47 protein-coding genes and 1 rRNA gene (1 of these 48 running past the window's edge) are annotated in these 57,671 nt (G+C 44.9%); 28 read left to right on the top strand and 20 right to left on the bottom strand.

What is annotated here, in order from left to right; all coding sequences use genetic code 11:
• The 9 genes in view from fliS to L5M51_RS19200 are tightly spaced (at most 34 nt apart) and all read left to right on the top strand, a layout consistent with a single transcriptional unit that may run on beyond the window.
• A protein-coding gene (fliS, locus tag L5M51_RS19240; protein WP_113940812.1) for a flagellar export chaperone FliS crosses the window boundary here: on the top strand, nucleotides 1-79 show its final stretch. Its footprint begins 302 nt before the window's first position; only the last 79 of its 381 coding nucleotides appear in the window; its start codon lies off the left edge, out of view; the stop codon is at nucleotides 77-79.
• Nucleotides 48-374, top strand: coding sequence for a hypothetical protein (locus L5M51_RS19235; RefSeq protein WP_168825871.1), 327 nt, complete (start codon nucleotides 48-50; stop codon nucleotides 372-374). Before fliS ends, L5M51_RS19235 begins: the two co-directional genes overlap by 32 nt.
• Nucleotides 364-1,572, top strand: a complete 1,209-nt coding sequence (locus L5M51_RS19230; protein ID WP_263174169.1) for a flagellar hook-length control protein FliK — start codon at nucleotides 364-366, stop codon at nucleotides 1,570-1,572. Before L5M51_RS19235 ends, L5M51_RS19230 begins: the two co-directional genes overlap by 11 nt.
• Nucleotides 1,573-1,588: 16 nt before the next feature.
• Entirely contained in the window at nucleotides 1,589-2,056 is a 468-nt protein-coding gene (gene fliL / locus L5M51_RS19225) for a flagellar basal body-associated protein FliL (RefSeq protein ID WP_263174167.1), read from the top strand.
• Between the two features lie 11 nt (nucleotides 2,057-2,067).
• A complete protein-coding gene (locus L5M51_RS19220) occupies nucleotides 2,068-2,784 on the top strand; it encodes an RNA polymerase sigma factor FliA (RefSeq protein WP_113940808.1) in 717 nt (238 codons plus the stop codon).
• A gap of 23 nt (nucleotides 2,785-2,807) precedes the next feature.
• Nucleotides 2,808-3,665 (top strand): flagellar motor stator protein MotA, encoded by an 858-nt coding sequence (gene motA / locus L5M51_RS19215; protein ID WP_168825865.1) that lies wholly within the window; start codon nucleotides 2,808-2,810, stop codon nucleotides 3,663-3,665.
• A complete protein-coding gene (locus L5M51_RS19210) occupies nucleotides 3,665-4,585 on the top strand; it encodes a flagellar motor protein MotB (protein ID WP_263174165.1) in 921 nt (306 codons plus the stop codon). The genes motA and L5M51_RS19210 overlap by 1 nt, the downstream gene beginning before the upstream one ends.
• 34 nt (nucleotides 4,586-4,619) lie before the next feature.
• Nucleotides 4,620-5,054, top strand: coding sequence for a pilus assembly protein PilZ (locus L5M51_RS19205; protein WP_168825861.1), 435 nt, complete (start codon nucleotides 4,620-4,622; stop codon nucleotides 5,052-5,054).
• An 8-nt stretch (nucleotides 5,055-5,062) separates the two neighbouring features.
• Nucleotides 5,063-5,350: a hypothetical protein gene (locus tag L5M51_RS19200; protein ID WP_113940804.1), complete on the top strand. Its 288-nt coding sequence runs from the start codon at nucleotides 5,063-5,065 to the stop codon at nucleotides 5,348-5,350.
• Between the two features lie 64 nt (nucleotides 5,351-5,414).
• Here L5M51_RS19200 and L5M51_RS19195 read toward each other — a convergent pair whose 3' ends face one another.
• From L5M51_RS19195 to prmA, 4 genes are all read right to left on the bottom strand, one after another.
• Complete coding sequence (locus tag L5M51_RS19195; protein ID WP_263174163.1) at nucleotides 5,415-8,429, bottom strand: UvrD-helicase domain-containing protein; 3,015 nt, start codon at nucleotides 8,427-8,429, stop codon at nucleotides 5,415-5,417.
• Between the two features lie 340 nt (nucleotides 8,430-8,769).
• Nucleotides 8,770-9,075, bottom strand: coding sequence for a DNA-binding transcriptional regulator Fis (gene fis / locus L5M51_RS19190; RefSeq protein WP_006083371.1), 306 nt, complete (start codon nucleotides 9,073-9,075; stop codon nucleotides 8,770-8,772).
• A 16-nt stretch (nucleotides 9,076-9,091) separates the two neighbouring features.
• Nucleotides 9,092-10,060, bottom strand: coding sequence for a tRNA dihydrouridine synthase DusB (dusB, locus tag L5M51_RS19185; RefSeq protein ID WP_105250428.1), 969 nt, complete (start codon nucleotides 10,058-10,060; stop codon nucleotides 9,092-9,094).
• A 174-nt stretch (nucleotides 10,061-10,234) separates the two neighbouring features.
• On the bottom strand, nucleotides 10,235-11,116 hold the full coding sequence (gene prmA, locus L5M51_RS19180; protein ID WP_263174161.1) for a 50S ribosomal protein L11 methyltransferase: 882 nt from the start codon (nucleotides 11,114-11,116) through the stop codon (nucleotides 10,235-10,237).
• A 454-nt stretch (nucleotides 11,117-11,570) separates the two neighbouring features.
• Here prmA and L5M51_RS19175 point away from each other — a divergent pair, with 454 nt between their 5' ends.
• The 4 genes from L5M51_RS19175 to L5M51_RS19160 all read left to right on the top strand — a co-directional run bounded on the left by L5M51_RS19175 (nucleotide 11,571) and on the right by L5M51_RS19160 (nucleotide 15,966).
• Entirely contained in the window at nucleotides 11,571-12,293 is a 723-nt protein-coding gene (locus L5M51_RS19175) for a fumarate reductase cytochrome b subunit (protein WP_219251926.1), read from the top strand.
• A gap of 171 nt (nucleotides 12,294-12,464) precedes the next feature.
• The gene (locus L5M51_RS19170; RefSeq protein WP_263174159.1) at nucleotides 12,465-13,136 is read left to right on the top strand and encodes a fumarate reductase cytochrome b subunit; all 672 of its coding nucleotides are present in this window, start codon (nucleotides 12,465-12,467) and stop codon (nucleotides 13,134-13,136) included.
• A gap of 92 nt (nucleotides 13,137-13,228) precedes the next feature.
• Entirely contained in the window at nucleotides 13,229-15,235 is a 2,007-nt protein-coding gene (locus L5M51_RS19165; RefSeq protein ID WP_113940801.1) for a fumarate reductase flavoprotein subunit, read from the top strand.
• Entirely contained in the window at nucleotides 15,235-15,966 is a 732-nt protein-coding gene (locus L5M51_RS19160; protein ID WP_113940800.1) for a fumarate reductase iron-sulfur subunit, read from the top strand. Before L5M51_RS19165 ends, L5M51_RS19160 begins: the two co-directional genes overlap by 1 nt.
• A gap of 50 nt (nucleotides 15,967-16,016) precedes the next feature.
• Here the strand turns inward: L5M51_RS19160 and L5M51_RS19155 are convergent, their stop codons facing one another.
• Both L5M51_RS19155 and L5M51_RS19150 read right to left on the bottom strand, forming a co-directional pair.
• Complete coding sequence (locus tag L5M51_RS19155; RefSeq protein WP_173496205.1) at nucleotides 16,017-16,301, bottom strand: putative quinol monooxygenase; 285 nt, start codon at nucleotides 16,299-16,301, stop codon at nucleotides 16,017-16,019.
• Complete coding sequence (locus L5M51_RS19150; protein WP_198573104.1) at nucleotides 16,298-17,320, bottom strand: zinc-binding alcohol dehydrogenase family protein; 1,023 nt, start codon at nucleotides 17,318-17,320, stop codon at nucleotides 16,298-16,300. Before L5M51_RS19150 ends, L5M51_RS19155 begins: the two co-directional genes overlap by 4 nt.
• Before the next feature lie 134 nt (nucleotides 17,321-17,454).
• Here L5M51_RS19150 and L5M51_RS19145 point away from each other — a divergent pair, with 134 nt between their 5' ends.
• Entirely contained in the window at nucleotides 17,455-18,381 is a 927-nt protein-coding gene (locus L5M51_RS19145) for a LysR family transcriptional regulator (protein WP_263174156.1), read from the top strand.
• 55 nt (nucleotides 18,382-18,436) lie between these two features.
• Here L5M51_RS19145 and rho read toward each other — a convergent pair whose 3' ends face one another.
• Together rho and trxA are read right to left on the bottom strand one after the other, a co-directional pair.
• A complete protein-coding gene (gene rho, locus L5M51_RS19140) occupies nucleotides 18,437-19,702 on the bottom strand; it encodes a transcription termination factor Rho (protein ID WP_011787892.1) in 1,266 nt (421 codons plus the stop codon).
• A 209-nt stretch (nucleotides 19,703-19,911) separates the two neighbouring features.
• Complete coding sequence (gene trxA, locus L5M51_RS19135; protein WP_105250415.1) at nucleotides 19,912-20,238, bottom strand: thioredoxin TrxA; 327 nt, start codon at nucleotides 20,236-20,238, stop codon at nucleotides 19,912-19,914.
• 152 nt (nucleotides 20,239-20,390) lie between these two features.
• Between trxA and rhlB the strand changes: the two genes are divergently transcribed.
• On the top strand, nucleotides 20,391-21,707 hold the full coding sequence (gene rhlB / locus L5M51_RS19130) for an ATP-dependent RNA helicase RhlB (protein ID WP_063884693.1): 1,317 nt from the start codon (nucleotides 20,391-20,393) through the stop codon (nucleotides 21,705-21,707).
• Complete coding sequence (locus tag L5M51_RS19125) at nucleotides 21,708-22,634, top strand: exopolyphosphatase (RefSeq protein WP_263174154.1); 927 nt, start codon at nucleotides 21,708-21,710, stop codon at nucleotides 22,632-22,634.
• Nucleotides 22,635-22,700: 66 nt separating this feature from the next.
• On the opposite strand, the gene L5M51_RS19120 is transcribed toward L5M51_RS19125, so the two are convergent.
• The 8 genes from L5M51_RS19120 to pilB form a co-directional block, all read right to left on the bottom strand.
• Nucleotides 22,701-23,237: a thioredoxin family protein gene (locus L5M51_RS19120; RefSeq protein ID WP_106649212.1), complete on the bottom strand. Its 537-nt coding sequence runs from the start codon at nucleotides 23,235-23,237 to the stop codon at nucleotides 22,701-22,703.
• A gap of 230 nt (nucleotides 23,238-23,467) precedes the next feature.
• Nucleotides 23,468-23,860 carry an 8-oxo-dGTP diphosphatase MutT gene (mutT, locus tag L5M51_RS19115; protein WP_131523409.1) on the bottom strand — a complete coding sequence of 131 codons (393 nt, stop codon included), beginning with the start codon at nucleotides 23,858-23,860 and terminating at the stop codon, nucleotides 23,468-23,470.
• 78 nt (nucleotides 23,861-23,938) lie between these two features.
• Nucleotides 23,939-24,148 (bottom strand): DNA gyrase inhibitor YacG, encoded by a 210-nt coding sequence (gene yacG, locus L5M51_RS19110; RefSeq protein WP_006083355.1) that lies wholly within the window; start codon nucleotides 24,146-24,148, stop codon nucleotides 23,939-23,941.
• 73 nt (nucleotides 24,149-24,221) lie between these two features.
• The gene (gene zapD, locus L5M51_RS19105) at nucleotides 24,222-24,956 is read right to left on the bottom strand and encodes a cell division protein ZapD (protein ID WP_212601342.1); all 735 of its coding nucleotides are present in this window, start codon (nucleotides 24,954-24,956) and stop codon (nucleotides 24,222-24,224) included.
• A complete protein-coding gene (gene coaE, locus L5M51_RS19100; RefSeq protein WP_212601341.1) occupies nucleotides 24,949-25,566 on the bottom strand; it encodes a dephospho-CoA kinase in 618 nt (205 codons plus the stop codon). Before coaE ends, zapD begins: the two co-directional genes overlap by 8 nt.
• Before the next feature lie 148 nt (nucleotides 25,567-25,714).
• Nucleotides 25,715-26,641: a prepilin peptidase gene (locus tag L5M51_RS19095; protein ID WP_263174153.1), complete on the bottom strand. Its 927-nt coding sequence runs from the start codon at nucleotides 26,639-26,641 to the stop codon at nucleotides 25,715-25,717.
• 32 nt (nucleotides 26,642-26,673) lie between these two features.
• On the bottom strand, nucleotides 26,674-27,942 hold the full coding sequence (locus L5M51_RS19090; RefSeq protein ID WP_263174151.1) for a type II secretion system F family protein: 1,269 nt from the start codon (nucleotides 27,940-27,942) through the stop codon (nucleotides 26,674-26,676).
• A 150-nt stretch (nucleotides 27,943-28,092) separates the two neighbouring features.
• A complete protein-coding gene (gene pilB / locus L5M51_RS19085; RefSeq protein ID WP_263174150.1) occupies nucleotides 28,093-29,805 on the bottom strand; it encodes a type IV-A pilus assembly ATPase PilB in 1,713 nt (570 codons plus the stop codon).
• 426 nt (nucleotides 29,806-30,231) lie between these two features.
• Between pilB and L5M51_RS19080 the strand changes: the two genes are divergently transcribed.
• Nucleotides 30,232-31,590: an O-antigen ligase family protein gene (locus L5M51_RS19080; protein ID WP_263174149.1), complete on the top strand. Its 1,359-nt coding sequence runs from the start codon at nucleotides 30,232-30,234 to the stop codon at nucleotides 31,588-31,590.
• Nucleotides 31,591-31,745: 155 nt separating this feature from the next.
• Here the strand turns inward: L5M51_RS19080 and L5M51_RS22800 are convergent, their stop codons facing one another.
• Together L5M51_RS22800 and nadC are read right to left on the bottom strand one after the other, a co-directional pair.
• Nucleotides 31,746-32,102 carry a prepilin-type N-terminal cleavage/methylation domain-containing protein gene (locus tag L5M51_RS22800; RefSeq protein ID WP_317629955.1) on the bottom strand — a complete coding sequence of 119 codons (357 nt, stop codon included), beginning with the start codon at nucleotides 32,100-32,102 and terminating at the stop codon, nucleotides 31,746-31,748.
• A 749-nt stretch (nucleotides 32,103-32,851) separates the two neighbouring features.
• Nucleotides 32,852-33,733: a carboxylating nicotinate-nucleotide diphosphorylase gene (nadC, locus tag L5M51_RS19070; RefSeq protein ID WP_263164579.1), complete on the bottom strand. Its 882-nt coding sequence runs from the start codon at nucleotides 33,731-33,733 to the stop codon at nucleotides 32,852-32,854.
• 259 nt (nucleotides 33,734-33,992) lie between these two features.
• Here nadC and ampD point away from each other — a divergent pair, with 259 nt between their 5' ends.
• The 9 genes from ampD (at nucleotide 33,993) to L5M51_RS19025 (ending at nucleotide 52,534) form a co-directional block, all read left to right on the top strand.
• Nucleotides 33,993-34,556: a 1,6-anhydro-N-acetylmuramyl-L-alanine amidase AmpD gene (ampD, locus tag L5M51_RS19065; RefSeq protein WP_263174148.1), complete on the top strand. Its 564-nt coding sequence runs from the start codon at nucleotides 33,993-33,995 to the stop codon at nucleotides 34,554-34,556.
• An 81-nt stretch (nucleotides 34,557-34,637) separates the two neighbouring features.
• Nucleotides 34,638-35,489 carry a beta-lactamase regulator AmpE gene (gene ampE / locus L5M51_RS19060; protein WP_263174146.1) on the top strand — a complete coding sequence of 284 codons (852 nt, stop codon included), beginning with the start codon at nucleotides 34,638-34,640 and terminating at the stop codon, nucleotides 35,487-35,489.
• A 302-nt stretch (nucleotides 35,490-35,791) separates the two neighbouring features.
• The gene (gene pdhR / locus L5M51_RS19055) at nucleotides 35,792-36,544 is read left to right on the top strand and encodes a pyruvate dehydrogenase complex transcriptional repressor PdhR (protein ID WP_105250401.1); all 753 of its coding nucleotides are present in this window, start codon (nucleotides 35,792-35,794) and stop codon (nucleotides 36,542-36,544) included.
• A gap of 81 nt (nucleotides 36,545-36,625) precedes the next feature.
• On the top strand, nucleotides 36,626-39,292 hold the full coding sequence (gene aceE, locus L5M51_RS19050) for a pyruvate dehydrogenase (acetyl-transferring), homodimeric type (protein ID WP_105250400.1): 2,667 nt from the start codon (nucleotides 36,626-36,628) through the stop codon (nucleotides 39,290-39,292).
• 12 nt (nucleotides 39,293-39,304) lie between these two features.
• Nucleotides 39,305-41,317 carry a dihydrolipoyllysine-residue acetyltransferase gene (gene aceF, locus L5M51_RS19045; protein WP_263174145.1) on the top strand — a complete coding sequence of 671 codons (2,013 nt, stop codon included), beginning with the start codon at nucleotides 39,305-39,307 and terminating at the stop codon, nucleotides 41,315-41,317.
• 147 nt (nucleotides 41,318-41,464) lie between these two features.
• On the top strand, nucleotides 41,465-42,892 hold the full coding sequence (gene lpdA, locus L5M51_RS19040; RefSeq protein WP_105250398.1) for a dihydrolipoyl dehydrogenase: 1,428 nt from the start codon (nucleotides 41,465-41,467) through the stop codon (nucleotides 42,890-42,892).
• A 379-nt stretch (nucleotides 42,893-43,271) separates the two neighbouring features.
• Complete coding sequence (locus L5M51_RS19035; RefSeq protein WP_263148185.1) at nucleotides 43,272-47,765, top strand: EAL domain-containing protein; 4,494 nt, start codon at nucleotides 43,272-43,274, stop codon at nucleotides 47,763-47,765.
• Between the two features lie 281 nt (nucleotides 47,766-48,046).
• Entirely contained in the window at nucleotides 48,047-50,263 is a 2,217-nt protein-coding gene (locus L5M51_RS19030; protein WP_263174144.1) for a patatin-like phospholipase family protein, read from the top strand.
• Nucleotides 50,264-50,491: 228 nt separating this feature from the next.
• On the top strand, nucleotides 50,492-52,534 hold the full coding sequence (locus tag L5M51_RS19025; protein WP_263148183.1) for a M13 family metallopeptidase: 2,043 nt from the start codon (nucleotides 50,492-50,494) through the stop codon (nucleotides 52,532-52,534).
• A gap of 80 nt (nucleotides 52,535-52,614) precedes the next feature.
• Here L5M51_RS19025 and L5M51_RS19020 read toward each other — a convergent pair whose 3' ends face one another.
• Both L5M51_RS19020 and hxpB read right to left on the bottom strand, forming a co-directional pair.
• Nucleotides 52,615-52,956: a DUF2845 domain-containing protein gene (locus L5M51_RS19020; protein ID WP_131523423.1), complete on the bottom strand. Its 342-nt coding sequence runs from the start codon at nucleotides 52,954-52,956 to the stop codon at nucleotides 52,615-52,617.
• Between the two features lie 95 nt (nucleotides 52,957-53,051).
• Nucleotides 53,052-53,711: a hexitol phosphatase HxpB gene (hxpB, locus tag L5M51_RS19015; protein ID WP_263148181.1), complete on the bottom strand. Its 660-nt coding sequence runs from the start codon at nucleotides 53,709-53,711 to the stop codon at nucleotides 53,052-53,054.
• 434 nt (nucleotides 53,712-54,145) lie between these two features.
• Here hxpB and acnB point away from each other — a divergent pair, with 434 nt between their 5' ends.
• Nucleotides 54,146-56,743, top strand: coding sequence for a bifunctional aconitate hydratase 2/2-methylisocitrate dehydratase (acnB, locus tag L5M51_RS19010; RefSeq protein WP_105250395.1), 2,598 nt, complete (start codon nucleotides 54,146-54,148; stop codon nucleotides 56,741-56,743).
• A gap of 855 nt (nucleotides 56,744-57,598) precedes the next feature.
• A 16S ribosomal RNA gene (locus tag L5M51_RS19005) occupies nucleotides 57,599-57,671 on the top strand; the annotation flags it as partial.

Here is a 57,671-nt window from a genome sequence, read left to right as displayed (position 1 = left end):
CGAAAACAGTGCTGAAGCGCTAGTTCCAGTGACTCAGGTGATTACCAATGTCAGAGAAGGATGGACAAATCTCAATTAAGCAGTGGGCGCGTTTTGCGAATGCTTTACGCCAATATGCAGATGCTCAGGATTGGGAAAGCGTCCGAAAAGTGAACATCGCTTTGATCAAAGCCCTGCAACAGGCAGGTGAGACTCATGATATTGAGCAGAAATTGGCACGTGCAGAATTAAAGCGGGTTCATTCCCAAGTGCTGCAAGAGTTGATCTTGGCTCGTGATGAATTAGCCGCTGAAATGGGCCGCTTTAAGGCGCAACAACCAGGTTTAGCAGCCTATCAATTAACACAAGTAAGTGGAGCTTTGGATGATCTCTGATCTTCTTTCAACTCGTCCTGTTGGCACAAATACCAGCTTGACGACTAAAGTGACAAGTGCAGTTGATAAAGATAAATCTGAGTCATTTACCTTGTTGGCATTCCCTATAGGATTGCCTGCGGAATCTCTTCCGCTAGAGAGTGCTATGTGGACTCCGAGTGCAGAAAAAGCTCTAGGTAGTGATGCTGATACCTTTTTAAATCAATATATTAATAGTGATTTTTCCGACTCAGTGCCTTTTGCACCCGTTGCTTCTTCTGTTGTATCAGTTGCTGCTCCTGTTGTACCAGGAGTATCTCCGTCACTGTTAAATACTGAGATTAACTCAGTGCCTATTATTCAAGATGGCTTAGCCGCCACGCCTCAGGCTAGTCTCGTTTCACCGACTGCGGTAGCGCCGTTTGTTCCTGTGATTTTTCCCGCAGAAACTGTTAAAGCGGATCCGATAGGTCGAACTCCTGCGTCTTTAATTGGGCTTTCAGCCACAGATCAAAGAGGAACGCTATTTAGTTCAGGGATGACCTCATCTATGGCTCTTGCAGGAAGTCGTACTCAGCCTGCGGGTATGAGTGGCGAATCCTTGAAAATGAGCGGCGTATTTACGCAGGATTCAACGCTGGCAACTTTCTCTGGGGATTTTGAGCATTTGAAATCTGACTCGTCAGTGTTTCAGCGTGTGTTGGCAGAACTTAGGGGGCATGAAGTTAAAGATATTAATGCGATAGGATCTCAGCAGGTTGCGGGTACGCAGGCTGCAAGTGCTACTCAATGGGGCCCTGTATCCCTCACTCCCATGGCTTCTTTAGCGCAGCACTCTCAGGAGATCCTTACTCCCTTAAGAGAGCATCTTCGTTTCCAAGTCGATCAACATATTAAGAAGGCTGAATTAAGGTTAGATCCGCCAGAACTGGGCAAGATTGAGCTCAATATTCGTTTAGAGGGCGATCGTTTACAGGTGCAAATGCACGCAGTAAATCCTGCGATTCGAGATGCATTGCTCAATGGTTTAGATCGTTTGAGAGTGGATTTGGCAATGGATCATGGCGGTCAAATTGATGTCGATATTGGCCAAGGAGAATCGCAACAGCATCAACAGGAAACTGCATTATTCTCCTCGTCGATAGCGGCTGAAACTACAACGGATAATGTAGTCGATGTGATGGCGAGAGAGAAATCCCAATTAGATTTATTGGCTTAAGTGCCGGAGTCGTTTAATGGCAATTTTAAAATCTCGTTTAGTAAAGATTATCGTAGCGTTACTTGTGCTCATTAGTTCGACCGCAGGTGCATTTTGGATTGGGACAAGTAGTGGAGATTGGAAGCTAACAGAATTCTTTGCTTCCGAACCTGAAGTCGAACCTGTACCAGTTGCCAAGTTTTACCCCTTAGAAAAGTTTGTGATATCGATTCCTGGGGATAAGTATCCCCATTACATGCTGCTTGAAATGTCATTAAAAAGCCGTAATCCCAATATGAAAACGGTGTTGCTGGAGTCAGATCCACTTATACGAAACGCTATGATGAAGATGTTCTCACGTAAAACATTTGAGCAGTTGAACCACTTAGATCAGCTTGACAGTTTACAATCAGAGGCGTTGATATTGATGGTTAAAGTGCTGTCAGATAACCAATTACCGTCAGATATTGATGAAGTACTCTTTACTCGCATGGTGATCCAGTAAGAGGCCTTATCATGACAGCAGCGGGCCAACTCGCATATCAACAAACCTGTGATTATCCAGTCGAAGAGCGTCAATCTGAACAACAGATTATTCGACAATACTTGCCATTAATCAAACGTATAGTCTCGCAGATGCGCAGTCACTGCGGCGTGATGTTATCCCTCGAGGATATGGAGCAAATTGGCATGATGGCCTTGCTTGAGTCATCACGTCGGTATCCTGGCGAGCTGGATAATGGATTTATTTCCTTCGCTGGGCAACGGATTCGTGGTGCCATACTCGACGAGTTGAGGCGGCAGGATTGGCGCCCTAGGCCTGTTAGACAGCAGGCCCATGAGCTTAATGATGTAGTTAGACGTTTGAGTCGAGAGATGGGACGTGAACCAAGCGATCTTGAAGTGGCCAGTGCGCTTGGGCTTAGCGCGGAGGATTATCGGGAACGTTTATACTCGACGCAAGCAGAGTCGATGAAAAGCTTAGATGAGTTGCTATTGGGCGGTGATCATCCAGTAGATAGAAGCAATGATGTTGAGCGGTTAATGCTGAAGCAAACCTTGATTAAAGTTATTTCAAAATTAAATGAAAGAGAACAGCTAATTTTGTCGCTTTACTATCATCATGAGCTGAATTTAAAAGAAATTGCTATGGCATTGGGATTGACTGAAACGCGTATTTGCCAGCTGCATAAATCAGCAATTTCACAGTTAAAAACAATATTGCAGCGCTAAAGTTTAAAAGTGAGAAGATCGTAATGAGTAAACTAGTTGGGCTGTTAATCATTTTAGCTTCTGTGTTTGGTGGATATGTTTGGGCTGGTGGAGCTTTGTCTGCATTGTGGCAGCCTGCTGAAATTTTAATCATTATGGGGGCCGGAGTTGGAGCGCTCATTATTGCTAACCCACAATCAGTATTAAAAGAGATGTTTGAGCAGTTAAAAGAATTATTTAATAAGGGCAAAGAAGATCCTGAATTATATCCTCAGTTATTTCCTTTGATGGGCACTTTAATGGCTCAGATCCAATCTCAAGGCTTAAAAGTGCTCGATGAACATTTAGAAAATCCTCATCAGAGCTCTATTTTTCTAATGTACCCAGCCGTGCTCAATCACCCAAATGTTTTACAGTTTTTAATTGATAACTTACGAGTGCAGTCTATTGGGAAAATATCTCCCCATGACTTAGAGCATATCCTAGAAGAAGAAATTCATCGTATAGAAGAGGACAGATTACGGCCATCGGAAGCTTTTAGTAAGGTGGGAGAGGCTATGCCTGGCTTTGGTATTTTAGCTGCTGTACTCGGTATTATCATTACTATGTCTAATATTGATGGCCCAATTACTATGATTGGTGTCAAAGTTGCCGCGGCATTAGTCGGTACATTTATTGGTATTTTCGCGTGTTATTGTTTCTTTGACCCAATGTCAAAGGCATTAGAACATCTAGTTGATCGCAAATCGGCACAGCTTCGGTGCATCGCCGCTATTTTAGTGACCTTTTCAAAAGGTAAACCACCAATGATGGCTATTGATGCGGGACGGAAACAAATACAAAGTGAAAATCGTCCTTCATTTATCGAGTTAGAACGTTGGATGGAAGGGCAGAGAAGCTAATGCTCCATAAAAATGAGCCGATTATTATCAAGCGGCGAAAGCGAGGAAAGCGTAATCATGGGCATGGTGGTGCGTGGAAAGTCGCTTTTGCCGATTTCACGCTTGCTATGATGGCGCTCTTTATGGTGCTGTGGATCATGCAAATCGCTGATCAAAAAGAGCGAACCATGATAGTGCAGTATTTACGTGGAGATATGAATCCCACTGGTCCAATGAATCCATTTGAGCTAAGTCAGTCATCTTCGATTATTGATTTAGAAGGAAATATGTCTATTGCTCCTCCAATCATACCTTCCAATTCTATGCCTAGAGGTTCGGAGTCAGAAGGATTAGAGGAGGGTGCGCTCATCCCCGGGCAATTTGATACTCAGGCGCAATTAACTGTGCTCGCCAGAGAATTGAATCGAGTCGTGCAAAGCTCGAGCATGGCTGAGAACATTTCTGTGACAATTGTGCCTCAAGGCATACGCATCTTAATTCACGATAATGTGAATCAATTTATGTTTACGCGGGGCAGTGCACAGATGCAGCCCTATTTTGAAGAATTACTTTTATCTTTAGGACCTATTTTAAAAAATATAACTAATAGCATGGTTATTTCTGGTCATACGGATTCAACACCTTATGCGGGCAGTTTATTTACCAATTGGGAATTATCGAGTGAAAGAGCACTATTAGCACGAAGAGTGCTTGAGCGTGGCGGTGTTAAACGCGATCAGGTTATTCAGGTGACGGGTATGGCTGATCAGGTTCCTTACATCACTTCGGATACTGCTGCGGCGGCTAATCGTCGGATTGAGGCGCTTATTTTAACCTCCTCTGCTGAACAGTTATTAAGAGGCATGATTGGCGCTCCGATCGATACAGTCCCAAGTGGCGTTACAATCAACGAAATTAAGCGCCAAGCAAACACTCGTTAGTGTTAATACCTGCTCTCATTTGTTAGGGATGACTATGAATCTGTATGAAGAGTTTGTACATTCTGAGGATGAAGTTGAAGCGACTCCTGAGTATCAGATTATTGAATTTGATAATCGTCGAACTCATCAAAGATTTAGCCTGAGAAGAAATAAAAGAGCGCCACTCGCATTTGCATGCGATGGCCTGACAGTAAATTTATCAACAACTCGCTGGTTTGTTATTACGCCGATTGGAACTGCAAATATAAAAGATATTAGCATTGGCGGTGTTGGGATTTTGTGCAATGAACCACTGTCAGTAGGGAGGAGATTCTATATTGAACTTGAGCAAACACGAGTCTTGTGTGAGGTAACTCGAGAACAGACGATTAAAGGTCGATTGAAGTTCTTAGGCGCTCGCTGGATTGATCGTGATAAAGCTGAAGTCCAGAACTTGATTGATGCAATTAGACTACGGGCGAAAATATAGGATATGCAATGGCTGCATCTTTTCATCGAAACGGCTCGGATAAATTACAGAAGGTCTTTCTGTATCTTATTCTGCTGAATTGGCTATTGCTTATTATTGTTGCACTCAATATGAATACATTACGCTTTAGCCATGGTGTTATGATTTCAATTATGATTTTTATCTATAATTATTTTCTGGCTCATTTATGTTTTATTCGTGCTGCCAGAGCGCAAGATGCTTATCTTATTTACCCAGTGGTTATTGGCGCACTCAGCTCCTTTTTCCTCGTTGTTTATTTCTTCTTTTTACTCTAAATCCCCTGCCTATAAAAATGAGTTGCGACTCATTGTTATAGGCTTTTGTTGAGCATTCTTGCATCTAGCTCACATGCTTTGTGGGTCGCTCGCATGGAAGCGACAACTTGGCCTTGTTTAGAATATTCATGCAGCTGGGTAGGTTTTGCCCGCGGTAATTGCGGCAAGCCCAAAAGGGGCCAAATCGACCATCCTTTAACAGCATATCGCCACCACAGAGGCTACAAAGTGGCGCTATATGACCACAGTCCTCATTCAAACATACCTTAAAGCCAGCAAAGCGTGTGCGGGTCATTGGGCTAGCACAGAGCTCACAACCTTCTTCCTTGTGATCGCAAAGGGGAAAATGTGAGCAGGAATAAAACGATTTAAATTTTCCCGTTCTAGGCTTAAGCGTTCCCGTGCTACAACGCACGCATTTTATGTCTTCAAATAACCTTTGTACTAAAGTGGTGCTGAATTCATCTTGTTCAATTGCGTAGCCTTTTGTAAGCAGTTCGGTGACGAATGGGCTCACGTCTGTCATATCGGCAATCACATAGGCGCGGTGTTTTGCCCGCGTTAACGCGACATAAAACAGTCGACGTTCTTCTGCAAATTCAAACGCTTCCGTTTTTGGTAAAAATGCATCTAGTATCGGAGGAGTGATTTTCATTGAAGGGAAGCCATGCATTCCCGTTTTCATCCCCATGATCACTACATAATCGGCTTCTTTCCCTTTCGAAGCATGAAAAGATTGGCACTCAATCTTCAAGTTGGGATATTTAGCTTTAAGTTGGTTAACTTGGATGTTATCGGGTAACTGAAACCAAAAACGTGCCAGTAAATAGACGCTTGCTACGCTGTTAAGTTTGTCACTTCTAGCGCTTATCCTTGCACTAATGGCCGTTAATGCTTGTTCCAGTGCATTTGGGCTTGGTTCATTTAGGCTTGACTGCTCGTTTTCTCCGCGGCGTAATATTGAGACTGCAGGGTAGGCGACCTGCATGAGGGAGCGAATGTCCTTCCTCAATTGCGTGGGATTCTGGGTGACAAACTGAGTGGCGACTTGCCCAATACTACTGTTAAACCTAAAAGTCAGATCCAAGTAGCTTTGGGTTGTTGGGCCAAAATATTGGCTAAATTGCGTTGTTAAACTCACATCCGCACCGCTAAAACGATAAATTGCCTGCCAGTCATCCCCGACACAAAATAAAGACGCCAACGCTTTAGAATGGGGTGCACAGGAATCCCTCAAGGCACGCACTAAGCGGGCACGTGGTTCTGAAATATCTTGGAACTCATCCACCATAATAAAACGCCACGGGCTAATAAATTGCCCGCGTTGTAAATACGTCAACGCTTTGCCTATCATGTCCTCAAAATCAATGTCGCCATTTATCACTAAATGTTGCTCATAGCGCGTTAGTATGGGCTCAAGCAGTTCGAATGCCTTGCGGGTCTGCTGAGCATCGGCGGCGCGAGCAAATACCCCCTCAAGTCCATGTTCATCAAGGCAAGCCGCTTTATACAGCCCTATCAGCTGACTAAACATTTTTGCCAATTCGGTCACGCGGCCAAGTTCATGTAGGGTTGCTAGTATGGCTTCATCGGGTAAGGGCGCATATTGTACTTTAAAGACCTGTAAAGCTTGCTCAAGCTTACTGATTAACAACCCTTTTTTATGTTGGTAATAAAATAGCTCAACACACTTAGTGCCATGCTGTTGATGTAGCTGGCGTTTCCATGCCATCGATTCCAAGTATTTCTGGTTATCGATATAAGGAGCGGTATGCTGGTGTTCATCAATACCATAGTATTCAAGATAAATTTGGTATTCAGGCAGATAGAAATCGGGTTGATACTGACGAAAATCAATACTGCGCACATCATGCTCATACTTAGCTTCATAGACATATTCGATTCCATTACTAAATAGCCAGTTGGCAATGTAGAGCTCACCAAAGCTTTTGACTCGCTCACCTTTAAGACTGCGAATATCGTTATTATTTAAGTATTGAAAATACTCGCCTTCCATATCGAACTCGAATGGGCTTTTTTCAACATAATAGAAACGACTGAAGTACTCGAAAAGTTGTTTACGGTAAGCCTCATTTTCAATCAAAGTCTCAAGGGTATTGTGCACCCACAGCTCTTTGGCTTTGTCATCCTCCGCTAAAGGGGACAAACTCGGTTTCGCGCGCTCAACGTCGGCGATAATTTTTGAGCCTAAACTGTGGAAGGTGCTCGCCTTGATATCATCCGTACCAAGCCTGCTTTTAATCCGCGCATCCATCTCGTCAGCCGCTTTACGGCCATAGGCTAATAGCAATATTTCATCGGCTTTTGCTTGACCACTCTTAAGCAAATATCCTGCTCGACCGACCATCACACTGGTCTTTCCCGTGCCCGCGCCTGCCAATAACAGGTTATTGTTATCATCGATAATACAAGCTCGGCACTGTTTTTCGGTTAAGGGATTAGATTCTACATGCTCAAAATAGTCAGCAAATTTAATGAGCTGCGACTGAATGTAATCTTCACGCAGTTGCTTTATATCGGCGCGAGTCCAGCGGTGGATTTGCTTAAGCCTCGCTAACCCTGTGTGTAAATGTGTCGCCAATGGCAGGTTTTCACCCCAAGGGAACCAACGCTGATATTCGCGCGCGACTCTGGCTTGTATCATTTCCACCCGTGATTCACGTAAATAATTGTGTGTCAGTGTCTTATCCACTTTCGCCATTAACTCAGCAACGCGCGGCCCATTGGCATTCGCCCAATACTGTGCGATTTGATTGCTAAATTGATGCTGTGCAAAATAGCTGAGAAACGGCAGTTGATAGGCTTTGCCTAATACCGTGAAACCGAGTAGATAACCTAGTGGACTTAAGGTAAAAAATGGTGGGGAATCGAGCTGTTGCCAGGTAAAACATTCGTCAGCTTCTACTTTGTTAGCGCTGCGAGAGTGAGCAAAAAAGCCGCCTTTAGTGCGATTAATGCTAATACCACTCGTGGTGAGTTTTACCGCATCAGCTTTGCCAATAAAGAAACGGCCAAACCAACTGTGTTTGATATCTTGTTCAGAGTGATTCAATGACAATGTAAAACCTACGGCTAAAAAGTTTTAGAATTAACAGACTGATTTTTAAATGCATTATAACTTAAAAAACGATGGCTCGTGTCAAGGTTGTGCTATGGGCTGTATGGATTATTTATTAATTTTGGTCGCTAGAGCAGCTAAGTGCATTGTATTGGTGAATGATGTCTTAGTTGGCGTGAGAGGCGTGGCAAACCAAGCATGATGGTAACTGTGTAACTATGTGCATAAGAAGGGCGCGCATTAGAAAGGTTTACATTAGAAAATGGTGTATCAGAAAGCAAAAAAGCCTGAATCTCTTCAGGCCTTTTCTTTTTCAATACAAAAGCTTAATCCTTGCGGATTAATTCATGCCGTATTTTTTCAATTTTTTACGCAGAGTACCACGGTTGATACCTAGCATGTTTGCTGCGCGGGTTTGGTTGCCACGAGTGTGTTGCATGATGATGTCAAGCAGAGGCGCTTCAACTTCGCTTAGCACCATTTCATAAACTTCTTGTGCTTCCTGACCGTCCAACTGTGCGAAGAAGTTAGTTACGGCACGCTTGACGGCGTCACGTAATAACTGGGGCTTGATAGTGCCGTTTGCGGTTTCGATTTTGCCAACGGTAAGCTGGTGAACTTCTGTGTTAGTTGTCTGATCAAACATTCTATTCTGCTCTTTATTAATTCTGTACTAATTCATCAAAATAACATTCCACGAGGGAATACTGTTCTGCAGCGGTTTCCAGCCGATTAAAGTCAGCCCTAAATTGGCGCTGAGCTTCTTGGTCTAGGTACCATCCCATATGTTTTCTGGCGAAGCGGATACCCTTGTATTCACCATATAAGTCATACAGTTTAGTGAGGTGTTCCAGCATCACTTGACGCTGTTCGGCAACCTCAATGGGCGCTAGCTTATTACCCGTTTCCAAGTAGTGCTGGATTTCTCTGAAAATCCAAGGCCGTCCTTGAGCACCCCGTCCTATCATCAAGGCATCGGCACCGGTGTATTCCAGCACAAAGCGGGCTTTCTCCGGACTGTCGATGTCCCCATTGGCGACAACAGGAATCGAGACATTCTGTTTGATTGCTTTGATCGTGTCGTACTCGGCGTTGCCTCTGTACATACATTGTCTCGTGCGGCCGTGAACGGCGAGCGAGGCGATGCCACAATCCTCTGCAATCTGGGCGATTTGAACACCATTCTTGTGCTCTGGCTCCCAGCCGGTGCGAATCTTTAACGTGACAGGCACATTCACTGCGGCGACCACGGCTTGTAAAATCTCTTTTACCAGCGGTGGATTTTGCATTAGCGCCGAGCCTGCCAGCTTTTTATTCACTTTTTTCGCCGGGCAACCCATGTTGATATCAATGATGTGAGCACCTTGTTCAACATTGAACAAGGCGGCTTGCGCCATTAAATCAGGATCGGCTCCTGCAATTTGCACTGAGCGGATGCCTTCCTCGCCAGAATGCGTCATGCGCTGGCGGCTTTTATCTGTATCCCAAACTTCAGGATTGGATGAAAGCATCTCGGAAACCGCTAAGGCTGCGCCATAACGAAGACAAAGATTGCGGAAGGCTTGATCGGTGACACCTGCCATTGGTGCCACGATCAGCTGATTGTTCAGTTGATAGGGTCCAATCTGCATTTTATGTTTCACCTTAGCTCTTCAAAGGGGCGCTATAGTAGCCCTTTTTGTTGGCCGTGAAAAGGTCAATAAATGACCTAGGTGTAATTTTTTTTCTTGACTTTTAATCGACGAGAAGTCAGAGGCTAAATTGTTGGAAGTCAGCGGTGGCGCATGTTGCGCCACCCTTTAGCGCTATTTACGCTTACCTGTCAAGCGGCTCCAATCTTCTTTGTGAGCCGCTGCGTCCATATCGAACCATTGGCTATAAAAGTCAGAGATTTCTTGGGCTTGTTCTTTGAGGAGACCGGAAAGGGCAAGTTTGCCACCGGTTTTTACGCGTTCTGCGATCAAAGGCGCTAATTCTCGCAGAGGGCCTGCAAGAATGTTAGCGACCAGTACGTCGGCTTTGAGATCGGCGGGTTGGTCTTCTGGTAAGTACAACGCCAGCTTGTCAGCGACATAATTGCGCTCGGCGTTGGCACGTGAGGCATCGATGGCTTGATAGTCGATATCGATACCTGTGACTTTTTTCGCGCCCAGTTTCAGTGCGGCTACGGCTAAGATGCCTGAACCACAGCCAAAATCGATCACTTCTTCATCGCTTAAATCTAAGCTGTCTAGCCACTCTAAACACAGTGCTGTCGTGGGATGAGTGCCAGTACCGAAGGCAAGACCCGGATCTAAGATCACATTGACTGCGGTTGGATCAGGGATTTCGCGCCAGCTTGGGCAGATCCATAAACGTGTGCCAAATTGGATGGGGTGGAAGTTATCCATCCATTCGCGTACCCAGTCTTTATCTTCAATTTGTTCGACTTTATGGCTGAAGTTCTCACCGAGGAAAGGCAAGGTTTTCAGCATGGCGATGGTCGGTGTCAGATCGGTTTCTGCATCGAATAAGGCCACTACCACGGTATCGCGCCACAGTGGGGTTTCGCCTAATTTAGGTTCAAAAATAGGGGTATCTTTACCGTCTTCGAAGGTGATAGAGACTGAACCTTCTTCCATGAGCAAGTCGCTGATGGTTTCAGCGTCATCGCTATTGGTGTTTATACGGAGTTGGATCCAAGGCATGGGGGCATCCTGTGACTGAGTGTTCATAAACTAAGGGTTCAAAATATCGCGGTATTGTATACCCAAACTATCCCAAAATGCAGGATGTAGGGGGAATTTAAAGCGCTTTAGGTAAGGTCGTTTGGTTATCACTAGGCTTTAGGTTCGACGACTGGCTATCCTGGTATTACGCTTTTGTCTATACAGACAAGGGGTTAGCTGGCGGGTATGGATTGGTGTTAAAAAACGAATTGTCAGTTTCATTATTTGATATAACACTATGAAAAGTATTGGTTAATTGGTTTTACCTTTGTTTGGTTTTGATACGTTTTTTGTGATCATCTTCTAAGAGTTTAACTCCGTCAGGTGAGTTGGCTCACGCTTTAAATCTGTGACACTGAAGCCTGATTTGAGTTGCTGCTATGGTGTAGTTTGCCAAGAGGTGCCAACGATAAACGACATAGGTTAATTCAAGATGACAAGCATAACTCGAGTTCACAATAGGGTGAGTACACCGCTAGGTCACCCTTGGTCGGCTAAGGCTGATAGGCTGCAGAGTGCGACAGGGATTATGCTTGGCAGCTTTTTACTATTACACATGCATTTTGAATCGAGTATTTTGCTGGGTAAAGAGGCTTTTTATCGGGTCGTTCAGTTGCTTGAAGGTGGAATGTTTAGCAGCACAGGACATGGCTTTCCTATAGTCACTAAAGTGTTTTCAGTGTTTATGCTATTGGTGGTGATAGTACATGCCGCGGTGGCGCTACGGCGTTTTCCGGCGCAGCTAGGGCAATGGCGAGCCCTGCGTTCGCACATGGGGAATATCAAACATAAGGATACCCATGCGTGGTTTTGGCAACTGATCACTGGCTTTATCTTATTTTTCCTCGTTCCTGTTCACCTCTTCACTATGATTTTGAATCCTGAAATTGGCCCGCATTTATCGGCTGAGCGGGTTTATCACGATAACGCTTGGTTGCTGTATGCGTTGTTACTTCCCGCTGTAGTGGTACACGCCATGATTGGTCTCTATCGCGTAGCGGTAAAGTGGGGCTTAACCACTAAACGTTCAGGTCTACGAAAAGTCGCTAAGGTGTTGATTATATATCTGCTATGTCTGGGGACTGCGAGCCTTGTTTCATATCTATTTATCGGTAGCGAGCTCGATATTCCTGTGCAGCCCTTCGTACCTGAGTAGGCTTTAAGCTAGCAGCAGGATTTTGTTTCACTGCTATTATTAAGCATTAGGTTAATTATTCAGCACTCAATTGATCTGGCTCACGTTTTCGTGTGGATGTGTGAGCGATATTAGTTTGCGATAAGACTTAATGAGATTGGCTCGATAAGGTCAACGGCGTGAGGCGATAGGATGGCGATCAAATTAAATATTAAAAAATGGAGTGCTTGGCTGGATTTAAGCCAGAGCTTGTCTGGGGTAATACTCGCAGTCTTTTTGTGGACCCACTTAGTGTTAGTGTCATCGATTTTATTGGGTGCGGATGCCATGAGTTGGGTGGCACGCACCATGGAGCTGAGTTTTCTGTCCGCTGATGGACACGGTTATCCTTGGGTAGTGACTTGTATTGCCATTGGTATTGCCATTTTGGCGTTAGTGCACGTGTTAGTGGCATTGCAAAAATTACCAATGAGTCTGCGTCAGCAAAGGGCTCTACGCCAACAAATGCAAGTGATCAACCACAGCGATACTCGCTTGTGGCGTTGGCAAGCCATTACCGGTGTCGTGATTTTACTGCTGTTGCCTGTGCATTTGTGGCTTATTGGCTCGTCTCCCGAAACGATTGGCCCTCAGGGAAGCGCCGATCGTATTTGGAATCAAGGTGTCTGGATGGTTTATCTGCCTTTGCTGCTCACTGTGGAGTTACATGCAGCAATTGGCATTTACCGTGTGGCTTTGAAATGGGGCGCGGCGCGGGATCTCAACAACCGCAGTCGATTACGTAAGATCAAGACCATAGTGAGCGTGCTATTTGTCACTGTTGGTGTCGCCTCACTTCTGGCATTTTTACCCTACGCGAGTTAATTCCGCTTTTAATCAATGATTAAGTTAATCAGTGAATAGAATGTCGAACATAAAAAACAGCACAAAACAATAGACCCCATTAAGGAGCAGGCGTGAAACTGATTTATACCGATTCATTGGTGGTAGGAGCTGGGCTCGCGGGCTTAAGGGTCGCTATCGCTTCGAAAGAGCGTGGGCTTGACACTTTAGTTCTGTCACTCATTCCTGCAAAACGTTCCCACTCTGCTGCCGCTCAAGGAGGGATGCAGGCGAGTTTAGGCAATGCCGTTAAGGGAATGGGCGATGATGAGGATGTGCATTTTCAAGATACGGTAAAAGGTTCCGACTGGGGCTGCGATCAAGATGTCGCACGAATGTTTGCCCACTGTGCACCTAAGGCAGTACGTGAGCTGGCCAATTGGGGCGTGCCTTGGTCTCGGGTGACTGCTGGCCCGAGGGAAGTGATAGTCAATGCGCAAAAAGTCACGCTACATGAGGCGCAGGAAGCCCATGGATTAATTAATGCGCGGGACTTTGGCGGGACTAAAAAATGGCGCACTTGTTATACCGCCGACGGTACAGGTCACTCGCTATTATACGCTATGGATAACAAAGCGATTTCCATGGATATTCCCGTCCATGAACGTATCGAAGCCTTGGCACTTATTCACAATGGGAAGCGTTGCCATGGCGTGATTGCTCGTTGTTTGATTACGGGTGAACTTAGAGCCTATGTGGCTAAGTCCACTACGATAGCCACTGGTGGTTATGGCCGAATTTATGAAGTGTCGACCAATGCGATTATCTGCGAAGGTATTGGCCAAGCGTTGGCATTGGAAACGGGCGTGGCAAGGCTTGGCAATATGGAGGCGGTGCAATTCCATCCCACTGCCATTGTTCCCGTGGGCATTTTAACAACGGAAGGGTGCCGTGGTGATGGCGGCTTATTGCGCGATAAAGACGGTTATCGCTTTATGCCTGACTATGAGCCCGATAAAAAGGAGTTGGCATCGCGGGATGTAGTATCGCGTCGCATGACCGAACATATACGTAAAGGTAAGGGCGTTGATAGCCCTTATGGCCCGCATTTGTGGCTAGATATTACCCTTTTAGGTCGCAAGCATATTGAAACGAATCTTAGGGAAGTACAGGAAATTTGTGAGAATTTCCTTGGGATCGATCCCGCTAAAGATTGGATCCCTGTACGCCCAACTCAGCATTATTCTATGGGGGGTATTCGGACTAATGCCACAGGTGAAAGTCCGCAGCTTAAAGGCTTATTTAGCGTAGGTGAGGCGGCCTGTTGGGACATGCATGGCTTTAACCGTTTAGGCGGTAATTCGTTGGCCGAAACCGTGGTTGGCGGCATGATTATTGGTAAATATGTCGCCGATTTTTGTGAGAACAATAGCCTTGAGATCGACACTCAGCTTGCTGAACGGTTTATGCAGCAGGTGCAGAGTGAAATCGATGTGCTGGTCGAGGGTGATGGTCACGAGAGCGCCTTTGAGCTCAAGCGCGAAATGCAGCGCATCATGATGGATTATGTGGGGATTTTCCGTAATGGCCCCGAGCTTGAAAAAGCGGTTGCCGAACTAAAAGTGTTGCTCGAGCGTTCGCGTAAACTTGGGCTTAAGTGTAAAAAGCGTCACGCCAATCCCGAGTTAGTTGAAGCCCTACGGGTCAAGCGTATGCTAAAAGTGGCGCTAACCGTAGCCTGCGGCGCCGCCGCGCGAACAGAGAGTCGTGGTGCCCATGCTCGCGAGGATTATCCGCAGCGAAATGATCGAGACTGGCTGAATCGCACCTTGGCCAGCTGGCCGGATCCCGATGCACTCGAACCTGTGCTTAACTACGAAGCACTCGATGTGATGAAGATGGAACTCCCGCCGGGTTATCGTGGTTATGGCATCAACAACGCCATAGAGCATCCTGATACCGAAAAGCGTGAACAGCAAATTGCCGAGATTTTAGCTGAGCTAGGTGATGATGCTGACCGTTATCAAAGGCAGCGGGCTCTTATGCCCTTTGAATTACCCGAGAGCTTACAACCCAATAATGAACGTTTAAGTGATACTTTAAAAAGTCCATCTGCCAATGCGTTAGGAGAAAAATCATAATGAGCCAAGGTCGCCAGTTAACCTTTAATATCTTTCGTTATGATCCGCAGGAGCCAAACGATAAGCCGAAAATGGTGCGTTATCAGCTTACCGAAACGCCGGGGATGACGGTATTTATCGCCCTTAATAAACTCAGGGAAGAACAAGACACTTCATTGCAGTTCGACTTTGTCTGTCGTGCTGGCATCTGTGGTAGCTGCGCTATGGTGATCAACGGTTTCCCGACGCTAGCTTGCCGCACCTTAACGGCCAAATATCCTAAGGGCGAAATCACCTTAATGCCGCTGCCAGGTTTTGAGTTGATTGGTGATCTCTCGGTTAACACTGGTAAGTTTATGCGGGAACTGGCCGAACGCTTAAAGCTGTGGTTACACCCTAAGGCCAATGATATAAGCGTGCATCGGCTTGAAGATCCTATGGACCCAGATGAAGCTGCGCGTTTATATGAGCTAGAGCGCTGCGTTGAATGTGGCGTGTGTGTTTCTGCCTGTGCGACTAAACAAATGCGTGAAACTTTTGTCGGCGCTGTGGGCATGATGAAAATAGCTCGTTTTGAGATGGACAGCCGTGACGCTCGTACTGCCGAGGATTTTTACCATGTGATTGGCAATCAGGATGGCGTATTTGGTTGTATGACGTTACTCGGCTGCCAAGACAACTGTCCTAAGGATTTGCCACATATGCAGCAAATTGCGTATTTACGCCGTAAGATGGCCATGACTTTGATTTGATTAGTGATAAATGATGAAAAGCGCCAATGTGTTTGGCGCTTTTTTGTTGATTAGCAGGCGTAGCTTTTGTGAATGTCAGCTCGACTGATTAAGTCTGCGGTTTGAGCGACGAATGCTTGAAAGTGCGTACTCGCCATATGTTCATCCAGTGCGGCTTGGGATTGCCAAATTTCGTACATCCAGAAGATATTTTCATCATCTAATGAGTGATGCAGTTTGTATTCGATGCAGCCAGCCTCGGTATGAGTGTCTGTCACGAGTTGCTTGAGTATCTTAAATAGCGTATCGCTTTGGCCTTGATTCGCTATGATTTGGGCAAATACTGTTATTTTCATTGGTTAAAACCTTCTAAAACAATTTTACCGATCGCTTTGCCAGACTCTATCTGAGCGTGAGCTTTGATTAAGTTTTGGGCATTAATGGTGCCGTAGTGTTCACCGAACGTACTCTGTAACTCGCCTGTATCGATAAGGGCGCTTAAGCGGTTGAGTAAGTGATGTTGCGCAATCATATCCTCGGTCTGATATAGGCTGCGGGTAAACATCAGTTCCCAGTGTAAGGATAAGCTTTTACGCTTAAGTTTCATCACATCTAATGGCCCCTTAGGATCATCGATTAATGCTAGTTTTCCTTGTGGCTTAAGCACTTGTACTATTTCATCAAAATGCTGATCGGTTTGGGTTAAGCTAATCACATGGGTCACATTAGTAATGCCAATATTGGCAAGTTCCTGTGAAAGTGGCTTGGTGTGGTCGATAACAGCATCGGCACCAAGCTTATGCACCCAAGCGGCGGATTCTGGACGAGATGCAGTGCCTATCACTTCTGCACCTGTGAGTTTTACTGCAAGTTGAGTGATGATTGAACCCACACCGCCGGCCGCACCGATAATTAAAATACGGGCGTCAGTTGCCGAACCATCTTGGGGTAAAGCTAAACGGTCGAATAAAATCTCCCATGCCGTAATCCCCGTTAAAGGTAATGCCGCGGCTTGGGTATAGGTTAAACTTTTAGGTTTATGGCCGACAATTCGCTCATCAACCAATTGATATTCTGCATAACTTCCGCTGCGACTGATATCGCCCGCATACCACACTTCATCGCCAACGTTGAAAAGACTGACTTTCTCACCAACGGCTTTGACTACACCGACCGCATCCCAGCCGATAATTTTGTATTCGCCTGCAGGTGCAGAGCTAGATGCACGGATTTTTGTATCAACCGGATTGACAGAAATGGCTTTGATTTCCACTAAAAGGTCAAAACCTGTCGCAGTTGGCTCGGCTAGCGTGATGTTTTCTAATGCATTGGGCGCTGTGATTGCACCTGCTGTCTGGTAACCAATGGCTTTCATGTTTATTCCTCTGGGTGTACTTGCTGGAGTTTACTTGTTTGAGTGTACTTGTATCGTGTAGCCATTGTGTGGAATATTAGCCAAGAGATAAACAGGATAAAGTTTGTAATTTTTTCAAAGGATTTTTGATAATCATGCTAATTAATGATTTAGCTTTGTTCGTGCGAGTCGCTGATTGCGGCAATATATCTGCCGCAGCAGCCGAGATGGATATCTCGGCTGCTTCTGCCAGCGCTGCAATAAAACGGCTTGAGAAACAGCTTGATACTAGTTTATTTATCCGCACGACACGCAGCTTACGTTTGACTGTGCAAGGTGAACGTTATCTTATTCATTGCCGACGTGCGCTAAGCGATTTAGCGCTTGGCGAACAGGCTATCGCCAGTGATAAAGGTAAAATATCTGGCACCTTAAGCCTGTCGGTTTCTTCAGACTTTGGTCGTAATTTGTTTGTGCCTTGGCTCGACGAGTTTTTGCTCGATTTTCCTCAACTGCAAGTGCGCTTGCACCTTGGCGACAATATCAGCAGCTTTTATCACGATAAAATTGATGTCGCCGTGCGCTATGGAAAACCGCAGGATTCTAACCAAGTGGCTTTTCCTATCTGCAGTGTTGATCGTGTTTTGTGCGCCTCACCTGAATATCTCGCCAAGTTTGGTGCGCTTGATTCATTAGAACAATTAGTTGAGCATAATTGCTTGTTTTATAAGTTAGATGATCGCACCCACGATCAATGGCTATTTAGGCGTGATGGTCAAGAATTCAAAGTGCGTGTCACGGGCAATCGTAGTGCTAATGATGCCGAGATTGCCCGCCGTTGGGCTGTGGCTGGCAAAGGGTTGGTATTTAAGTCGAGTCTAGATCTGGCCGATGACTTAATCTCAGGGCGATTAGTACGTTTGTTGCCTGATTATAAGGGGGAACCCGTCGATTTATACTTAGTGTGCCCAGGACGTGAACATGTCACGCCTGTCGTGCTCTTACTGCGGGAAATGCTCCGGCAGCGAACACAGGCTTTGAGTAAAAACTTGAGTAAAATATTAGCAGTGAAAAAATCTTAGATAACAAAAAAGCCGCATAATGCGGCTTTTAGTTTAGAGACTCACTGAGTGAGATTTAAGACTTAGTGCGTTTCATGGCGGTAAAGAACTCTTCGTTAGTCTTGGTCATCGCCAATTTATCGATTAAGAATTCCATTGCGCTGACTTCATCCATAGGATTGAGGATCTTACGCAGGATCCACATTTTTTGCAGTTCTTCTTGAGTCGTGAGTTTTTCTTCACGACGCGTACCGCTGCGGTTGAAGTCAATGGCTGGGAACACACGCTTTTCTGCCGCTTTACGTGACAAATGTAGCTCTTGGTTACCTGTACCTTTAAATTCTTCGTAGATCACTTCGTCCATCTTAGAACCCGTATCAACCAAGGCTGTGGCGATAATAGTCAAGCTGCCGCCGTGTTCGATGTTACGTGCCGCACCAAAGAAGCGTTTTGGACGGTGTAGGGCGTTAGCATCCACACCACCAGTTAACACTTTGCCCGATGATGGGATAACAGTGTTATAGGCACGGGCTAAACGGGTAATCGAATCGAGTAAGATAACGACGTCTTTCTTGTGTTCAACCAAACGTTTTGCTTTTTCAATCACCATTTCGGCAACTTGAACGTGACGGCTGGCTGGTTCATCGAAGGTTGATGCGATAACTTCGCCTTTAACGAGGCGCTGCATCTCTGTTACTTCTTCTGGGCGTTCGTCGATCAGCAGAACCATCAACACCACTTCTGGGTTGTTGTAGCTGATGCTTTGAGCAATACCTTGGAGTAATAGCGTTTTACCGGCCTTTGGTGGTGCAACGATCAAACCACGTTGACCTTTACCAATCGGTGAGCATAAATCCAGAATACGTGCGGTAATATCTTCAGTTGAGCCGTTGCCGCGCTCCATACGCATACGTTCTTCTGCGTGGAGTGGGGTTAAGTTTTCAAAAAGGATTTTATTACGGGAGTTTTCTGGTTTATCGAAGTTAACTTCGTTGACTTTCAATAGGGCAAAATAACGCTCGCCTTCTTTTGGTGGGCGAATTTTACCAAAAATGGTATCACCCGTTCGCATGTTGAAGCGGCGAATTTGGCTTGGTGAGACATAGATGTCATCTGGACCAGCTAAATAAGAACCGTCTGAGCTGCGTAAGAAGCCGAAACCGTCTTGGAGTATTTCTAATACCCCACCACCGAAAATGTCTTCTCCACTTTTTGCGTGGGCTTTAAGGATTGAGAAAATAATGTCCTGCTTGCGAGCGCGGGCCATATTTTCGAGCTTCATATTTTCAGCTAGCGAGACTAGGTCAGAAATCGGCGTGTCTTTTAATTCAGTTAAGTTCATTTTGGGGGTCTTGTGTTACGCGACAAAGCTTACCGCGATCAATCAGTAAGGATGTAATTCAGGATAGTGATTGACGAGCGAGAAGAGGTTATTAGAAAGAATCTGGTTATTAAAGTAGCACTAACAAAGCGGGGCGTCCAGAAATTTAGGGAAATTCCGGCACAATTAATTTATAGCTTGTGCCGGAGGTCACTCATTACGACGTTAAATTAGATTTGAGCGTCGATAAACTCTTTCAATTGCGTTTTTGAGAGTGCGCCAACTTTAGTCGCGGCTAATTCGCCGTTCTTGAATAGCAGTAAAGTTGGGATGCCACGAACGCCATATTTCGCTGGAGAAACATTGTTTTGGTCAACGTTTAATTTAGCGATAGTCAAGCGACCTGCATATTCTTCAGACACATCGTCTAAAATTGGAGCGATCATTTTACAAGGACCACACCACTCGGCCCAGAAGTCTACCAATACTGGCAAATCAGACTTTAATACGTCGTTTTCGAAGCTGTCGTCACTCAGGTATATAATTTTATCGCTCATGATGTTCTCCAGTTTGGGTGCCATTGCTGGTTTGTTAATGGCTTACCATGTATATTGGGGCTGAAAAATAGCTTTTCAAGTTACCTTTTTACAATGTGGCTATTTCAAACGATCGAGTATCTTATTGCAACCTCAACAGGTAAGCTTGCGCTATGAGCGAAACACATCTATCTACCCAAAGGTTTGCCGACCTACCTCTACATCCTGAGGTTAAACAGGCCCTTGCCGAGAACGGCTTCGAATTTTGTACGCCGATCCAGGCGTTATCACTGCCTGTATTACTCCAATCAAAAGATATCGCAGGCCAAGCACAAACGGGCACTGGTAAGACTATGGCCTTTTTGGTCGCCACGTTTAATCATTTATTATCGACTCCCATACCTGAAGGTCGACTGATTAATCAGCCCCGCGCCATCATTATGGCCCCGACTCGCGAACTGGCGATTCAGATTGCCAAAGATGCGATTTTACTCGCCAAGCACACACACTTAAAGGTGGGTATTGTTTATGGCGGTGAAAGTTACGATGTGCAGCGTAAAGTATTAGATCAAGGTGTTGATATCTTGATTGGTACAACGGGTCGAATTATCGACTACGTTCGCCAAGGTATTATTGGCTTGAATTCAATTCAGGCTGTGGTACTTGATGAAGCCGATCGTATGTTTGATCTTGGTTTTATTAAAGATATTCGCTTCTTATTTAGGCGTATGCCTGAGGCAAATCAACGTCTTAATATGTTATTTTCGGCAACCTTGTCCATGAAAGTACAAGAGCTGGCTTATGATCATATGAATGAGCCCGTTAAAGTCGAAATCGCCCCCGAAGAAAAAACCTCCAAAAACATCAAAGAAGAAATCTTCTATCCTTCCCAAGAAGAGAAGATGCGTTTGCTGTTGACCTTGATTGAAGAAGATTGGCCAGAAAAAGCCATCGTTTTCTCCAACACTAAGCACAGCTGTGAAACGCTTTGGTCTTGGCTTGAAGGTGACGGACATCGTGTGGGTTTATTAACGGGTGATGTGCCACAGAAAAAGCGTATTCGTATCCTTGAGCAATTTACCAGTGGTCAACTAGATATATTGGTTGCTACCGATGTAGCGGCTCGTGGTTTACATATTTCTGACGTTTCACACGTGTATAACTATGATTTACCTGATGATTGCGAAGACTATGTTCACCGAATCGGTCGTACGGGTCGTGCGGGTAACAAAGGCATGTCGATAAGCTTTGCCTGTGAAGAGTACGCATTGAACTTGCCTGCAATCGAAAGCTACATCAACCATTCGATTCCAGTAAGTAACTACGATAGTGAAGCTTTACTGGCCGATATTCCTACGCCAGCGAAGATTCACCGTAAACACCCTAGCGGCACTCGAAACTTGCGTGATCGTTCAGGGGCAAGCCGCCCAGGTGCTCAACGCAGTGGTGCTCGCCCTCCTCGTCATGATAGGACACGTAGACATTCGTAAATGCCAACACCCGCTTATGCCGCTATAACATTAGGCTCAAATAGTTTTAATATGCTGATCGCCAAAACGCGTGGTGGTCAGCCGCATATTATTGCGAAATATAAACGCAAGGTGAGGCTCGCCGAAGGCATAGGCAACGATGGCAAATTAAGCCCCGATGTCATGCAGCGCGGCCTCGACTGTTTGAGTATGTTTGCCCAGATGTTGGTACAACATAAGATTGAAGCAAACCATGTTGCTGTGATTGCAACTGCAACTCTTCGCAGTATTAGCAATGCTGATGAGTTTAATCAGCGTGCATTGCCACTCTTAGGTCATCCGATCGAAATTATCTCTGGTATGCGTGAAGCAGAGCTTATCTATCAAGGTATGGTGGCGACCACTTGTGGTCAAGGCCGTCGCTTAGTTATTGATATCGGTGGGGCGAGTACAGAGTTTATCATTGGCGATGGGCATCAAGTGCTGTTCAAAACCAGTTTGCCCTTTGGTAGCGTGACTTATAATCGCCAATTTTTCAGCAGTTTGCCGCTGCAGCAGTTAGATTTCGATGATGCTAAGCAGCAAGTGCTAACCGCATTAGCTGAGCATAGACAAACCCTACGTGATCTTGGTTGGCATTGTGTCGTTGGTGCCTCCGGCGCTGTACAGTCCGTGGTAGAAGTGCTACTTCACCGAGGGTTATGTGAAACTATCACACTCGATGTGCTTACTCAGTTGAAGGCTGAGATCCTCACTCAAGAAGATATTAGCTTAATGGGGATTGCTGGGCTTTGCAGTGAGCGAGCACCGACTTTTGCTGCGGGTGTCGCTATTCTATTGGCTTTGTTTGAGTTGCTGGGGATCGAGCATTTAGCCTTATCTGGCGGTGCATTACGTGAAGGTGTTTTAGTGATGTTAGCTCAGCGGATTATTGACGAAGTCAGCTAACATTTTATTGAAACATGATAAAAACTAAAGGCCGCGATGCGGCCTTTATTGTTTGTACTGTGGCGATTATTTCAATAAATCGGCGAGATCTTTTTCTAAGGAAACCGTTGGACGCTCTACGATGCGGCCAACTTCTTTACCTTGCTGCAGTACAATAAAGGTTGGAATGCGGGTAAAGTCGTATTTTGCGGCTAAGCCTTCGGGATCTTTTTTCGTTCGGTCGACACCAATATAGGTCACTTTAATATTGGGATTAGTGACTTCTTCCATAATACGGATAAAGCGCGGCGTTTCCCGGTGACAATCTGGGCACCAAGTACCAATGATCACTACAATTTCTGTAGGTTCAGTGATGCTTTTAAGCGGGGTGATTGCAGTGGTATCGACTTGATAGGTTTTATACCCTTCAGCAAACTCATTGAGATCTGTGACTAAATGTTGTGCTTCTACTATGCCAGTTAAAATCACTTCTTGTTTCTCCTCACTGCAGGTCGCAATTAAACCCTGTTGTTGTTCTTCAAATCCACAGCCACCATTGGCTAGTACCTGACAACTAAAAAATAAGGCGGTAGTGGCTAGGAATGCCTTAACGTTATTGTGCATGATGCGCCCTCGAAATCGAAGAGAAAGAATGAAATTCGATTCAAACATTATTCTGGATACGATTAAAGCGATTAATTGATTTGCTGCAAGCAAGATCACGCATTGCTAATATCTATCAGCTTAACGATCACATAATTACATGTTTTTCGGAGTTAAGGCATTGAAAAAGTTCATCCCCGAATCGTGATTCGGGGACAGAACACATTGAGAGGATAAGGTAAATTGCTTGATTACTGAGCCAGAATTTTTTCAAGAATAGGCTTATTAGCCTCGGGGAAGTCGTAATTGGTTAAGTCGGTTTTAGTGACCCAAGCGATAAGCTGGCCTTCAAGGCCTTGGGCTGTGCCGTTAAATTCGGTGACTGAATGGATATCGAGTAGCACTTGTTTATCGGGATAGTCGAAACTCAACGCCATAAATGGCTGACTATCAGTGACATTGAGCGCGACTTCCTCTTTGAGTTCACGGATCAATGCCTGAGTGACAGTTTCGCCTGTCTCAACTTTACCACCAGGAAATTCCCATTTCCCACCTTGATGTAAATGATCTGGGCGTTTTGCCAACAGAATTTCACCGGCCGAGTTAGTAATAATGCCGACGGCAACATGGATGCGTTTAGTCATAATATTTATCGATTAATGAGTGGGTAAAAGTAAGTGCATTAAAGGCTTGAGCTGAGTTATTCGTGTGCAACCCCAAAATTACTCTTTAAAAAAATCGCCTTCATCGAGATCAAATTCATCAAATGCTTCTGGATCAAACTCGGCTTTGACTGGGATGACGTGTTTTTCTGACGCCCAATCACCGAGGTCGATCAACTTACAGCGCTCGCTGCAAAAAGGTTTAAATGCAGATTGTGGCACCCACTCGACAGGGGCTTTGCAGATAGGGCAGTTAACGGTCAATGGCATAATTGTTCTCTTGGTTAACGGCGATAAAGCGGCCGCCAATACTAATGTATTTCAGGCCATTAGTGTAAAGGCTTCATGCACAGGTAGCCAGTAAGAAATCAATTGAACGGTCGGAGTGGCGTTGTTGTTCAAACTGTACAAAATGGATAGCGAAACGGTTTTTATGGCCGCTAATCGTAGGATAACACCCGTGGGAAGCATCGACTTTAACCCTTACCAAAGCAAGTGCTTGGGCACTGTCACCTTGATAAAAGCCTGCGTGGGCAACGGCATTGTCGTAATGGGACGTGCTACGAGTCAGTTGAAGTAGTAACGTTATCGGGGTAAGTAAAGGTTCGAAATGGGCTATCCAAGAGCGATAATCGTGCTGTTTTTCTTCCCAAGGTTTAGATAGCCAATAATGCAGTTGTGGTAGGTCGAAGTTACAGCAAGCGCCTGGCATGCCGAAGCGTTGTCGTAGTGCGGAAATAAATTTGTCTTGTTTTAATTGGCTGCCGAAGCGTTCAGGCTTTTGTAACGGTTCGCGGGCTTGGGTGAGGGCATTGATATAGATATTGATTTGCTGGTGGTCGACGTGATCTAATTCTTGCCATTTGTTCAGTTGCAGCAAGTGCCGCTCAATATCTTTTAATACTTCATTGCGATAATCGCAGCGTTCAGATAATTCACAGAGGGAAAACAGCGGATAAAAACATCTATGTTGGTGGTCATTGCTTAGGTTACTTTGCAGCTGTTTATCGAGGTATTCGAGCCGCAAGTAGCTGCGAATTTTCTCGTTTAGGGGCTGTTCGTAAACTAATTCAGTCATGGGCGTTATGAGTACCAGATAGTTGTAAATAGCGTTGGTGCAATGCTAGCACCTCTCGTTTTAAGGTTGATATCTCTCCCTGATTATCAATAATGTCGTCGGCTCGGGCGAGTTTTTCGCTGCGGCTCAATTGGCTGTTAATGATGTTATTTACTTGAGATGCATCAACATTGTCCCTTTTTATGGTGCGGCTGATTTGCAACTCAGGCGAAATATCCACCACTAAAGTCCGATTGACTAACCTATCTAACCCGTTCTCAAATAGCAAGGGCACGACCATAATTACATAGGCCGAGGTTGCTTTTTCTACCTGTGCTAGCATTTCTTGGCGGATCATCGGGTGCAATAGCTGGTTTAACCATTCACGTTCTTCAGGGTGGCTAAATATCCGTTGCCGCAGTTTGGCGCGATCGAGTTCACCTTCTGGCGTTAACATCTCAATGCCAAAATGGCTAACGATGGCCTCAAGCCCTTTTGAACCCTGAGCGACAACGTCGCGGGCAACGATATCGGCGTCGACTAAGGTAATGCCTTCTGCGGCGAATAAATTGGCTACAGTCGTTTTACCGCTACCAATCCCACCCGTTAAACCAACAATAAATTTGGACATAAAACTCTCTTAAAAGCTATGAAGGACGCTACGCTGCTAGGACGGACTTTGTCCTTGCAGTCTACGGAACGGGCTTAGCCCTTACGGTAAGCGAAGCGTTCAGTGAGTAAGCTTGCGAACGTTCCGTTATCCTTAAGTGAAGCCTGTTCTATAACGTACTTAAGTACCAATCCACTATAGGTTGACCCCATATTAGGGCTATCCAGCCTGCGGCAGCAATATAAGGCCCAAATGGGATGGGATTACCTTGCTTGAGGCGTTTACTGACAATCATAGTGATGCCGACAACTGCTCCGACTAAGGACGAAAGTAAAATCACCAGCGGCAGCATTTGCCAGCCGAGCCAAGCACCAAAAACGGCGAGCAGTTTAAAGTCCCCATAGCCCATGCCTTCCTTGCCAGTGAGGATCTTAAATAGCCAAAAAATGGACCACAAGCTTAAATAGCCTGCTGCCGCACCGATAATGGCATCGGTTGGGCTCGCAAAGGTATGATTTAGATTGATGATCAAGCCGAGCCAAAGTAACGGTAACGTCATTTGGTCGGGGAGCAGCATCTCATCAAGATCGATACCAGTAAGGGCAATAAGTACAAATGTCAGTATGCTCGCAAAGACAAATTGCCAGCTTGGACCAAAGTGCCACGCTAAAGTCGCAACAAGTAGCCCTGTGATGAATTCAATAATAGGGTAGCGGGCGGAAATCGGTGCGTGACAGGCGGCGCATTTTCCTTTGAGCATTAACCAACCGAATACAGGTAAATTATGCCAAGGTTTAATCGCCGTTTTGCACATAGGGCAAGCAGAGCCTGGCACCACAAGATTATATTTTTCGGGGAAGCTATCTATAGGTGTATTGAGTTGGTCTATGCCTATTTTTTTGACTATATCTTCGTGGTATTCCTGTAAATACTGATTACATTCTTGCTGCCATTCTCGTTTCATCATCACAGGAAATCTGTGGATCACTACGTTTAAAAAACTGCCTATGGTGGCGGCAAAAATAAAGCTTAGCGTAATAAAGAGCCAAGGACTCTGATCAAAAGAGTGGCCCAAAAGAGAGATAAATTCTGACATTTAGTTTTCTTATTTTATTTGAATCGAATGAATTAACTGACGATTTTACCCATTTGGAAGATAGGAAGATACATAGCGACAATTAACCCGCCGACCACAGTACCGATAACTACCATCATAATAGGTTCAATTAGGCTTGATAAACCATCAACCGCATCGTCGACTTGCATTTCGTAGATAGTTGATACTTTATTGAGCATGTTATCTAGTGAGCCGGATTCTTCGCCTATCATCACCATCTGCACTAACATATCGGGGAAAAGACCAGTGGTTTGCATCGCGACATTCATCTGCATCCCCGCCATGACCTCTTGGCGAATATTCAATATGGCTTTGCGATAAACTGCATTACCCGATGCGCCAGCGGCGGACTCTAAGCCATCAATTAATGGCACACCTGCGGCAAAGGTGGTGGCTAAGGTGCGGGCGAAACGTGCCATGGCACCTTTGTGTAAAATCGGTCCAATGGCTGGGATTTTAAGCACGGCTTCATCGACTCTATCCCGTAAAATTTGCGAGTTTCGATGTGCGCGTACAAATAAAAATACACCGCCGACAATGGCAGCTAAAAAGATATACCAAGAAGATTGTAAGCCGCGGGAAATATGCAGTACCAGTTGCGTAAAAGCGGGCAGTTCTGCACCAAAGCCTTTAAAAATATCTTCAAACTGTGGCACCACAAAAAGAAGTAACAAAACCGTAACTAAAATAGCGACAATTACAACTGCAGCAGGATAAAACATGGCCTTCTTAATTTTTGATTTGAGCGCTTCCGTTTTTTCTCTGTAGGTTGCGACTCGATCGAAAACCAAATCGAGTGAACCTGAATGCTCACCCGCGGCGACTAAGTCAACATATAGTTCGTCGAAGTAACGCCTATGGGGGCGCATAGCATCGGACAAGGGAATACCCGATTGAATTTCGGTTAAAATAGTACCCAGTAATTCCCGCATTTTAGCTTTTTCATGGCCACGGCCGAGTAGTTCAAATGTCGTTACCAAAGGAACGCCTGCCGCCAACATAGTCGCGACTTGACGGGTCATCATGGCTATATCCATAGGGGTGATATTGGCTTCACCTAACTTAAATAGCGGAGAGGACTGCTTACGAACGCTCTTAGGGTTTACTCCTTGTGATTTAAGCTGGCTACGGATTTCGGCTGCGGTAGCACCTCTAAGCTCTCCTGCCGTTTTTTTGCCATCGCGGTTAACGCCTTTCCATTCGAAGGTATAGATTTTGGGCTGGCTTTTTTGCTCGGCTTTCTTAGTTCGAGACTTTCTTGTTGTCGTTGCCGTAGCCATAAATTATCCCTGTAAATAAATCGTTCTAGATTTCTAGTTAACTGAACGCTGTGCTTGCGAAATAGTTTGGACTCTAAGATTCAAATATACGAGTAATGATGCATTATTGCCTGAATTTTAGACTTAGCTTTAGATATCGAAAGATTAGATTTAGCCAAAACTGGTTACGCGATTGACTTCTGCAATACTAGTTACGCCATGAATTACTTTCAATAATCCTGACTGACGCAAATCCCGCATCCCTTGCGCTTTAGCTTGGGAGGCGATTTGTAAGGAGTTACCGCCTTCCATGATAGTACGCGCTATCTCATCGGACATCTTCATCACTTCGTAAATACCAACCCGGCCTTTGTAGCCTGCAGAGCAATGTTCACAGCCTACAGGTTTAAAGGTGGTAAAACCTTGTGTAATTTGTGTTTGAGAAAAACCTAAACGTAATAGTTCATGCTCAGGGATGATTTCAGCTTGCTTACATTCGGGGCAAAGTCGACGCGCCAAACGCTGGGCAATAATCAGGTTAACTGAGCTGGCGATATTATAACCGGGCACGCCCATATTGATTAAACGGGTCAAGGTTTCGGCGGCCGAGTTTGTGTGTAGGGTCGATAACACTAAGTGACCCGTTTGTGCCGCTTTAATGGCAATTTCGGCGGTTTCAAGATCACGGATTTCACCCACCATCACTACATCGGGGTCTTGGCGCAGGAATGAGCGTAAAGCAGAGGCGAAAGTGAGACCGGCTTTTAAGTTAATGTGAACTTGGTTTACACCCTCAAGGTTTATTTCTACCGGATCTTCGGCGGTAGAAATATTACGCTCTTCAGTATTGAGAATATTTAACCCAGTATAGAGTGAGACGGTTTTACCTGAGCCTGTTGGGCCGGTCACTAAAATCATCCCTTGGGGTTTTGCTAACATCTCAAGGTAAAGTTTTTCTTGGTCGGGCTCGTAGCCGAGCTTTTCAATGCCCAATTGTGCGGAGGAAGAATCCAAGATCCGCATTACAATTTTTTCGCCCCATAAGGTCGGTAGAGTGCTGACCCGAAAGTCGATGGACTTAGTGCGGGAAAGTTTCATCTTGATTCGGCCGTCTTGTGGCACGCGGCGTTCGGCGATATCAAGTTTTGACATTACTTTTAGGCGCGCTGATAAGCGACCTGCAAGGCTTATAGGGGGTTCAGAGACTTCGTGTAAAATACCGTCGATGCGAAAACGAATGCGGTAGCGCTTTTCATAGGGTTCAAAGTGTAAATCCGATGCTCCTTTACGAATGGCATCGGTTAGAATTTTATTGATATAGATAACAATAGGTGCATCATCGCTGGCCTCGCCTGCGGACTCTTCATTACGTCTGTCAGTGTCGGTAATTTCAATGCTCGCCAGTGCCGCTTCATCCATGCCGCCTAAATCTAGGCCGCTAATATCTACTTCGAGAATTTTCTCCAGTGCTTTGGCGAGTTTATCTTCTTCAACTAGAATCGCTTCGGCGTGCAGGCCTGCACTAAATTGGAAATCTTCGAGGGCGGCAATATTGGTCGGGTCGGATGTGCCTATATAGAGGCGATTTCCCCGTTTAAACAGCGGTAAGCAGCGGTGTTTTTCAATGAGTTTTTTGTTGAGGAAGTCCTCAGGAATGGAAGCAAGATCAAACTCATTGAGATCGAGTAGTGGCGTGCCATATTCCTCATAGCACATCTCAGCAATGGCACGTGCTGAAACCAGTTTACTTTGAACTAAAGTGCTGACTAACGCTTGCTTATTTTGACGGGATTTTGTGATGGCGTTCGCCATCTGCTCTTCATTTAGCAGACCTTTACGGATAAACAGGGTCGATAAACCCAAATGCAGGCCTGTAGATGGCATAGAGACTCCAGTTGTAAACAAGTGTTGAAATAATAACGTCTTTATAGCATTTTGTCATATTTAGTCTAATGAAAAAGCTATCCTTGGAACAAACAAATTTATGTGTGCGGAAGTTCATTGATATAATGATGTTGAAATTTTATTTACTTAATTTTCAATTGCTTGCTGTTGAATTTAATCATTGTGACCATCGTGAGTCTAGGAGCGTACGTATAGCAAGGAACTTCCGAGATGTACCGTATGAAATAAATTTCTGTTTTTAGCAAAAAAATATTAAAAATTTTGGATGTTTAAAGTTTTAATAAAAAGAAGAAGTTGCAAACTATTGTAGTCTTGGGTGAGTATTGTGGAGGTGATTTAACATAAATTGTATGATAATTAGTAAATTATAACGTTATAGCCATTAATTTTTGAGGCAGTCAGTATATGCAATTGGGAGCTTATTCTTGGGGACTATTAATTACATTTGCATGTATTTTCCTGCTCGGGACTGTATTTTCTTTTAATTTTTCTTATCTTGTTGGTATTGACAGTGAGTATGATCTAAAGCGTTTTCTTGTTATTGGCTTTATTTGGCTTGCTTCGTTGGGGTTATGTTTTGTTAAGGATGTTGAGTTCATAAGGCTTTCAAGGTTGACCAAGGTGTCTTTAACGATTTTTTTTGTATTGGCTATTGTATCTGCTTTTTTCAGTAAACATCCCTTTTGGGGAATGGTTGAAATAACTAATATCGGAATACTCATAATAGCATTTTACTTGTTTGCTTTGAGTATTAATTCGATGAAGCGCAGCATCTTGTATTTTGCCGTTTATGCGGGAGTTTTATTCTTTTCTGTATTGACGTTTGCTAAATATATTTTATTTTTATTCTTTTCTTATGCGGATGCACAAAGCTTCGATATTCATGGCTTGCTTACGGGTTATGTGAATGTCCGCTTTTTTAACCAACTGCAAGTAATGGTGACACCTCTGCTTTTTTTGCCTTTTTTTGTTCAAAGTTTAGCTAAGTTCAAACGAGTCTCCATAGTTTTTGTTGCACTACATTGGGCTGTGTTGTTACAGACTGAAGCCCGGGGAGCTATGCTCTCGCTCATTTTAGCGTCAGTCGTGCTGTTTTTTTTTGTAGATGCAAATACCCGCAAACAATTTATTTCGACCATGTTGCAAACCATGTTATTTGGTATCTGCCTGTGGCTAGTATTTATCATCATAATTCCGTACTGGCTGATGGACAGTTCAAGTTTTCAGATTAGAACGGGGAGTTCTGGAAGGTTAGATTTATGGCTGTATGTTCTTAAATCTATTCCAGAACGTTTGTGGTTGGGTTTTGGGCCGATGAGCTTTACTTGGGCTGAAGGTAAACCATTACCACATGCTCATCCACATAATTCAGTGATGCAATTACTTTATGAGTACGGTGTTATCTGCAGTATCGTTTGCATAGCTTGGGTATTGAGTCGAATTTATAAGAGATTACGATATTTATATCTAGCAAACGACGTCGAGGTCATTCCTATTATTTATGCTCTGCTATCTGGGCTTTGTTATTCTTTGTTTAGCGGTGTTGTTGTCATGCCATTGGCACAGTTGATGCTGGTTTTTGTGGTCGCCATGCAAGTGCAATATGGTACATGTCGTGGCTATAAAGCAAGTGTCGTAGTCAGGATGTTATTGTTTTTAGTCGTGAGTGTTATGGCGTTTGTGTTATTGAACACTTACAAGAATGAAGAGTTGCTCCCTGCCTTATTTCCTAGAATGTGGGTGAATGGATTGATTAGCTATTAAGTTGTAAATATGTTTGATGTTGACAGATGTGTGATACTACAAATTTTCTAAGAAAAATACTTTTTAAGACTGGCTCTGACTATCTATACTATAACCTACTAGCATTTTTCTAAAAAAGAACACCTTGCTAACAAGGTGTTCTTTATAGAAAAAAATTAGCTAGCAGCTACACATGCTGCTGTTGCCAAAGTACATGTAATATTTTTGGCTGGATCTGATTTAGATGCATAAATTCTAGTACCCGTTCCAGCAGTTGCAGGACCTGCGCAAGCTGATGCTGCATAAGTTGGTAGAGGGGTAATATCACCAATTACAGCAGCAGCGTATGCTTTTTCAAATGAAGCTGCTTCTGATAAACATGAGTTAACTTTACCCTTATTCACATAATCCTTATACGCAGGCAGTGCAATTGCGGCCAAAATACCGATAATGGCGACAACGATCATCAGTTCGATCAGAGTAAAACCCTGAGCTTTTTTATTTAATGCTTTGTTTAAATTCATGGCCTTCATTTTTCTCTCCAGCTAACTATTTAGTGACTTACTGTGGTTGAATAGAGTGTTTAACCTAACCGCTGTTTTACTCTATAAATTGTTTTATCTCATCAAACTTTATTACTCATTTATGTCAATAAAATCATTTATATGATCTATGTAACATTAACAGTACACCGATGATCTTGAATGACCCATGTGTAATGACTCATGCTGATTTATCCAAGCTAGCTTTGCTAAATTAGCACTAAGTTAATGCTGGGTTAGCGCTTGTTTGAATAAATTGTTTCGGCAACCGCACCTTAGGCTAACGTTTTCAAAAATATGCCTCTCAAAAAACGTGAACTAGGCAATTTTAAAAAGAATCCCAGTGCTGACCTTAGGTGAGGTTGACCAAACGGCCATCTCGCCTTGGTAAAAGTTAGTACAAAGTTAGGTAAAAGGAAACAAAAATTAAGTATAAAGTACTAATAAAGTGTTGTTTTTGTATAAAAGGCTAACTTATCGACATGTTAGGTTATAACAACTTTTTGACAATATCAGTTTAGCTGGCGTGTCTCTCTATGTCGTCAAATTGGTGACATGAAATGGTGGCGGGTTGGGTGCTTCGTGAGGGTGAATGCTGAGTATGATAGTGCAGGCGTGATTTTGCATTTGGTTTGCAGGAGCCCTACAAAACAAATGCACTTCGCCTTAATATTTTATGAGTGGAATGTGCTTACGGTACTTTGCGAGAACATTCCACTGCCATTTAACATCTAGCGGTTTTAAGCTTTTAATCTGAGTGATAAATCTAAGGCGCGAACATGCTTAGTGAGTGCGCCAACTGAGATATAGTCCACCCCTGTTTTGGCAAATTCGGCTAAGGTATCTAAGGTTACATTGCCAGAGACTTCAAGCTTAGCGCCGGCGCCTTTAGCTAGGTACTGGTTATTCATCTCTACGGCTTCGACCATCTTAGTGATGTCGAAGTTATCTAACATTATGATATCTGTGCCAGAGTCGAGTGCTAAGGCGAGCTCTTCGAGTGACTCCACTTCGACTTCAACGGGTTTATTCGGGTACAAGCTGCGGGCGGTATCTACGGCTTGGCGAATACCGCCACAGGCCATAATGTGGTTTTCTTTAATCAAAAATGCATCATATAAGCCAATACGATGGTTTTTTCCGCCACCGCAGGTGACGGCATACTTTTGTGCCGTGCGTAGGCCTGGAATTGTCTTGCGAGTATCTAACAAGCGAGTGTGAGTCCCCGCCAGTTTATCGACATAATGTTTGGTTAAGGTAGCTACGCCAGAAAGTGTTTGGATAAAGTTCATTGCCGTGCGTTCGCCTGTGAGAATAGCGCGCGCAGGACCTGATAATTCACATAATAGCTGGTTGGGTAATACTAGATCGCCATCATCCACATGCCAATGCAGTGCGACTTCACCACCGAGTTGGTTAAAAACCTGCTCTGCCCATGCTTTACCACAAAAAACGCCTTCTTCACGGGTGATTAAAGTGGCTTCAGCGTACTTATCGGCGGGGATCAACATTGCTGTGATATCACCATAAGCGATGGCTTTGGTTTGATCGTTGATTTCGGTGCCACCTAAGTCTTCACTGAGGGCAGATTTTACTGATTGGCGGATATCGTTTTCTAACATAAGCGGAGTCCTTGCATTACGGCCTACTTGCATTTTAGGTTAAGATTACCACGGCCTTAGGTCTCACGGAACAGGTTGGAAGATTGAGCAAAAGGAGTAAGCTGCAGCCTTATTTAAATTGAGAGTGGATGGTTTGTTCCATGATCTCAATATTAAAAGATAGCTCAGTCAGTAAGTTCCGTGCGCAGGGTTTCTTCTTTGCTTGGAGGAATACTGTTAGAGTAAGGCGGTATATGTGGCTATAGAGGATAAGCTCATAATGCGGTTTGATTCGGGTTGGTGTGATAGTGCGAGGCGTTGTGAGTCGCCACATTTTAATCAACGTCCCTTGAATGAAGTGAGTTTGTTAGTGATCCACAATATTAGTCTGCCCGCAGGCTGCTTTGGATTACCTTACATTGATCAATTATTTCAAGGGTGTTTAGATACTAATGCCGATTTCAGCTTTGCACCGTTGCTGGGCTTGCAAGTGTCGGCGCACTTTTTGATCCGCCGCAATGGCGAGCGTGTCCAATATGTAAGCTGTAATGACAGGGCTTGGCATGCAGGGGTGTCTCGTTATGGCGAGAGAGAGAATTGTAATGATTTTTCCATTGGTATTGAACTGGAAGGCACAGATACTGAGCCTTACACTTCTGAGCAATATCAGTCACTCATCGAGTTAACACAAGCCCTACTGGTAGAATATCCATTGCTGAGTATTGAACGGATTGTGGGTCATTGTGATATTGCGCCAATGCGGAAAACGGACCCAGGGCAAAGTTTTGATTGGGAAGGATATTTAGGCAAGTTAAAGGAATATACTCAGGCGTTGCGTTCTTAGTTAATCACTTAACTTTTTGGATTTTAGACGTATTCCATATAAACCTAGACTATTTATGGACAAATTATAGAGGTACAGCCCATGGCATTATTTTCACTCTTGGTCGCCATTTTAGTGGAGCGACTTAAATTTCTTCCTTCATCATGGCAATTTGATCGTTTACTGCAATCCTATCAGACAACATTTTTTGGTGATAAAGCGTCACTGACAAGCGTGATGATGGCGTTGGCGTTAGTGCTGCCAGCCTTGTTGGTATATGTTTTATCTTGGTTAGTGGCGGGAATGTTTTGGGGCTTATTAAGTTTAGCCCTATGGATTGTTGTGGCAGTGGTTTGTTTTAACCATCAGAAACAGCGTGATATTTTCAAAAAGTATATGCAAGCGGCTTGTCGCTCTGATGTCCAAGCTTGTTACCATTATGCCGCTGAACTCGATTGTAGCGAGTGTTTAGATGCTGTATCCGAGAAAGACCTAGGTGCCAAAGTGGGTCAAAGTGTTGCTTGGATTAACTATCGTTATTACGGTGCCGTGGCGCTGTTTTTCATTTTTTTAGGTCCAGTCGGTGCGGTACTGTATTGCACGGTACGTTTTTATGCCGAAGAGAATGCCCGTAAATCCCTAGAGCTACCCTTAGTCAACGAAGTGATTACGCTACTGGATTGGTTACCGAGCCGGATTTTCGCCTTTGGTTATGCCTTAAGTGGTCAATTTAGTGAAGGTTTGGCGGCGTGGCGCCGTAATGGGTTGACCTTAAATGTGAGCGCTCACACTGTGGTGGCTGAAACGGCATTAGCGGCACAACCTTTACCTGAGGTCGCAAGTGCACCTATATGTGTACAATCAACCTTAGCATTATTAGTACTCAGTAAACGTAACTTTACACTTATTGTTGCAGTACTTTCATTACTGACCATTTTTGGATTGGTGAGTTAAAAGAAGGACGCTTCGCAGCGAGAATCGAGAACGCTTCGCTGCTAGGGTGTCGTTGTGCTCTTTCTAGTCTAGAATCTATCCGCTGCGCTTTTGGCAGCGCCTAGTGGGCGAAGTCCGTGCTTTTGTCAAATGGTCTGACCCCATAAACATTTTTTTCCGCTATGCTCTCTCTTCGTGAGTGCTTTTAATCGAGATCGCTTTTAAGGAGTGATCTTCAATCTGGACATCAAAACGCTGATTTGATAAAGTGCGCTCACTCAAAAAAATTGGTAAGACCAATTTACAACGGAGCTGAGCGCCTGATGGCCTATAGTAAAATTAATCAGCCAAAAATTTCTGACGTGATCATGGCGCAATTAGAGCAAATGATCTTAGAGGGGAGTTTACAGCCCGGTCAGAAGTTACCGCCTGAACGCGAACTGGCGATCCAGTTTGAAGTGTCTCGACCTTCTTTGCGTGAAGCTATTCAAAAGCTTGAGGCAAAAGGACTGTTAATGCGCCGCCAAGGCGGTGGTACTTATGTCAAAGAACAACTCTGGCAGACCCTTGCCGATCCTATTGTTGAACTGATGAATTCAGATCCAGAGAGTCAGTACGACTTACTGGAGTTCCGCCATGCCACCGAAGGCATGATGGCCTATTTTGCGGCCCTGCGTGGTACCGACGCCGATATGCAAAATATCAAGCGTATGATCCTCGAGGTGGAAGCCGCCACCGATATCGAACAAAAAGCTGCTGCGATTGTGCGTTTTTATCGTGCTGTGGCGGAAGCGTCACATAACGTGGCTATGTTACACCTCGTTCTTAGTTTAACCCCTGTGCTGCATCAAAATGTGGCGCAAAACCTGGAGCTTTTAAGCCGCCGCGAAGAAGCTTCTACTATGGCTAACGATCACAGACGGGCCTTGCTCGCTGCCATCGTTCGTCGTGATCCCGACGCCGCCAGAGAAGCCTCAAATGAACACTTAAGTTACATCGAAGAGGTGATGTTATCTGTGCGGGAAGAAGATAGCCGGTTGCAGCGAAGCTTGCGCCGTTTAAAGAGTGGCGCTTAAGTTCTGTGATTTAGCTGCCAGCTAAATCGGAATATGCCGCAAACACCATTCATTATCATGTATATAGAGAAGGACAGTGTCATGTCTGAAGATATGCTACAAGACGTAGATCCGTTAGAGACTCAGGAATGGGTTGATGCCCTGCAAGCCGTGTTGGAACAGGAAGGCCCAGAGCGCGCGCATTTTTTACTAGAAAAGCTGATCGATAAAGCGCGTCGTAATGGCACTCACTTGCCTTATAACGCCACAACGGCTTACCTGAACACTATCCCTGCGGGTCAAGAGCCGCACATGCCTGGCAACCAAGAGATGGAACGTCGCATTCGCGCCATCATCCGTTGGAACGCTTTAGCTATGGTGCTTCGTGGTTCTAAGAAAGATTTAGAATTAGGCGGCCATATTTCAAGCTTCGCCTCAAGCGCGACTATTTATGACGTATGTTTTAACCACTTCTTCCGCGCACCCAATGAAAAAGACGGTGGCGATTTAGTGTATTTCCAAGGCCATATCGCCCCTGGTATTTATGCGCGTTCATTCTTAGAAGGTCGCTTAAGCGAAGACCAACTGGCTAACTTCCGTCAAGAAGTGGATGGCAAGGGTCTGTCTTCATACCCACATCCAAAACTGATGCCGGATTACTGGCAATTCCCAACAGTTTCTATGGGCTTAGGTCCTATCCAAGCGATTTATCAGGCGCGTTTCCTGAAATATCTGACTGACCGTGGTCTGAAAGATTGTTCAGCACAAACCGTTTACTGTTTCTTAGGTGACGGTGAGTGTGATGAGCCAGAAGCTTTAGGTGCAATTGGTTTAGCGGCTCGTGAAGAATTAGATAACTTAGTCTTCATCGTTAACTGTAACTTACAGCGTCTTGATGGTCCTGTACGTGGTAACGGTAAGATAATCCAAGAACTTGAAGGCGAATTCCGCGGCGCAGGCTGGGAAGTGGTCAAAGTGATTTGGGGTCGTTACTGGGATCCATTATTAGCCCGTGACACTAGCGGTAAGTTACTGCAGTTAATGGAAGAAACCGTTGACGGTGAATACCAAAACTGTAAAGCCAAAGGTGGCGCTTATACTCGCGAACACTTCTTTGGTAAGTATCCTGAAACGGCCGAAATGGTGGCTAACATGTCAGATGATGACATTTGGCGCTTAAACCGTGGCGGTCATGATCCAGTGAAAGTGTACGCTGCCTTAGATCACGCACAAAAAACCAAAGGTCGCCCAACGGTGATTTTAGCTAAGACTGTAAAAGGTTACGGCTTAGGTGATGCGGGTGAAGGTAAAAACATCGCTCACAACGTGAAGAAAATGGGTATCGAGTCTATCCGTTACTTCCGCGATCGCTTCAATATTCCGATCCCAGATGACCAGTTAGAAGATCTGCCTTTCTATCACCCAGGTCCAGATTCTGAAGAAGTGAAGTACATGATGAGCCGTCGTGAAGCGCTGCATGGTAGCGTGCCACAACGTCGTCAAAAGTTCACCGAAGAGATGGAAGTGCCGTCACTGAAGATTTTCGATTCGATTTTGCAGGGCTCTAACGGCCGTGAAATTTCATCGACTATGGCATTCGTTCGCGTGCTGACAGCATTGCTGAAAGACAAGAAAATTGGCAAAAATATTGTGCCAATTATTCCTGACGAAGCTCGTACTTTCGGTATGGAAGGTTTGTTCCGTCAAGTGGGTATTTATGCTCACGAAGGTCAAAAATATATTCCGCAGGATTCTGACCAAGTTGCTTACTACCGTGAAGATAAAACCGGCCAAGTATTGCAAGAAGGGATTAACGAACTCGGCGCTATGTCTTCATGGGTATCAGCAGCGACGAGCTACTCAGTCAATGATACACCTATGATCCCGTTCTACATCTACTACTCAATGTTCGGTTTCCAACGTATTGGTGACATGGCTTGGGCTGCGGGTGATATGCGTGCTCGTGGTTTCTTAGTCGGTGGCACTTCAGGTCGTACAACGCTTAACGGCGAAGGTTTACAGCATCAAGACGGTCACAGCCACGTATTGGCGAACACTATCCCTAACTGTATTACTTACGATCCAACATACGGCTACGAAATCGCCGTTGTGGTACAAGATGGTATCCGTCGTATGTACGGCGAAAATCAAGAAGATATCTTCTACTACTTGACCACAATGAACGAAAACTATGAGCAACCAGCCATGCCAGAAGGCGCGGAAGTGGGCATAGTGAAAGGTATCTATAAGTTAGAAACGGTTGCGGGCTCAGGTAAAGGCAAAGTTCAGTTAATGAGCTGTGGCACTATCCTTGAACAAACTCGTAAAGCGGCGCAAGCACTGGCGAAAGACTTTGGTATTACTGCCGACGTATTCAGTGTGACCAGCTTTAACGAATTGACTCGCGATGGTCAAGCCGCTGAACGTTGGAACATGCTGCACCCAACCGAAACGCCAAAACAAGCCTATATCAGCCAAGTGATTTCAAGTGATGCACCTGCAATCGTCGCGACTGACTATATGAAGATTTACGGCGAACAGTTACGTGCTTATATTCCTACCGATTACAAAGTGTTAGGTACTGACGGTTTCGGTCGTTCGGACAGCCGCGAGAATCTGCGTCACCACTTCGAAGTGGACGCTAAGTTTATCGTTATTGCGGCACTGAAATCACTGGTTGATCGCAAAGAGCTGCCTGTCGATGTGTTAGCAAAAGCCATTAAAGAATATGGTATCGACGCTGACAAGATCAATCCACAGTACGCGTAAGAGGCAATGAAAATGGCTGAATTAAAAGAAGTTTTTGTTCCTGATATCGGCGGCGATGAAGTGCAAGTGATCGAAATTTGTGTGGCTGTGGGTGATACCTTAGCTGCAGAAGAATCGATTCTTACCGTCGAAAGCGACAAGGCGACTATGGATATTCCAGCGCCTTTCGCCGGTGTTTTAGCCGAATTGAAAGTGGCTGTGGGCGATAAAGTATCTGAAGGTACTTTGATTGCTATGATGCAAGCGGCGGGCGCGGCAGCTGCCGCTCCGGCTCCAGTTGCAGCACCCGCTCAGGCGGCACCAGCATCTGCACCAGTTCAAGCGGCTCCTGCCCCTGTGGCTGCTGCTCCTGCTACGGGCGCAACCAAAGTGGTTGAAGTCACTGTGCCAGATATCGGTGGCGACACTGATGTATCGGTTATCGAAGTCCTGGTTGCTGTCGGTGACAAGATTGAAGTTGATAGCGGTTTAATTACCCTAGAAACAGACAAAGCGACGATGGACGTGCCATCACCTTTCGCGGGTGTGGTTAAAGACGTTAAAGTTGCGGTTGGCGATAAAGTGTCGCAAGGCTCTTTAGTCATCATGCTTGAAGTGGGCGGCGCTGCACCTGCTGTGGCTCCAAGCGTTAGCGCGGCAGCTGCAACTGTGGCTCAAGCTGCTCCTGCCGCTACGGTAGCGCCAGTGGCTACTGCACCAGCGGCAAGTGTGGTTGCGGTAAAAGAAATTCAAGTGCCGGATATTGGCGATGCCAGCAATGTCGATGTGATCGAAGTGCTTGTGTCTGTCGGTGATGAAATCACTGCCGACCAAGGTTTGATTACGCTTGAAACTGACAAAGCCACCATGGAAGTGCCAGCGCCATTTGCCGGTAAACTGCTGTCTTTGACTGTTAAAGTGGGTGACAAGGTTTCTCAAGGTAGCGTCATTGCGACGATTGAGACGACTTCTGTTGCAACAGTAAGTGCTCCAGCACCTGCTGCACAAGCGGCGGCTCCTGCTCCAGTGAGCGTGGTGCCCGTTGCAGCTCCAACACCAGCAAGCCGTCCTCCAGTACCCCATCACCCAAGCGCAGGTACACCTGTGTCTACTGGTGCGGTACATGCGTCTCCTGCTGTACGTCGTTTAGCCCGTGAGTTTGGTGTCGACTTGACCCAAGTGACAGGTTCTGGCCGTAAAGGTCGCATCATGAAAGAAGACGTACAGGCGTATGTTAAATACGAACTGTCGCGTCCGAAAGCGACTGCGGCAACTTCTGTTGGTTCAGGTAATGGCGGCGGTCTGCAAGTGATTGCAGCACCTAAAGTTGATTTCAGTAAGTTTGGTGAAGTGGAAGAGATTCCATTAAGCCGTATCCAGAAGATTTCTGGCCCTAACTTACACCGCAACTGGGTGACTATCCCTCACGTGACTCAGTTCGATGAAGCTGATATCACTGAAATGGAAGAGTTCCGCAAGCAGCAAAACGATGTAGCGGCGAAGAAAAAAGCCGATTACAAGATCACGCCTTTAGTGTTTATGCTGAAAGCTGTGGCTAAAACATTGCAACAGTTCCCTGTGTTCAACTCGAGCTTAAGCTCTGATGGCGAATCACTGATCCAGAAGAAGTATTTCCACATCGGTGTGGCGGTTGATACGCCAAACGGTTTGGTTGTGCCAGTCGTGCGTGACGTGGATAAGAAAGGCATTATCGAGTTATCTCGTGAACTGGCTGATATCTCTATCCGTGCCCGTGATGGCAAGCTGAAATCTGCTGATATGCAAGGTAGCTGTTTCACCATTTCAAGTTTAGGTGGTATTGGCGGTACGGCGTTTACGCCTATTGTGAACTACCCAGACGTGGCGATTTTAGGTGTGTCTAAATCTGAAATTAAGCCTAAGTGGAATGGTAAAGAGTTCGAACCTAAATTGATGTTGCCGCTGTCACTGTCATACGATCACCGCGTGATCGATGGTGCCATGGCTGCACGTTTTAGTGTGACGCTGTCAGGAATTCTGTCCGATATTCGTACTTTGGTTCTGTAAGCATATAAGGCTGCTCATCTTGAGCAGCCTTTTGTTTATTGTGATCAGTATCAAACACAGGTTAAAATGCGCCCACCTTACGCGCTGGCGCATTTTCGGTTGGCAGGATAGCTCCTCCAACGGATTGAATGAGAATTAGAGGAAAACATGAGTAACGAAATCAAAACTCAGGTAGTGGTATTAGGTGCAGGTCCTGCAGGTTATTCTGCGGCTTTCCGTGCTGCTGACTTAGGTCTGGAAACCATCATAGTTGAACGTTTTAGCACTTTAGGTGGCGTGTGTCTTAACGTGGGTTGTATCCCATCTAAAGCCTTACTGCACGTTGCTAAAGTTATCGAAGAAGCCAAAGCGGTTGCCGCTCACGGTGTGGTCTTCGGCGAGCCAACTATCGATTTAGATAAGTTACGTGGCTTTAAAGAAAAAGTCATTGGCCAATTAACTGGCGGATTGGGCGGCATGTCCAAAATGCGTAAAGTTAACGTGGTTAACGGTTTTGGTAAATTCACTGGCCCTAACACGCTAGAAGTGACTGCTGAAGATGGCACTGTGACTAAAGTGACTTTCGAGCAAGCGATCATTGCTGCGGGTTCTCGTCCAATCAAACTGCCATTTATTCCGCATGAAGATCCACGTATTTGGGATTCGACTGACGCATTAGAACTGAAAGAAGTTCCAGGCAAGTTGTTAGTGATGGGCGGCGGTATTATCGGTCTAGAAATGGGTACTGTGTACGCTTCTTTAGGCAGCCAAATCGACGTGGTTGAGATGTTCGACCAAGTGATCCCTGCGGCTGATAAAGATGTGGTTCGCGTATTTACTAAGCAAATCAAGAAGAAATTCAACCTGATCCTTGAAACTAAAGTCACAGCGGTCGAAGCCCGTGAAGACGGTATCTATGTTTCTATGGAAGGTAAGAGCGCGCCAACTGAAGCCGTTCGTTACGATGCCGTATTAGTGGCTATTGGCCGTGCACCTAATGGCAAGTCGTTAGATGCTGAAAAAGCAGGTGTTAACGTTGATGAGCGTGGCTTTATCAAGGTTGATAAGCAACTGCGTACTAACGTACCGCACATTTATGCTATCGGCGACATCGTTGGTCAACCAATGTTGGCTCACAAAGGCGTGCACGAAGGCCATGTAGCGGCTGAAGTTATCGCTGGCATGAAGCACTATTTCGATCCAAAAGTCATCCCATCAATTGCTTACACAGACCCTGAAGTAGCTTGGGTTGGTCTGACTGAGAAAGAAGCGAAAGAGCAAGGTATTGCTTACGAAACCGCAACTTTCCCATGGGCTGCAAGTGGTCGTGCGATTGCGTCAGATTGTTCTGAAGGTATGACTAAGCTGATTTTCGACAAAGACACTCACCGCGTGATCGGTGGTGCTATTGTGGGTGTTAACGGCGGCGAGCTGTTAGGCGAAATCGGTCTAGCGATTGAAATGGGTTGTGATGCTGAAGATTTAGCATTAACCATTCACGCTCACCCAACACTGCACGAATCAGTAGGCTTAGCGGCTGAAATGTACGAAGGTTCTATTACTGATTTGCCAAACCCAAAGGCAAAGAAAAAGTAATTTAGCTGTCGATTAAAAAAGCGCTCACTTGAGCGCTTTTTTATTGCCTGTATTTTTTTGTAACTTTTATGTAAACAAGCGGATGAATTGAAGGGATTGAGCTGTTACAGTACAGTTATACCCAAGCGACCTCAAAATACGAGTTTCAGAGCGCCCAGGGTGCTTCAATTCAAGGCGCATCAGTGAAAAAATGTGGCCACCTTTTGAATTGATGCAACACGGAAGTGGAGTGCCCTGGGTGCTCCGTCCCGGCGGGTTTTAACGCACTTTATGCGGTGTTGGCCATTTTTGACTTAGCCCACTAGGCCTGCAAATAGCCGTCTTGCCTAAAGTGCGTTAAATTCCCGCTGAATTCTGCATTTTGAGGTGGTTTGGGTATATGTATGAAGTAAGTTGTCACATGCAAACAAAAATAATTAGAACAATTCTGACATGTTTCATCCTTTCACTGATTAGCGTCCATTCGGCTTGGGCGGGCGGCTTTGTGCAGCGTGTTTTTACCGATAGAGACGGTTTAGCTGTCACTAGCATCCGAGGTTTAGCCTTAGATGACTATGGTTTTGTATGGGCAGCGACTGAGCAGGGCTTGTATCGGGTCAGTAATTCTAAGGTGCGGCGCATTGATAAAATTGGCACGGAATCACGGCTTGCGGATGACTTTTTAACGACAGTGGTGAACATCGACCGAGACAAGTTATTGGTCAGTACTAATGCCGCGATTTACCTTTACGATATAGTACAAAATCAATTTACCGCGTTTGGTTCTCCCTATCTATTCCCGCAGTTTCCAGGTGGTGCGCTGATATCGGCAGCCCGCAAGAATAGCAAAACATGGCGATTATTAATTGATAATGGTCAGATCTATGAGTTTTCCCCTTCAAAGTCAGAACTTCGCCTTATCACTCAATTAGCTGTTAATCGCGACCTTCCTTGGCGCAAGTTATTACTTATGCCCAATGGACACATGTTGGTTGCGGGGCAGTTGCAACTAGAGCTCCTCGATAACAAGGGCGAACGGCTGTTCCAATACCCTTGGACCGAATCTATGGGCAGTATTCTCGATATGTTGGAGGATACTCAACATAGGATCTGGATTGCGACAGGGCGTGGTGTTTATCAATTAGATCAAATCGCTCATCAAATTACACCTGTGCCAGAATTACCCGATTGGAGCACAGCGATCATTGAAGATGCTAAAGGGTATTTGTGGTTTGCCAGTCGTATTGGCTTGTTAAAATGGTCGCCTGAGACGCGGTTGATTGAGAATTATCAGCAAGAGTTGAAGGCTGAGGCCAACATGGAAACGCTGAAAGCCATGTTGTTTGATGATGCAGGCTTGATGTGGGTTGGAGGCTCTGGTGATGGATTGGCATTGTTAGCGTCACCGCCTGATTTCATTCTTGATACTTATGCGGCAGATGAACCCTATCAGCTGAGCGATGCCATGACTTGGTCTGTACATGCCAGTGATGAAGGGGTTTGGCTCGGTTCTTCCAGTGTAGATTTTGTTGCTAAGGGCAGTAAAAAAGCGGTTAACATTCCGATTGAGGGGTTTAATCCCCACGAAAGTATTTATGATATTAGTGAGTTTGAGGACCATTATTTACTGATCTCAACAACCAGTGGTCTTTTTGTTATTGATAAAGAGACCTTGCAAGGAAGTAGTTTTTCTAAATGGACTCACGGTCAGGATGACTTTAAAAATAAGCTCATATATAAAACTTATCGGGATCCCAAACTGAAAGGACGCGTCTGGATTGCGACTACCACGGGACTCTATTTTTGGGAAATGGGACTCTATGAGCCCCAGCCATTTGATATTGATAAGTCATCGAACGAATTTGATGGCCCCAAGCGGCCAGTGATCCGCACGATTTATCGTACCTCTGACGGTCGTCTTTGGGTTGGCGGTAAAAAAGTCTTTGGTTACATAGACAGTCAAAACGAGTTTCATGATCAACGGCACTTATTTAATGCTTTTGCGGCACAACCAACGATTAGCCATATTGAAGAAATGTCCCCGGGAATTATCTGGTTTGGTTCTTATGAAAAAGGTTTGTTTGAATATCAGCAGCAGGCGGAATCGTTAGTTTCACTGACTTCCGAATGGCAATTAAATTGTAGTTCAGTGTTTTTTATTCAAAAGACCCCTAAGTCAAATCTTGTGGGTTGTGCTGATTCTTTGATTCGTCAGGATATTCAAACTGGCAATATCGCCATGTTTAATCAACTCGATGGTTTGATTTCCGATGAAATGAACGAGGGCGCTTATTTTTATTCGCCAAAAACAGGCTTTTACTTAGGAACACCTGAAGGTGTGATGCGACTCGATGTCAATAGGCTGGTCAATCGTATAACCGATGACCATGTGATGCTTGAATCTGTCTCTGTGTACTATAACAACACGACAGAAGTATCCTTGTTGCCGCGTAACCTGATGACCATCAAACCCGATGCGAATATGGTGAGTTTTCAAATCACTAACTTAGATTACCTCGATGATTCGCCAATTCAATTTAAATACCGATTACGTTATCAGGATGAAGATAGCCATTACGTCTTGTTGCAGGGGGAATCTCAGATCAACCTCGCAGGATTAGCGGCGGGTGGCTATGTGTTAGATATTTTGAGTCAAGTTAATGGGATATGGTCAGATAAGCCGTTCTCTTATCCTTTTTATGTTGAGCAGCATTGGTGGTTATCCCAAGGTTTTAAAGGCATTTTGCTGCTGTTATTTTCAATTATTGCTTTAAGTCTTGCTTGGTATCGACAACGACAGATCAATACCTTTAAGCAGATGAATCTGGCATTAACGGAGAGTGAGGACAGGTTAAGGCAGTCTTTGCGCGGCAGTGACTCAGATCTCTGGGAGTGGCATAAAAATACTCAGGCATTTCACCTTGATAATCGCGGTTCGGTGCTTGGTACGCATGCCAATGAGATTGTGGTGAGCTTAGAGGATTTGCCTGTGCATCCGCAGGATAGGGAGAAAGCTCTCGCTCAGTGGGATAACATGATGGCGGGTGAGATTGACCGATTCGAGGCCGAATATCGCTATCAGCGTAAGGACGGTAATTGGGGGTGGCTGAGGGTTAGAGGGCGGCCAGTTGCTCGCAATAAGCACTCAAATGAAATTGAACGGGTCGCGGGTATTTATAGCGATATTACTGTGCAACGCCAGCTAGAAGATGAAATTAATTTATTGGCGAAAGCGTTTGGCAATACCTCTGAAGGTGTGTTGATTTTAGATGTCGAAGGCGGTATTCGCGTTGCTAATTACGCTGCGCAACAAATTATTGGTATAGATTCTGACGACTTAGTTGGGCAACCATTTGCACAATTCGTACAGATGAATGACGGATTAGCATCGGAGATTAAGCAACTTCTCCGTGATAGTCAGTCTTGGACCGGAGAGCGGGAGTTAATCCGCGCCAATCAGCAACTCTGTCCAGTGTGGCTAAACGTGTCGGTGATGCAAAGCATTAACGGGAAAGTAACCCACTATGTGGTGGTATTTTCTGATATTACGGAGCGTAAACGTACTGAAGCCGATTTACGCCGTTTGGCTAATTACGATGTGCTTACTGGGTTGCCAAATCGCTCCTTATTTTCTAGCCGTCTATTACAGTCGATTCAAGCTGCGCAACAAACAGGTGAGAAACTGGCGCTACTGTTTTTAGATCTCGATAGATTTAAGCATGTTAATGATTCCTATGGTCATAGCATGGGCGATGCACTGCTGGTCGAAGCATCAAGCCGACTGCAATCTTGTATTTCCAGCGAGCATTTACTCTGTCGTTTTGGTGGCGATGAATTTGTGATTTTACTCCGCAATGCAAACAGCATTGACGATATTAACCATGTCGCCGAGCGCCTGTTGGAGCAAATTGTCGCGCCTTTTAAGTTGTATGGTCGGGAATTTTATATTTCGACCAGTATAGGCATCAGTATTTGGCCCGACGATGCGGTGCAGCCTGAGGCTTTTATCAAGAATGCCGATCTTGCTATGTACCATGCCAAAGAAGAAGGGCGAGGCAATTTTCAATATTATTCCTCGGAGCGTAATGCTCAAGCCCTCTATCATTTACGGCTTGAAGCCGATTTACGCAAAGCTATAGAGCGGCAAGAGTTCGAGCTTTATTACCAGCCGCAAATTGATATTTTGCGTAATGATAAGCTCATAGGAATGGAGGCATTAATTCGCTGGAAACATCCGCAAGACGGCTTTATTCGCCCCGATATTTTCATTAAAGTTGCTGAGGCTTGCGGTTTAATTGTTGATATTGACCGCTGGGTATTAAGACAAGCCTGTGTGCAGGGGGCCAATTGGACTAAGCGCTATGGCTCGGGCTTTAAGTTGTCGGTTAATATTTCGGCGGTGCATTTTAGGCAGCCAGATTTTATTGAAGATATCCAAAGAATTTTACAAGAAACCCAAATGCCAACTGCATCTTTAGGATTAGAAATCACCGAAGGCGTATTGATGAAGGAGTTGCATGTCGCTAAAGACCATCTGACTCGATTGAAATCTTTGGGGATCGAGGTTGCCATCGATGACTTTGGTACTGGGTATTCTTCACTGGCTTATTTGCGTAATTTTGAAGTCAATACCCTAAAAATTGATCGCTCCTTTTTAATTGATATCGCCACTAATACCGCAGATCAGGCGATTGTGAGCAGTATTATTGAATTAGCCCGTAACCTTAAATTAAATGTGGTTGCTGAAGGGATTGAGACGGTTGAGCAGTTAGAGCAAGTCTTTAGCCGTGGCTGTTATATTATTCAAGGGTATTATTTTGCTAAACCTATGTGCGTTGATGATTTTGAGCGCTATTTAGAGACAGATAACAAAATCGTCTCTATTGATCATTAAGCTAGAAACATAGTCTATTATTGGCTCGCGAATACTTAATATTTGTACCGCTGATGGGCAATCGTCTGCACGATATAAGCCAGTGAGCTTGAGATGTAAACGTTATCGTCTTCAGTGGTGATGGATATTTTGTTTAGCGGTTTATTCAATTAAACTTCATCTGTTTGTATAAAGAGTACACAAACTTATCACTAGTCGGTCCAGATAAAATATGACTGACGGTTAAATCGATAAGTTTGTTAATATAACTCGGATTTTTATCCCATAAAAAGTAGCCTCACATGATGCGTCAACTACTCGCTTCTATTATTTTGTGTTTGTGTGTTACCCCGTCTTTGGCTGCAGAGCGCCTTAAAATTGGTGTCGTACTAAGTGGTGGTGGTGCTAAAGGCGCTGCTCACGTGGGCGTGCTCAAAATATTAGAAGAACATAACATCCCAGTCGATTACATCGCGGGCACCAGCATAGGTGCCTATGTCGCTGGCATGTATTCACTGGGTTACAGTGCGAGTGAAGTGGAAGCTATCATGATGGGGGTCAACTGGGACAGTGGTTACTCGGACACCATACCGCGCAATATTTTGAGTTACAGGGATAAACAGTTACGCGACCGTTACAATATTCCGTTAAACATTGGCTATAACGAAGGCCAAGTGAGGGCGCCAAGTGGTCTGCTACGTGGACAGACTATGTCGCAACTTTTACGTCAGTCGACGGATCTGGTGCAGCAATTTGGTCATTTTGATGATTTAGCCATTCCCTACCGAGCGGTTGCAACCGACTTAGAAACTAGCTTACCTGTGGTTATTAGTCACGGCAGTATGGTTAAAGCCATGCAAGCGTCTGCAACTGTACCTGGTGCACTTCAGCCCGCACAAATTGAAGGCAAGTTATTGGTCGATGGTGGTATTGCTAATAACATGCCCGTCGATGTGGTTAAGGCCATGGGAGCCGATATTATTATCGCCGTCGATATTGGCTCGCCTCTGGTTAAAAAAGATAAATTAGACAGTACTATCGCAGTGCTTGATCAGCTCTCTAATTTTTTGACCAATGCCAGCACTGAAAAACAAAAACAATTACTGACAGATAAAGATGTATTGATCCGACCCGCGATTGACGCCCTCAGCACCACTGATTTCACTATTATGCCGCTAGCATTAACCCTTGGAAAAGAAGCCGCTAATGGTCAGCTTTATAAGTTGAGCAGTATGAGCGTGTGCCCCGAGGAATATGCCGCCTACGTCGAGGCTAAAAAAGCCAAAGGTAAATTATTAATGGCGGATGTACGTCATCCCATTAATGAAATCGTATTTGAAAACCAATCTAAGGTGAGTTTGAATCTCTTGACGGAAACCTTGAATATTAAACCTGGGCAAGCTGTATCTAAAGACGAGCTTAATGAGGCGTTAAAGCGTATTTACTCCCTCAATAAATTTGAACGTGTCGATGCTGAATTTGTAGAAGGTGAGGATGGCCGCATACTCACTGTCACTACTAAGGCTAAGTCTTGGGGGCCGAATTATTTCCAACTGGGCTTTAATTGGGAGGATGACTTTAATTCAGAATCTGCCATCAGTTTTGATATGGCTTATACCATGACCGATTTGACCTTTAATGGTGGCGAGTGGCGCAATGAGGTCAAACTCGGCATTGAAAAGTTGTTTGCAACTGAGTTTTATCAGCCTTTAGACAGGGACCAACAGTTCTTTAGCCGTGCCCGCTATCAATACGATACCCGTGATTGGGACTTATACGATAATAACAGTCGTATCTTAACCTTCGACAAGAAAACCCATACGATTGAATTAGGCATAGGTTATAACTACACCTTACAAGGGATGATTGAGTTAGGCTTAGTCGCAGAGAAGGGGTCGATAGTCAATGATGTTTGGTTAACGCAGGACTTAGATTTTAGTTCCTATGGTGCTTACTTTAGGTTCGGTTACGATAGCTTAGATAGCATTAGCTTTCCAACATCAGGTAATCGCGTAACCTTAAACGTCTACGTGCGTAATGAAGATTTCAATGACAGTATCGACGATAATCAAAACCAATTTAGCGTGCAAATAGAGGCCGACTGGAAAGGTGCCTTGAGTGTCGGTAACCACGCTTTTGTTGGTAAGGCATCGATTGCTACCAACAATAATGATGGTGTCAATACGCTGCATTTATCCGAATTGGGAGGATTCTTAAACCTGTCTGGTTACCATAAAGACTCAATTATGGGCGCACATAAAGTGTTTGGGGCCTTTATTTATCAATATGATCTCGGGCGTGATGCGCTAGGCATGACAGATTATCCTCTATACCTAGGTTGGAGCTTAGAGGCGGGAAATGTCTGGGACGAGCGTACTGACGTCACCTTGACCGATCTGATTTATGCATCGAGTCTTTATATCGGTACAGATACTTCCATGGGACCTGCGGCACTTGGTTTTGGGATCACAGATCTTGGCGATAAGTCTTTCTATTTATTTGTGGGTAAAAACTTCTAGTTTGATATTTGTGTAAAGAACTTAAGGGCATGACTGAGGTTGTGCCCTTACTTTTTGGTCGATGGAAAAACTATAAGCGTCATCCCTATGGAAGTTCTCTTGCCGAAATAGCTAAGAGTGTCGCTAAAGTGTCATATCCTTTTACAAAATCTTACTACTGTGAGGCGTGCCAAGATGCTAAGGTTTTGCGGGAAAAATAATAACTCTCAACGGAAGCTGGGGAAAACAATGAAGAAGATAAGCACACTGGCACTGAGTATCGCCTTGAGTTTAGGTTTAGCGGCTTGTAGTACTGAGCCTAAAACTGAAGCCGTCGCGGTGTCTGGCATTGAATTGCAAAACTTTGATGCCTCAGTCCGCCATCAAGATGATTTCTATTACAGCGTTAATGGAAAATGGTTGGCAAATACGCCTATTCCAGCTGACAAATCTAACTATGGCGCGTTTTCTGTGTTGTACGACCAAAGCCAAGATGCATTGAAGAAAATTATCGACGAAGCGGCCGCTAAAAAGAATCCTGCTGCAGGCTCGAATGAGCAGAAAATCGGTGATTTCAATGCCAGTTTCATGAATACCGATTTGCTTGAAACATTAGGTGTTACTCCGCTTAAGCCATTGCTGGCCGATATCGCTGGCGCAAAAACACACGCTGACTTACCCGCTGTTATGGGCAAATTACTGACGACGGGTTCTGGTATTCCTTTTGGTTTTTACGTCAATAATGACGCTAAAAACTCAACTCAGTATGCGGTGTATTTAAGCCAGTCGGGCCTTACGTTGCCTGACCGCGATTATTACCTTAAAGATGATCCTAAGTTTGCCGCTAATCGCCAAGCCATGGCCAAGTATGTGACAGACATACTGACCGAAGCAGGTTACAAGGACGCTAAACGTGCGGCTAAAAACGTCGCTGATATCGAAATGATGATCGCTAAAAGTCAGTGGAGCCGAGTTGAATCCCGTGATGCCAACAAGGCATACAACAAGTTAGATCGTGCTGAACTGCAAAAGTTAACCGGTCAATTCGATTTTAATGCCTTTGCTGCGAGTGCGGGCTTAGGCGATAAAGTGACTGAAGTGATCGTGCGTCAGCCCTCTTATTTTGAAAAACTCGGCACCAGTTTCGAGACATTCCCAGTATCGGCTTGGCAGGATTATCTTGCGTTCCACTTAGTGGATAGCTACGCCGAGTTACTGAGTAAAAACTTTGTTGATTTGAACTTTGCCTTTAAGAGCAAAACCTTAATGGGTATCGAAGAGCAGCAGCCACGCTGGAAAAAAGCAGTTGATGGCGCCGACCAAGTGATTGGTGAGTTAGTGGGTGAAGAGTACGTTAAGCAATACTTCAAGCCAGAAGCTAAAGCACGCATGGAAACCATGATCAAAAACTTGATCAAAGGTTTTGAAGTCAGCATTAATGAACTTGAGTGGATGACGCCAGAAACCAAAATTGCCGCTCAAGAAAAACTGGCTAAATTTACCTACAAAATTGGCTATCCAGATAAATGGAAAGATTACTCAGGTTTAGATATTAAGGCTGACGAGTTAGTGGGTAACTACATGCGTTACGCTCAGTTTGAATATCAAGACATGATCAACAAGCTAGGCAAGCCAATTGATCGTACCGAATGGGGCATGACACCACAAACGGTGAATGCTTATTACAGTCCAGTGAAAAACGAAATTGTGTTCCCTGCAGCGATTCTGCAACCGCCATTCTTTAATATGGATGCCGATGATGCCGTTAACTACGGTGGTATAGGTGCAGTGATCGGCCATGAAATTAGCCATGGTTTTGATGACCAAGGCGCTAAATACGATGGTGATGGCAACCTGCGTGATTGGTGGTCAGATAAAGACAGAGAAGAGTTCCAAAAACGCGGTAAGCAGTTGTCTGCCCAATACTCAGGTTATGAGGCAATGCCCGGCAAGTTTGTTAACGGTGATTTGACCTTAGGGGAAAACATCGGCGACTTAGGTGGTTTAACCGTAGCGGCACGTTCGTATTTGATGAGCCTTAACGGCAAACCTGCACCTGTGCTCGATGGTTTAACGGGCGAGCAACGCTTCTTTGTGGGTTGGTCGCAAGTATGGCGCCGTAATTACCGTGATGAAGAGCTGAGCCGTCGTTTGCTGACAGATCCGCATTCACCGAGCCATTATCGTGCCATGGGTACGCCACGTAACGTGGAAGCCTTCTATAAGGCCTTCGATATGAAAGAAGGCGATAAAATGTATTTAACACCAGATGAGCGTGTGAAAATTTGGTAATACATTCATTAGATTGAAATAAGAAAAGCCAGACAATGTCTGGCTTTTTTATTGATGACCATAATCTAGGATTCTGCTGATTAATGCCCGTAACCTAAGGATTCAATTTTTGTGACTTTATTATCAGTGGCATACAGGCGACGCATTAAGCGTGTTGGTCCAAAGTCATAGGTCCATTCTTGATACTCAGTTGGCAACTTGCTGGGATCGATCACCCTGTCTCCGTTAGCGTTGAGATAAGTCGCGGGCAGACTGTATTCTCGAATATCACTGGGCGAGCCGCATTTATCCTGCACAGTCGTTAAAGTATCGCCCGTATTGATCACTTGTTGTTTACAGTGCATGGTTTCACCTGCGCTAGCGGGTAAACAGGTGGACATGAGCATTAAGGCCATGGGCAGTATTAAGGACTGGTACTTCACATTGAATTCCTTCTGGTGCATACACCATTCTGTCATTTATCCGTAGGGCAAAGACTAAGCTTATCCGCCCTGCAGAAACTCGGTGTGTTGTGACGTTATTTTGCCAAAATTGTTGTTAATGCCAACAAACTCTCGGCCTGATGATGGGCGATAATCCACTTAGCATCGCCTCTTTGTTCTGGCGCAGGGATCGCGACCGTTTGCATGTTGGCTGCTCTTGCGGCAATTAAGCCGTTAAAGGAATCTTCGATGGCAAGACAACAACGGGGATCAACATCTAACGCCTTAGCGCAATTCAAATAAACTTCTGGGTGGGGTTTGCCATAGGTGAGTCCCTCGGCCGATTGTACTGCCATAAATTTATCACTGAGTCCTAGCTTAGAAAGAACTGCCTCAATAATAGTGTAGAACGACGAGGTCGCTAAGCCGATTTTAAGGCCAAGCGCTTGGCAGTGATCAATCGCTTCGTGGACGCCCAGCATAGCTTCGCCGCTAACCAGAATTTCATTTGCAACTTTATCAACAATCGTTTGGCTGACCTTGGCATTATCATAGTGTGGCCAAGGTGCCTTGTGGTACCAATAATCGACGCATTGATCGATGCGTAAGCCCGTGGTTTGTTGAATCGTTTCTATCGTCACTGGCACGCCGAGTGCGTATAACACTTCATACTCGACTCGCTGCCATAGGGGTTCTGAATCGATTAAAACGCCATCCATATCAAAAATAACGGCTTGAATGCTAAGGGATGTCATTGGTACTCCGATGGACTAAGGAAATAACTGAGATATGCAGTAAATTAAGCCTGAGTGTAAGTTCTCGCACTGCATCTTAAAAGCCAAAATGCAGCAAGATGAGAAAAATTTATACCTATTTGCTCTCTGGCACGGAAAATTGCTTGTTCGATTTAAAATTAATGAAACATTGTTAACTATTTGTAGTGTATGGTTTTTTGTCTGTTTTCAAACTATTGTCTAATTTCACTTGTTTTAATCTTCCCGTAAGTTGGCATTCGCCGCCGGATTTAGTCCTTATTTCGCTTTTTGCCGAGTGTGACCTGATTCATACTTTTGCAAAGCTGTAGTATACTGCAGGCCGGAAATACGGGTCGATCATGTCGGACTGTCAGCTTCAATTAAGAAGACGTGCAGTTTCGTTGTTAGAGCGCCAAACAAAGAGGAATGTTGCCGTGCTAGAAGCATATCGTAAACACGTCGCAGAACGTGCTGCAGAGGGCGTAGTCCCTAAGCCATTAGATGCACATCAAGTGGCTGAACTGGTTAAGTTAGTTCAAAATCCACCCGCAGGTGAAGAGGCTTTCGTTCTCGACCTGCTTGAAAATCGAATTCCCCCAGGTGTTGATGAAGCTGCTTATGTTAAAGCTGCTTTTTTAGATGCGGTTGCCAAAGGCACTGAAAAATCACCGATTCTGTCTGCTGAGCGTGCTACTGAGTTATTAGGCACAATGCAAGGCGGCTACAACATCGAACCTCTGATCGCGCAGCTGGATAATCCAGCGTTAGCACCTTTAGCCGTTAAAGCGCTATCTCACACTCTGCTGATGTTTGATTCTTTCCACGATGTGGTTGAGAAGATGGAAGCGGGCAATGAGTTTGCTAAGCAAGTGGTTGAAGCGTGGGCGAATGCAGATTGGTATTTAAGCCGTCCAAAACTGGCCGACAAAGTCACTCTGACAGTATTTAAAGTTTCTGGTGAAACCAACACCGATGACTTGTCACCTGCACCAGATGCATGGTCACGTCCTGATATCCCATTGCACGCGTTAGCTATGCTGAAAAACGCCCGTGATGGTATCGAGCCTGATGTTGCTGGCGCCGTTGGCCCAGTGAAAAAAATCGAAGCATTAAAAGCACAAGGTCATCCATTAGTATATGTGGGTGACGTTGTGGGTACGGGTTCATCACGTAAATCTGCGACTAACTCAGTACTGTGGTTTATGGGCGATGATATTCCATTCGTACCCAACAAGCGCGCGGGTGGTTTCTGCCTTGGCGGTAAAATTGCACCGATTTTCTTCAACACTATGGAAGATGCGGGCGCACTGCCAATCGAGCTTGACGTAAACAAGATGGAAATGGGCGATGTGATTGACATCTACCCATACGCCGGTGTGGTTAAGCGTCACGATAGCGACGAAGTGATTTCAGAATTCAGCTTAAAAACTGAAGTCTTGTTAGACGAAGTTCGTGCTGGTGGTCGTATTCCATTGATCATCGGTCGTGGTTTAACTGACAAAGCCCGTGACGTATTAGGCTTAGGGTTATCTGACGTCTTTGTACGTTCTCAAGATGTCGCTGATACCGGTAAAGGTTATACACTTGCGCAGAAGATGGTCGGTAAAGCTTGTGGCGTAGCGGGTGTGCGTCCTGGTCAATACTGCGAACCTAAGATGACCTCTGTTGGTTCACAAGATACCACTGGTCCTATGACCCGTGATGAGCTGAAAGATTTAGCTTGTTTAGGTTTCAGTGCTGATTTGACTATGCAGTCATTCTGTCACACTGCGGCTTATCCAAAGCCAGTGGATGTGAACACACATCATACTCTGCCAGATTTCATCATGAATCGCGGCGGTGTATCACTGCGTCCAGGTGATGGTGTTATCCACTCGTGGTTAAACCGTATGCTGCTACCAGATACCGTTGGTACGGGTGGTGACTCACATACGCGTTTCCCAATAGGTATTTCATTCCCTGCGGGTTCTGGCTTAGTAGCGTTTGCTGCTGCGACTGGCGTTATGCCACTCGATATGCCTGAATCCGTATTAGTGCGCTTCAAGGGCAAAATGCAACCGGGTATCACACTGCGTGATCTGGTTCATGCTATCCCATTAAAAGCCATTGAACTGGGCATGCTGACCGTTGAGAAGAAAGGTAAAGTAAACATCTTCTCTGGTCGCGTACTGGAAATCGAAGGTCTTGAAACCTTGAAAGTTGAACAAGCTTTCGAACTGTCTGATGCTTCAGCTGAGCGCTCTGCTGCCGGTTGTACCATCAAGTTAGACAAAGAACCTATCATTGAATACCTGAACTCAAACATTATCATGCTCAAGTGGATGATCGCTGAAGGTTATGGCGATCGTCGTACGATTGAACGTCGTATCAAAGGCATGCAAGAGTGGTTAGCCAATCCTGAGCTGATGAGCGCCGATAAAGATGCTGAGTATGCTGCAGTAATCGAAATCGACTTAAATGACATCAAAGAGCCAATCCTGTGTGCGCCAAACGATCCTGATGATGCCGTTTTACTGTCATCTGTTGCACAAACTAAGATTGACGAAGTGTTCGTAGGTTCTTGTATGACCAACATCGGTCACTTCCGCGCAACCGGTAAGATGCTAGACAAGTTTGCTAAAACCCTGCCAACACGTCTGTGGATTGCACCACCGACTAAGATGGATAGAGATCAGCTGACTGAAGAAGGCTACTACGCGATTTTTGGTCGTGTAGGCGCGCGCATCGAGATCCCAGGTTGTTCACTGTGTATGGGTAACCAAGCACGTGTAGCTGAAGGTTCAACTGTGGTATCGACTTCTACCCGTAACTTCCCTAACCGTTTAGGTACAGGTGCTAACGTTTACTTAGCCTCTGCTGAACTGGCTGCGGTTGCTGCGCTGTTAGGTCGTCTGCCGTCACCTGAAGAATATCAAGAATACGCTAAAGAGTTAGACGCAACTGCAGCTGACACATACCGTTACTTGAACTTTGATCAAATCGAGTCTTACACAAAAAAAGCATCGGAAGTGATCTTCCAGACAGCTGTGTAATCGATTGCCGTTAAGGTAACTTGATGTAAAAAGCCAGCGTAAGCTGGCTTTTTTGTGGGTTTGTTTTATTTCTACATCTATATGCACCAATGAACCCTATCATAGTCATGCTTTAGTTCTTACATCACAAACTCGCTACTTACTAATGGTCACGCGTTGTCGCTATTAAAACAAATCCATTTAAGCCGATCCGTAGGTCAATCACACGCTTAGCCTCGTTTAATCTTCATTTTAAAAGACGAAAGTCTTCTATTTTTATAACTACTAACAAATCATCTGATGGCTTTTGGCTATACATAATGCGAAACAAAGGCGTAGTCTTGACTGAATTGTGGATAACTTTGGGGGTAAGTGGTGGGTATGGTGTGGCTAGATTAGATAATTAGCATTAACTGCAAATTTCCTTAAAATAGGGGTTGCACAAAATCCTCTGCTGCCTATAATGCGCATCCACTGACACGGCAGACAGCGTTAAGCAGCCTAGTGTGACAGTTCATTGATGAGTTTACTGATTGATGAGTGTTGAGAAAGTTTGCAAAAACTCCTTGACGCGAAACGGGAAATGCGTAGAATACGCAGCCCTAGCCAACTGGAAGCGTTCGACGCTCAGTGTGGTACTCACCTTCTCTTATGAGGTTGAGTTGCTCTTTAACAAGATAAAACAAGAAATCTGTGTGAGCACTCACAGGTGTTGAGTTAATCGAAACTGCTTAACCTTCGGGTTGGCAGTCAAAAATTTAAATCAATGTAACAATGAGTGTTCATAGTAATATGTACAGTTTGTTTCTTTAGTTAGAAACAAAAAATCAGAATTCATTGAGCCGCTGAAGTCGCAAGACGGAAGCAACAAAACTTTAATTGAAGAGTTTGATCATGGCTCAGATTGAACGCTGGCGGCAGGCCTAACACATGCAAGTCGAGCGGCAGC

The sequence above is a fragment of the Shewanella sp. SM73 genome (assembly GCF_025653795.1).
Taxonomy (GTDB): domain Bacteria; phylum Pseudomonadota; class Gammaproteobacteria; order Enterobacterales; family Shewanellaceae; genus Shewanella; species Shewanella oncorhynchi.
Note: the sequence above shows the minus strand (reverse complement) of the source record. Positions and strands in the feature narration are given on the sequence as shown.

Bases quoted from the DNA above. Each gene is read 5' to 3' on its own strand.
- L5M51_RS19200 (WP_113940804.1), top strand. From the start codon at position 5,063: ATGGCTGCATCTTTTCATCGAAACGGCTCGGATAAATTACAGAAGGTC.
- hxpB (WP_263148181.1), bottom strand. From the start codon at position 53,711: ATGACATCCCTTAGCATTCAAGCCGTTATTTTTGATATGGATGGCGTT.
- L5M51_RS19220 (WP_113940808.1), top strand. From the start codon at position 2,068: ATGACAGCAGCGGGCCAACTCGCATATCAACAAACCTGTGATTATCCA.
- ampD (WP_263174148.1), top strand. From the start codon at position 33,993: ATGCGGTTTGATTCGGGTTGGTGTGATAGTGCGAGGCGTTGTGAGTCG.
- coaE (WP_212601341.1), bottom strand. From the start codon at position 25,566: ATGTCCAAATTTATTGTTGGTTTAACGGGTGGGATTGGTAGCGGTAAA.
- L5M51_RS19205 (WP_168825861.1), top strand. From the start codon at position 4,620: ATGAATCTGTATGAAGAGTTTGTACATTCTGAGGATGAAGTTGAAGCG.
- trxA (WP_105250415.1), bottom strand. From the start codon at position 20,238: ATGAGCGATAAAATTATATACCTGAGTGACGACAGCTTCGAAAACGAC.
- L5M51_RS19090 (WP_263174151.1), bottom strand. From the start codon at position 27,942: ATGGCTACGGCAACGACAACAAGAAAGTCTCGAACTAAGAAAGCCGAG.
- L5M51_RS19235 (WP_168825871.1), top strand. From the start codon at position 48: ATGTCAGAGAAGGATGGACAAATCTCAATTAAGCAGTGGGCGCGTTTT.
- L5M51_RS19150 (WP_198573104.1), bottom strand. From the start codon at position 17,320: ATGAAAGCCATTGGTTACCAGACAGCAGGTGCAATCACAGCGCCCAAT.
- L5M51_RS19095 (WP_263174153.1), bottom strand. From the start codon at position 26,641: ATGTCAGAATTTATCTCTCTTTTGGGCCACTCTTTTGATCAGAGTCCT.
- L5M51_RS19210 (WP_263174165.1), top strand. From the start codon at position 3,665: ATGCTCCATAAAAATGAGCCGATTATTATCAAGCGGCGAAAGCGAGGA.
- lpdA (WP_105250398.1), top strand. From the start codon at position 41,465: ATGAGTAACGAAATCAAAACTCAGGTAGTGGTATTAGGTGCAGGTCCT.
- L5M51_RS19080 (WP_263174149.1), top strand. From the start codon at position 30,232: ATGCAATTGGGAGCTTATTCTTGGGGACTATTAATTACATTTGCATGT.
- dusB (WP_105250428.1), bottom strand. From the start codon at position 10,060: ATGCAGATTGGACCCTATCAACTGAACAATCAGCTGATCGTGGCACCA.
- pilB (WP_263174150.1), bottom strand. From the start codon at position 29,805: ATGCCATCTACAGGCCTGCATTTGGGTTTATCGACCCTGTTTATCCGT.
- nadC (WP_263164579.1), bottom strand. From the start codon at position 33,733: ATGTTAGAAAACGATATCCGCCAATCAGTAAAATCTGCCCTCAGTGAA.
- L5M51_RS19175 (WP_219251926.1), top strand. From the start codon at position 11,571: ATGACAAGCATAACTCGAGTTCACAATAGGGTGAGTACACCGCTAGGT.
- L5M51_RS19145 (WP_263174156.1), top strand. From the start codon at position 17,455: ATGCTAATTAATGATTTAGCTTTGTTCGTGCGAGTCGCTGATTGCGGC.
- zapD (WP_212601342.1), bottom strand. From the start codon at position 24,956: ATGACTGAATTAGTTTACGAACAGCCCCTAAACGAGAAAATTCGCAGC.
- rho (WP_011787892.1), bottom strand. From the start codon at position 19,702: ATGAACTTAACTGAATTAAAAGACACGCCGATTTCTGACCTAGTCTCG.
- ampE (WP_263174146.1), top strand. From the start codon at position 34,638: ATGGCATTATTTTCACTCTTGGTCGCCATTTTAGTGGAGCGACTTAAA.
- fis (WP_006083371.1), bottom strand. From the start codon at position 9,075: ATGTTTGATCAGACAACTAACACAGAAGTTCACCAGCTTACCGTTGGC.
- pdhR (WP_105250401.1), top strand. From the start codon at position 35,792: ATGGCCTATAGTAAAATTAATCAGCCAAAAATTTCTGACGTGATCATG.
- prmA (WP_263174161.1), bottom strand. From the start codon at position 11,116: ATGCCTTGGATCCAACTCCGTATAAACACCAATAGCGATGACGCTGAA.
- aceE (WP_105250400.1), top strand. From the start codon at position 36,626: ATGTCTGAAGATATGCTACAAGACGTAGATCCGTTAGAGACTCAGGAA.
- L5M51_RS19035 (WP_263148185.1), top strand. From the start codon at position 43,272: ATGTATGAAGTAAGTTGTCACATGCAAACAAAAATAATTAGAACAATT.
- L5M51_RS19230 (WP_263174169.1), top strand. From the start codon at position 364: ATGATCTCTGATCTTCTTTCAACTCGTCCTGTTGGCACAAATACCAGC.
- L5M51_RS19030 (WP_263174144.1), top strand. From the start codon at position 48,047: ATGATGCGTCAACTACTCGCTTCTATTATTTTGTGTTTGTGTGTTACC.
- aceF (WP_263174145.1), top strand. From the start codon at position 39,305: ATGGCTGAATTAAAAGAAGTTTTTGTTCCTGATATCGGCGGCGATGAA.
- L5M51_RS19120 (WP_106649212.1), bottom strand. From the start codon at position 23,237: ATGCACAATAACGTTAAGGCATTCCTAGCCACTACCGCCTTATTTTTT.
- L5M51_RS19025 (WP_263148183.1), top strand. From the start codon at position 50,492: ATGAAGAAGATAAGCACACTGGCACTGAGTATCGCCTTGAGTTTAGGT.
- L5M51_RS19170 (WP_263174159.1), top strand. From the start codon at position 12,465: ATGGCGATCAAATTAAATATTAAAAAATGGAGTGCTTGGCTGGATTTA.
- mutT (WP_131523409.1), bottom strand. From the start codon at position 23,860: ATGACTAAACGCATCCATGTTGCCGTCGGCATTATTACTAACTCGGCC.
- L5M51_RS22800 (WP_317629955.1), bottom strand. From the start codon at position 32,102: ATGAAGGCCATGAATTTAAACAAAGCATTAAATAAAAAAGCTCAGGGT.
- fliL (WP_263174167.1), top strand. From the start codon at position 1,589: ATGGCAATTTTAAAATCTCGTTTAGTAAAGATTATCGTAGCGTTACTT.
- motA (WP_168825865.1), top strand. From the start codon at position 2,808: ATGAGTAAACTAGTTGGGCTGTTAATCATTTTAGCTTCTGTGTTTGGT.
- L5M51_RS19125 (WP_263174154.1), top strand. From the start codon at position 21,708: ATGCCAACACCCGCTTATGCCGCTATAACATTAGGCTCAAATAGTTTT.
- L5M51_RS19155 (WP_173496205.1), bottom strand. From the start codon at position 16,301: ATGAAAATAACAGTATTTGCCCAAATCATAGCGAATCAAGGCCAAAGC.
- rhlB (WP_063884693.1), top strand. From the start codon at position 20,391: ATGAGCGAAACACATCTATCTACCCAAAGGTTTGCCGACCTACCTCTA.
- L5M51_RS19160 (WP_113940800.1), top strand. From the start codon at position 15,235: ATGAGCCAAGGTCGCCAGTTAACCTTTAATATCTTTCGTTATGATCCG.
- yacG (WP_006083355.1), bottom strand. From the start codon at position 24,148: ATGCCATTGACCGTTAACTGCCCTATCTGCAAAGCCCCTGTCGAGTGG.